Below are 57671 nucleotides of genomic sequence, written 5' to 3' on the forward strand. Positions count from 1 at the left end.
TCCGTGACATCGCGCGGCAGGAGATCATCCCGAAGGCGGCCGAGGAGGAGGACGCCGGCCGCTTCCCGCGTGAGCTGTTCACCCTGCTCTCGCACTCCGGTCTGCTCGGACTGCCGTACGCGTCCGAGTACGGCGGCGGCGACCAGCCGTACGAGGTCTATCTCCAGGCCCTCGAAGAGCTCTCCGCGGCCCGCCTCACGGTCGGCCTCGGCGTCAGCGTGCACACCCTGTCCTCCTATGCGCTCGCGGCCTACGGCACCAAGGAGCAGCAGGTCGAGCACCTGCCCGGGATGCTCGGCGGCGGCATGCTCGGCGCCTACTGCCTCTCCGAGCCGCACTCCGGATCGGACGCGGCGGCCCTGCGCACCAAGGCCGTGCGGGACGGCGACGGCTGGGTGATCACCGGCACCAAGGCCTGGATCACCCACGGCGGGATCGCCGACTTCTACACGGTCATGGCGCGCACCGGCGAGGAGGGCCCGCGCGGGATCACCGCGTTCCTGGTGCCCGGCGACGCGCCGGGGGTGAGCGCGGCGGTGCCCGAGAAGAAGATGGGTATGAAGGGCTCGCCCACCGCCCAGGTCCACTTCGACGGTGTGCGGATCTCCGACGACCGGCGCATCGGCGAGGAGGGGCAGGGCTTCGCGATCGCCCTGTCCGCGCTCGACTCGGGGCGGCTCGGCATCGCGGCCTGCGCGATCGGCGTGGCACAGGCGGCCCTCGACGAGGCCCTGGTGTACGCGGCCGAAAGGCGCCAGTTCGGGAAGGCGATCGCCGACTTCCAGGGGCTGCGCTTCATGCTCGCCGACATGGCGACGCAGATCGAGGCGGGCCGTGCGCTCTACCTCGCGGCGGCGCGGCTGCGGGACGCGGGCCGGCCGTTCGCCCGGCAGGCGGCCATGGCCAAACTGCACTGCACCGACACCGCGATGCGGGTCACCACCGACGCCGTACAGATCCTCGGCGGCTACGGCTACACCGCCGACTTCCCGGCCGAGCGCTACATGCGCGAGGCCAAGGTGCTGCAGATCGTCGAGGGCACCAACCAGATCCAGCGGATGGTCATCGCCCGCCATCTCGTGGGTCCAGAGGAACGCTGAACTGGTCGAGGCCCCGCCAGGGCGCCGCGAGCCGCATCCACTCCGGGTCGTGCCGGCCCGGCAGGGTGCGGCCGCCCTCGGCCCAGGTCCGCATCAGGTCGCGGTAGATCGGCGGGTCCTGGTAGCGCGGCGCGGGCGGCCGAACCGATTCTGCGGGTGCCGGGACGAAGAGGAGGCGCTGACGCCCGGTCACTGAGGAGATGGGGGTCATACCAGGGCAACGCGGCGGAGGCCGGACAGGTCACCGGATGGTGGAATCGGGCGTGCGTTCAGGGCTGCCCCCTTGTCGCTCCGCAAAGGCCTGGGGAACGCACGCCGCCCGGGTGCTCCGGACACACCGAACCGCACCACGGCACACTGCGAGCCGTGGCGCGGTTCACTCATCGGGGTGGAGCGAGCGGGCCGGGAAGGTCCGCGCTCAGGCTGCTTCGGGGCGCATGACGGGGACCCTGATCGGGCGCGAGCCGGGGCCGCCGACGTGCGAGAAGGGCTGGGTCCGCCAGTCGAGCCCCTGAGGGAGCGTCAACAGCAGGGCGGTGTCCTGCTCCTGAGGGTCCGCGGACTCGTCCGCGGGGCGGGCGTCCGTGGCCCTGCGGCCGGTGCCGGCGCAGACCGTGAGTCCGAACGGGTTCCACGGCGAGGCGCACAGCGCGTGCTCCGGCAGAACCTCTTCGTCCGCCAGCAGCGCGATTGGCTGAGCGCAGTCCGGGCAGACGACCCGGAACATCTCGAAGGTGTCGTAGAAGTCGAGTTCGTCGTCGAAGGTGTCGGGTTCGACGCCCTCCGGCTCGGGCTCGACGACGAGCTGCGGCCGCTTGGGCGCGGTGCGACCAGGGCGCTTAAGACTCTGCATTGGGTTCTCCCCCTCGGACTGGGCCGTTCAGGCACTGCGGCCTCGACCACAGCAAGCACTTCCCGTCCCCTCTCGGCGGTAATCACGAGAACATCACGGAGACTGTTCGAGCCCTGTGGCGTTCGTCACATGCCGCGCGCAGGTGCCCACTGCGGTGGATTTGTCCCCCGGATGGCTGACCGTCGACTTCCGGCCACATCACGAACCGGGCATGACCTGGGCTGCTCAGGTATCGGAGGAGATCAACGGCACTGTAGGTTCTTGCGCCATGGAGGAGCTGGACCGACAGATCGTGCAGCTGCTCGTCAAGGACGGGCGGATGAGCTACACCGACCTGGGCAAGGCCACGGGTCTGTCCACGTCGGCCGTGCACCAGCGGGTGCGCCGGCTGGAGCAGCGCGGCGTCATCCGCGGCTATGCCGCGGTCGTCGACCCGGAGGCCGTCGGGCTGCCCATGACCGCGTTCATCTCGGTCAAACCGTTCGACCCCAGCGCGCCCGACGACATCGCGGAGCGGCTCGCGGGCGTGCCGGAGATCGAGGCCTGCCACAGCGTCGCGGGCGACGAGAACTACATCCTCAAGGTGCGCGTCGCGACGCCGCACGAGCTGGAGGAACTGCTGGCCCGGGTACGGTCGTTGGCGGGGGTCTCGACGCGGACGACGGTGGTGTTGTCCACGCCGTACGAGGCGCGGCCGCCGCGGATCTGATCGCCGTCGGGCGTGGAAGGCGACCCTTGTTCGGAGTGATCGGGGTCAGGCGCGAGACTGTTGTCCATGAGTGAGTCCAGCGACCCTTCGAAGACCGTCCTGCTCCGTCGTGGAGAGGTTCACAGCCCCGCCGATCCGTTCGCCACCGCGATGGTCGTGGAACGCGGGCAGATTGCCTGGGTGGGGTCGGAGGGGGCCGCCGACGCCTTCGTGGACGGGGTCGACGAGGTGATCGACCTCGACGGCGCGCTGGTCACTCCGGCGTTCACCGATGCGCATGTGCACACCACTGCCACCGGTCTCGCGCTCACCGGCCTCGATCTGTCCGCCGCTTCCTCCCTCGAGGCCGCCCTGGCCCTCGTGCGGGACTTCGCCGCCTCCCGTCCGGACGACCGCGTCCTGCTCGGACACGGCTGGGACGCCGCCCGCTGGCCCGGCGGCCGCCCCCCGGCGCGTGCGGAGCTGGACGAGGCCGCCGGAAACCGGCCTCTCTACCTCAGCCGGATCGACGTCCACTCGGCGGTCGTCAGCACGGCCCTGCTCGACCTCGTTCCCGGCGTCGCCCGCGCGGACGGGCCGCTCACCGCCGACGCCCACCACGCGGTACGGGCCGCCGCGTTCGCGGCCGTAACGCCCGAGCAGCGCGTCGACGCGCAGCGCGCCGCGCTCGCGCACGCCGTCTCGCTCGGCATCGGCACGGTCCACGAGTGCGCCGGCCCGGAGATCTCCTCCGAGGACGACTTCACCGGCCTGCTGCGCCTCGCCGCCCAGGAGTCCGGACCGCGCGTCGTCGGCTACTGGGCGGAACAGGACGTCGCCAAGGCACGGGAGCTGGGCGCGATCGGCGCCGCGGGCGACCTGTTCGTCGACGGCGCCCTCGGCTCGCACACGGCCTGCCTGCACCAGCCGTACGCCGACGCCGGCCACCGGGGCAATGCCTACCTGGACTCCGCCGCCGTGGCCGCCCATGTCGTCGCCTGCACCGAGGCGGGTCTCCAGGCCGGCTTCCACGCCATCGGCGACGCGGCGGTGGACGCCGTGGTCGAGGGCGTGCGCGCCGCCGCCGAGAAGCTGGGCCTCGCCCGCGTCCGTGCCGCCCGTCATCGCGTCGAGCACGCCGAAATGCTCACCCCGGACGCGATCATGGCCTTCGCCGAACTCGGCCTCACCGCCTCCGTGCAGCCCGCCTTCGACGCCCTGTGGGGCGGCGAGGACGGCATGTACGCGCAGCGGCTGGGGGGCGAGCGGGCGCGTGCGCTGAACCCGTTCGCCGCCCTGCTGCGCGCCGGTGTCCCGCTCGCCTTCGGCTCCGACAGCCCGGTCACCCCGCTCGACCCGTGGGGCACGGTCCGGGCCGCCGCCTTCCACCGCACGCCGGAGCACCGCGTCTCCGTGCGCGCCGCGTTCACGGCGCACACGCGCGGCGGCTGGCGGGCCGTGGGGCGGGACGACGCGGGCGTCCTGGTGCCGGGCGCCCCCGCCGACTACGCGGTGTGGGGCACCGGCGAGCTCGTGGTGCAGGCTCCGGACGACCGGGTCGCCCGCTGGTCGACGGATCCCCGCTCCGGCACCCCGGGTCTGCCCGACCTGACCCCGGGCCGCGACCTGCCCGTCTGTCTGCGCACCGTGGTGGGCGGACGCACGGTCTTCGTACGGCCGGGCGAGTGATCTACGGGGGTGGCGCGCACGCGATTGTGTGCCGCGCCCCCGGCGCGCGACCTGCGTATCCTCCGCACTGACCAGGCCTTTGCCGGAAGATGCGCAGGTCAAACGGCTGTTGACAGGCGGCCGCAGGTGGCCGGTAGGTTCGGCGGAGTCCACCACCGGACGCCCGACCGGGAACGTCCGCGCACTCGCCGCAGCGCCGCCGGGTCAGGGACGGTGTGCCGCACCGGGCACCGCCACTGGGAGCCAGGCTCAGGCCGGTACAGCGCCGAGGGAACGTTCCGGCCGGTCGGGGAGGTGTGACCCGGGAGGGGCCCGGACGTTCAGTAGACAACGGCTTTCGGTCGATCCGCAGCCAGCGGGTCCCAGGTCGGCCCGAAGGGCGCCGGGCCCCCAACCGCCCGTACGCTCGCACGCGAAAAGCGCATTCTTACCCGCGCCTTGCGGATTCGACACCACCGTTCGAACGTCCTGTCGCGTCATCGCAGGCCGGGCCCACTATGGTGGATCCCTGCGTACGGACTTGAAGGGGCATCAGTGAACGACGGCGACGGAACCCTCGCGGCAGGAGCCCAGGGGAGGAAGTTCGGCCCGCTCGGCACGGCCTTGGTGATCATCCCGACCTACAACGAGGCGGAGAACATCAAGAGCATCGTCGGCCGGGTGCGCGAGGCCGTCCCCGAGGCGCACGTACTAGTGGCCGACGACAACAGCCCGGACGGCACGGGCAAGCTGGCCGACGAGCTGACGGTCGAGGACGACCACGTCCACGTGCTGCACCGCAAGGGCAAGGAGGGCCTGGGCGCCGCCTACCTGGCGGGCTTCCGCTGGGGCCTGGAGCGCGACTACGGCGTGCTGATCGAGATGGACGCCGACGGTTCCCACCAGCCCGAGGAACTGCCCCGTCTGCTCACCGCCCTCAAGAGCGCCGACCTGGTGCTCGGCTCGCGCTGGGTGCCCGGCGGACGGGTGGTGAACTGGCCGAAGTCCCGTGAGGTGATCTCCCGGGGCGGCAGCCTCTACTCCCGGCTCGCGCTCGACCTGCCGCTGCGCGACATCACCGGCGGCTACCGGGCCTTCCGCCGCGAGACCCTGCAGGGCCTCGGCCTCGAGGAGGTCGCCTCGCAGGGCTACTGCTTCCAGGTCGACCTCGCGCGTCGCTCGGTCAAGGCCGGCTACCACGTCGTCGAGGTGCCGATCACCTTCGTCGAGCGCGAACTCGGCGACTCCAAGATGAGCCGCGACATCCTCGTCGAGGCGCTCTGGCGGGTCACGGCCTGGGGCGTGGGGGAGCGGGTCGGCAAGGTCACGGGGCGCGGCGGCAAGCCGGCCAAGCCCTAGCGAGCTCCGGGGCGCTCGCGGGAGCGGCTGATCTGCCCTTATCCCGGACTGAGCCGGGTCCAGGCACACTGGAGGCATGACGACTGGCGCTCAGACCCCCAGTACCCCTGCCCGGCCCCGGCGCTCCCGGCTGCGTACGTTCCTGCCGTTGGGGCTCGCCGCGTGGCTCGTGCTGGAGATCTGGCTGCTCACGGTGGTCGCCGGGGCGTCCAGCGGGCTGGTGGTCTTCCTCGTCCTGCTCGCCGGCCTCGTCCTCGGCTCGGTCGTGATCAAGCGGGCCGGCCGGCGCGCCTTCCGGAACCTCTCCGAGGCGCTGCAACAGCAGCAGGGTGGTGCGATGCCGTCGGCGGCCCGGCCGAACAGCGAGGGCAACGGCCTGATGATGCTGGGCGGTCTGCTGCTGATGATCCCCGGCCTGGTGTCGGACGCGGTGGGTCTGCTCCTGCTGCTGCCGCCGGTCCAGAAGGCCGTGAGCCGCTCCGCGGAGCGCACCTTCGAGCGCAAGCTCCGCGAGGCCGACCCAGGCACCCTGGGCGGGGCGTTCCAGCAGGCCCGTATGCACCGCCCCGACGGCAAGGTCGTCCAGGGCGAGGTCATCAGGGACGAGCCGGGCGACGCCCCCAAGGAGCCGCGCCCGCCGCTGACGCACTGAGCGTCCCGGCAGCCGGGCACACGAGGCCCACGAGCACGACAAAAACCGCGGGCGCCGTACGTGACGTACGGCGCCCGCGGTTCTGATGCGCTGTTCGGCCAGGCCCGGAGGGGTTCAGGCCGACTTGCGGCTGCTGTCCCGGGGATGAATCGCGATGTTCATCGCACCGGAGCGCAGAACCGCCAGGCGCTCCTCGAGGACCTCTTCGAGTTCCTCACGGGTGCGCCGCTCCATCAGCATGTCCCAATGCGTACGCGCGGGCTTGCCCTTCTTCTCTTCCGGGACATCGCCGTCCACGAGGAGTGCCTGGGCCCCGCAGACCTTGCACTCCCACTCCGGCGGGATCTCCGCCTCGACCGAGAAGGGCATCTCGAACCGGTGCCCCTTCTCGCATGCGTACTCCACGGCCTGGCGCGGAGCCAAGTCGATGCCGCGGTCCGTCTCGTAGCTGGTCACCACGAGGCGCGTGCCGCGAAGAGCTCGCTCACTCATGAATCGTGCCTCCCGGGCTTGTCGCCCACAGGACAGGTGTCGCTGTCGTCGTCATCCGGTCAACGTCCGGTCGGCGGTAAAGATTCCCGTTCCGAGTCCCGTTCCGGGTCATGCGTCGCCGTCGTAGCCGCAGCCTTGTCAACCCTTGCAGTACCCACCAGCGCCCGGTTTGTCACATCTGCTAGCAGATGTAACCCAGCGTTTCGGCATCTTTGACGCGCAGTAACGGTACGCCTGGCAGGCCAAACGCGTACACTACAGCCCTTTCGCGCCGAGTGCTAAATCCTGTCAGGAACCGGATTCCCCGCTTCGCGGATCGCACGCCCCACGGGTACCCGGGCGAGCAGGACGAATCCGATGACGAAGAAGCCCACCAGCGAGATGATCGCGTCCCGGTAGCTCCCGGTCAGCTGGTAGGTGAGCCCGAACAGCAGCGGCCCGAGCCAGCTCATGCCGCGATCGCTCATCTCGTACGCCGAGAAGTATTCGGCCTCCTTCCCGGGCGGGACGAGATGGGAGAACAGGGAGCGGGACAGCGCCTGGCTGCCGCCGAGGACCAGGCCGATCCCGGCGGCCAGGACGAAGAACCACACCGGTGCCCCGGCCGGCAGGAAGTATCCGGCCGCCAGCGTCACCGTCCACGCGACGAGCGAGCCGAGGATCGTGCGCTTGGCCCCGTACGTCCGGGCCAGCCGGCCCATCGTCAGCGCGCCCGCCACTGCCAACACCTGCACCAGCAGGATCGCGCCGATCAGCGTGGACTGCCCGAGGCCCAGTTCCTTCGAGCCGTAGACCGAGGCCTGGGAGATCACCGTCTGGATGCCGTCGTTGTAGACCAGGTACGCGAGCAGGAAGGCCAGGGTCAGCGGGTGGCGACGCATGTCGCGGACGGTCGCCGCGAGCTGCCGGAAGCCGGGGAGGGCCGCCTCCCGCGCGGCGGATCTGCGGTCGCGCAGCCGCCGGAGCGGAATGAGGGCGAAAGCGCCCCACCACAGGCCGGCCGACGCCAGGCAGATGCGGACCGCCGCGCTCTCGGAGATGCCGAAGCTCTCGTGCCCGCTATAGAGGACGAGATTGACGACGAGGACCAGCGATCCCGCCGCGTAGCCGAAGGCCCAGCCTCGGGAGGAGACCGCGTCCCGTTGCTCGGGCGGGGCGATCTGCGGCAGGTACGAGTTGTAGAGCATCATCGCCACGGACTGCGCCGCGTTCGCGACGACCAGGAGGGCCCCGCCGAGCAGATAGCGGTCGCCGTCCAGGAAGAACATGGCAGCCGTGGCCGTGGCCCCTGCGTAGGCGGCGGCCGCGAGCAGCGGCTTCTTGCGGCCTGTGCGGTCGGCGGCGGCGCCCACCAGGGGCATCACCAGCACGGCCACGATCACCGACAGGGACACCGAGTACGCGAAGAAGGACCCGGCGCGCACCGGGATCCCGAGGGGGTGGACGTACCCGTCGGCGTCGGCCGCCGACTCGGCGACCGAGGTCAGATAGGGGCCCAGGAAGACGGTGAGCACGCTCGTCGAGTAGACGGAGCACGCCCAGTCGTAGAAGTACCAGCCGCGCTGCTCGCGTCTGAGATCAGCCGCCCCGTCGTCCTGCGGTGTCCGCACGGTGTCGGTGCCCACCCGTGCCCTCGCTTCCCCGTGAACGCGCGGAGGCGGCGGGGCGGGCTGTCAGACCCAGACGCCGCGGTCCACCATGACCTTGCGCAACGTGTCGATGTGATCGGTCATGATGCCATCCACACCCAGGTCCAGAAGCCGGTGCATGCCCTCGGGGTCGTTGACGGTCCACACATGTACCTGGAGCCCGCGCGCGTGGGCGGCGTGCAGGAAGCGGCGGTCCACGACCTGGATGCCGGACTGGATCTCGGGGACCTGGGCGGCGACCGCCGAGCGGCGCACCGCCGCGGGCAGCCCCCAGGAACGCAGCCGCAGACTGAGCACGCCCCGGGTGCCGTACGACGTGGCCAGGCGCGGGCCGGCCAGCCGCTGGGCGCGCACCACGCGTGCCTCGGAGAACGAGCCGAGGCAGATCCGGTCCCAGGAGTCCGTGCGCCCGACCAGGTCAAGGAAGGGCAGCAGGGCGGCCTCCGCCTTGACGTCGACGTTCCAGCGCACCTCGGGGAAGGTCTCCAGGAGCTCCTCGAAGAGGGGCAGCGGTTCCTCGCCCGCCACGCGCGCGTGGCGTACCTCCTGCCACGGCAGGTCGGCGATCCGGCCCGCGCCGTCCGTCACCCGGTCCAGGGTCGCGTCGTGGAATGCGACGAGCTTGCCGTCCCGGGTGGTGTGGACGTCGGTCTCGATGTACCGGTATCCCGTCTCGACGGCACACCGGAACTGCCGCACGGTGTTCTCCAGGCCGTCCGCCGCCCCGCCCCGGTGGGCGAAGGCGATCGGGCCGGGATGGTCGAGATAGGGATGGCGTATCCGCGGGGTCACGGACGCAGTATCGCTCCTCGGGGTTGACCGGTGGCAACGACCGTGCTGCCGCCGGATGCCGGGGGGACGGCGAACACGCGCAGGAACAGCTGGGCGAGCGGGCCGATCGAGACCGCGTACAGGAGGGTGCCGATGCCGACGGTGCCGCCCAGGGCGAAGCCCGTCGCCACGACCGTGAACTCGATGGCCGTGCGCACCAGGCGGATCGAGACGCCCGTGCGCTGGTGCAGGCCCGTCATGAGGCCGTCGCGCGGACCCGGGCCGAAGCGCGCCGCGATGTACAGGCCGGTCGCCGCGCCGTTCAGGACGATCCCCGTCACCATCAGCGTCACGCGCGCCACCGGGCCGTGCGCGTCGGGCACCAGGGCCAGCGTCGCGTCCATCGCCATGCCGATGACCAGCACGTTGGAGACCGTGCCCAGGCCCGGCCGCTGGCGCAGCGGGATCCAGGTGAGCAGCACCGCCGCGCCCACGATCGTCAGCACCACGCCGATCGACAGCTCCGTCCGCTCGGCGAGGCCCTGGTGCAGCACGTTCCACGGCTCCAGCCCGAGCCCCGACCGGACGAGCAGCGCCGAGCTCGCGCCGTACAGCGCGAGACCGGCGTAGAGCTGGGTCAGCCGCCGGGTGAGATGGCGCCGCGTGGACATGATGTGCCCTCCTGTGGTGCGAGTGGACTGATGCATGACACCCTGTGGCTTGGATGGAGAGGCCATCCATGGCCAATCCGGGGAAGGTGGACTGATTCCGATGGCGCAGTGGACTTCGGCCGTGGGCGCGGCGCAGCTCGCCCGGCTGCTCAACTCACAGCAGGAGCGCCCGGCTGGGCCCGGCACGCGACGCCCGCCCGCCTACCGCGCGCTCGCCGACGGCATCCGCCTGCTGGTACTCGAAGGACGGATCCCGGTGGCCGCCAGGCTGCCCGCCGAGCGGGAACTCGCCCTCTCCCTGACCGTCAGCCGTACGACGGTCGCCGCCGCGTACGAGGCGCTGCGCGGCGAGGGCTTCCTGGAGTCCCGGCGCGGCGCGGGCAGCTGGACCGCCGTGCCGGCCGGGAACCCGCTGCCCGCGCGCGGCCTGGAACCCTTGCCGCCCGAGGCCCTCGGCTCGTTGATCGACCTGGGCTGTGCGGCGCTGCCGGCCCCCGAGCCGTGGCTGACCCGGGCCGTGCAGGGTGCCCTGGAGGAACTGCCGCCGTACGCGCACACGCACGGCGACTATCCCGCAGGGCTGCCGGCGCTCCGTTCGATGATCGCCGAGCGCTACACCGCGCGCGGGATCCCGACCATGCCCGAGCAGGTCATGGTGACGACCGGGGCGATGGGCGCGATCGACGCGATCTGCCATCTGTTCGCCGGGCGGGGTGAGCGCATCGCCGTCGAGTCGCCCTCGTACGCCAACATCCTCCAGCTGATGCGGGAGGCCGGGGCCCGGCTGGTGCCCGTCGCGATGGCCGAGGGGCTCACCGGCTGGGACATGGACCGCTGGCGGCAGGTCCTGCGGGACGCCGCGCCCCGGATCGCGTACGTCGTCGCCGACTTCCACAACCCGACCGGTGCGCTCGCCGACGAGGACCAGCGGCGGCAACTGGTGGACGCGGCTCGCTCCGCGGGGACCGTGCTGATCGCCGACGAGACGATGAGCGAGCTGTGGCTCGACCCGGAGGTGCGCATGCCGAAGCCGGTGTGTTCCTTCGACCGGGCCGGGTCGACGGTGATCACGGTGGGGTCGGCGAGCAAGGCGTTCTGGGCCGGGATGCGCATCGGATGGGTGCGGGCCGCGCCGGACGTGATCCGCAGTCTGGTGGCCGCGAGGGCCTACGCCGACCTCGGCACGCCCGTGCTGGAGCAGCTGGCCGTCAACTGGCTGTTCGGGACGGGGGGCTGGGAGCAGGCCGTGGAGGTGCGGCGGGAGCAGGCGCGGGAGAACCGCGACGAACTCGTGGCGGCGGTGCGGCGGGAGCTGCCCGGGTGGGAGTTCGAGGTGCCCCGCGGCGGTCTGACGCTGTGGGTGCGAACCGGGGGGCTCTCCGGGTCGCGGCTCGCCGAGGCGGGGGAGCGGGTGGGCGTACGGGTGCCGTCCGGGCCGCGGTTCGGCGTGGACGGCGCGTTCGAGGGGTATGTGCGGCTGCCGTTCACCGTAGGGGGCGCGGTGGCCGAGGAGGCGGCTGTGCGGTTGGCCGCGGCGGCGCGGATCGTGGAGGAGGGCGGTGCGGGGGTCGGAGAGGCGCCGCGGACGTTTGTGGCGTAGTGCTCCGCTGTGGCGTAGTGCTCCGCGGCTCGGTCGCGCGGGGCGTTCAGCGCCGCCGGGCCGGTCCCGGCGCCCCGTCGGCGTGACCGGGGCGCCCCCCGCGTCGCTAGGTCGCCTTCGCTTTCGTCTTCGCCGGCTTGGTCAGAACCGGTACCGGATTCGGAATCGAGTCCTTCGCCTTCGTCGGGACCGGTACCGGATCCGGCGCGGATTCAGGCTTCGGATCCGTCGTGAGCGGCTCCGCTTCCGTCCCCTCCGGCTCGGGGACCGTCTCCCCGTCCGCCGGTGTCGTGCGCGGCGGGAGGAGGTCCAGGACCGCCTGGCGGTGTGCGTCGGACGTGGCGTCGTCGTAGGGGTTGGGCGTGGCCGGGACCTGGAGGCGGTGGACCGGGCCCATGCCGAGCCGGGCGTAGCCGCGGCCGGGCGGGACCTCCTCGACGGGGGTGGTGTGCGGGGGCGCTCCCAGGACGGACTCGAGCTGCTCGGCCGTCGCCGGGCCGAGGACCACGCGCGCGCGGGTGTGCTGGCGTACCGGTTCGCCGAGGGCCTCCATGGTGTCCAGCTGCTCGGCCACGACCACCGTCACGTTCGCCGGGCGGCCGTGCCGCAGCGGGACCTGGAGGAGGGACTGCGGGTCCTTGCGGTCCTGGGCGGCGGCCAGGTGGGTGAACGCCGTCGGGCGGTCCAGCAGGATCCACAGGGGGCGCTTGGTGTCGTCCGGCGGCGGCTCGCCCGCCTGATGGGCACGGTTGGCCGCGATCAGCCGGCGCTCGGTCTCGGTCGCGGCCCACTCCAGGCTCGCCAGCACCCCGGGGAGGCCGCACTCCACGGCCAGCACGCCGTCCCGGCCGGTCAGACAGGCGTACTCGCCGGTGCCGCCGCCGTCGACGATCACCACGTCGCCGTGCTGGAGGGCCTGCAGGGCGATGGACCGCAGCAGGGTCGAGGTGCCGGTGCCCGGCTGGCCGAGGGCGAGCAGATGCGGCTCGGTGGAGCGCAGGCCCGTGCGCCACAGGACCGGCGGCACGTCCCGCTGCTGTTCGCCGTGGGCCAGGGGGAGGGTGCGCTGGACCCGGGTGGGGTCGGTGAAGCCGAGGACCGTCTCGCCCGGAGCGGTGACGAAGCGCTGGGCGGCGATGTCGACGGCGAGCGGCATGAACACGCTGACCGTCAACTGGTTGCCTTCCTCTTCCCACGAGAAGTGGTACTCGCGGCCGCGGCCCGACTTGGCCGCGAGCAGGCCCTCGATCCGGGCGCGGGACTCGGCCTCGCCGTCGGCGAAGTACGCCGGGTAGTGGATCACCAGGTGCGAGATCCGGCCGGTGCCGTCGAAGGCGTAGGTGGGGAAGGCCTTCTCCCATGTGCCGCCGTGGGAGTACAGCGGCTCGGGGTCCTCGGCGGTGGAGAAGTACGGCACGAGCGCCTCGTACAGGGACTGCAGGCGCTGGGCCTGCGACTCGTCGGGCCCGTCGGAGGCCGCCGCGGCGTGTTCCCGGCCCTGCCATGCGGCCGCCGCCATCAGGGTGATGGCGGCGAGCAGCGGTCCGTACGGCATCAGCGCCACGACCAGGATGACGGAGGCCACAAGGAACAGCAGCGCTCCCCGTTTGTCCTTCGGGGTCTCGCTCCATCTGCGCCGTCCGGCCGCTGCCAGCCGGCGCAGACCGCGTGTGATCGTGATCAGCGGGTGGAGGACGTCGGTGGCGCTGTCGGCGGCCGTCCGGGCCAGCTCCCGGCTCCGGACGAGCTGCGCGCTGCCGTTGCTCAGAATGCGGGGGAGGGGGCGCCGGGCCACTGCTGCCTCCAGAGAGTGCGTACGGGCGGGATGCGTACGGGGTGCGGGGCCGTCAGAACTTGATTCCGCCGAGGAGGCTCGCCAGGCTCTCGCCGCCTGCCTTGATGCTCGGGGCGATGGCCGTGCTGGCCAGGTAGAAGCCGAAGAGCATCGCGACCACGGCGTGCGACGCCTTGAGGCCGTCCTTGCGGAAGAAGATGAAGACGACGATGCCGAGCAGGACCACGCCTGAGATGGAGAGGATCATTTGGGTTCTCCTGGTTCGCGGGGACAGTCACCATGAGTACTTCCAGGCTCACAGGATGTATCCATACGATAAAAGGTGCAACTGGGTGGAAAAGGGGTGGTTTCCCCCGGCTGCGGAATGGTCCCGGAACCGGTCGAGCTGGGGTGTTGTGCTCGCCCGGGTCCGTAGTGATCTTTACCTCGGGCACATCGGGTCATGTGCCGCGCGAGCCAGTACCCTGGCGATTCACTCGTACGGCTGCACCACTCGCAGACGTGCGCACCCGACGTGATGAGCAGTGGAGAGGCGGTCCGGCCGATGACCGAAGTCCCCGACCCCGAGGTCGTGGAGCTGGCGACCAAGATCTTCGATCTGGCCCGGCGGGGACGGACCGAGGCGCTCGTGGCGTATGTCGACGCGGGTGTTCCGGCCAACCTCACCAATGACCGCGGCGACTCGCTCGTGATGCTCGCCGCCTATCACGGCCATTCCGACGCGGTGCGCGCGCTCCTCGCCCGTGGCGCCGAGGCCGACCGGGTGAACGACCGAGGCCAGACCCCGCTCGCGGGAGCGGCCTTCAAGGGTGAGACGGACGTGATCAAGGCCCTCCTGGAGGGCGGCGCCGACCCGTCCGCCGGCACGCCCTCGGCCGTCGACACGGCCCGGATGTTCGGCCGGACGGAACTGCTCGAACTGTTCGGCGAGCGCTGAGCCGACCAGTCTGACCTGGAACGACACAGAAAACGGGGGAGGCGGTACAAGGCCGCCGAAATTTCGGTCGCGGCAGACGGAAGAGCCGAGTCATCATGACGACGTGGTTCACGGACGTGATGGTTGGGCAGGTGTTGCCGCACCGCGCGGGCCGTGACGCGGTCCGCAGGGGCCACCGACGAGAGGCAGAGGAAGATGGTCTACAGCAAGCAGGAAACGGCGGGCACTCCGACGTGTTGTCACGCGGCCAGGTAGTACACGTCCCCGGTTGCGTCGACGCTTGATGTGAGGCTGTTTCCCATGTTCGATCCGGTCATAGCGCCCAGCGGTACGCTGCTCGGCCTGCTCCAGCGGGGCCGCGGCGACGGCACGCTGCACGCGCTCACCGCCCCGCGCCCCGAGGCGCTCGCGGCGTTGAACCACTGTGTGCTGCGCGATCCCCGCCACGACTGGCAGGTGGAGAACCGCTCCCTCTACTACGCCCGCCTCTACCTCGACCTGAACGGCGAGCTGGACGCGATCGAGGCCCATCTCTTCGACGCCGAGGACGTCCTCGACACCGAGGAGTCACGCACCGGGCTCGCTCTCGCCGTCCTCGGGCACCTCGCCTCCTACGGCAGGCGGGACGCGCTCGAACTGCTGCGCAGGTACGCCGCCCACGGCTCGAACTGGGCCTGGGCCCTCGACGAACTCGCCCTCAGGGACGACGACGCGGGCCTGCGGGCCCTCGCCGCCCCCGTCCTCGCCCGGTTCCCGGCCGATCCGGAGGGCGAGGCCGAGCTGGCCGCCACCGTCCGCGACGCCTTCGAGCCCCGGCCGTGGCGGCTGTGGGCCGAGGATCCGCGCGAATCCATCGCCACACGCGTGCGTGCCGCCCACGAGACCGGCAGCTTCGACCGCTGGCAGCGGCAGATGCGGCCGACGGGCCCGCGCCCGGGATGGAGCGTGCAGGCCGTCTTCGAATGGGCCCAGCAGGGCCTCGACCGGGGCGCCGCACTCCATGTCCCGGCCGCACGCTGCCTCACCGCCGTGGCGGGGCCCGAGGACCGGGCCGAGATCGTCCAGGCCGCGAAGGACGGCGGCGACGGAGCCCGGTGCACCGCCCTGCGCTACCTCGCCGACGGCAACGATCCCGACGCCCTCGACCTGATCGAGGCCGCCGTGGCCACCGGCTCGACGGTCGTCGTGGAGGCCGCCGTCGACGCCTTCGAACGGATGCGCAGTCTCGTGGCCGTGGACCGGGCGCGCGGCTGGGCGCACCGGCCCGACGAGCTGGGTGCCGCCGCCGGACGCGTCCTCGCCTGTCTGGGCGGGGTGCACGACCGGGACCTGGTCCTCGCGGCGCTACGGGAGGCGGTGCGCGGCGAAGGCCCCGACGCGCCGACCCTGTGGACCCTGGTCGACGGCACCGGACGGCTCGGCATCGCCTGCGCCGCACCCGTGCTCCGCCACGTCTACCGCGAGACCGCCTCGTCCCATCTGCGCGGCCGGGCCGCCCGGGCCCTGGCCGCCACCGACCCCTCCTTCGCCACCGGCTTCGCCGTCGAATGCCTGTGGGACTGCGAGGAGACCACCCGCGAGATCGCCGCCCGGCACGCCGAGACCGGCGACACCCGGGTCGTGGAGCGACTGCGCCGGCTCGCCGCAGACCCGGCCGAGGAGGCCGAGGTCCAGACGGCCGTCCGCAGCCGGATCGGTCCCGAGGAGACCGCTGTGTGACCCCCCTCCGTTCCAGGACGCCAGGGCGGAATCAGGCCGCCCGGGTGAACGAGGGGTGACTGGCGGGTCAGGAGCGCATGGCCGCAGCCTGACCTGCGCGGGTGCACCTCAGAACGCTCATAGGACGTTCCTCGTTCGGAAAGATCCACGTTGACGCGGCCACGTCCGGCCCGGCGACAACACCGGTATGCGTGTCGTCATCGTGACCGAATCCTTTCCCCCCGACGTGAACGGCGTGGCCCACTGCGCGCTCCAGACCGCCCGGCACCTCGTCGATCGCGGTCACACCCCCGTCGTCGTGGCCCCGGCCCCGGCACCCGGGAACAAGCCCGACGCCTCCGCGCCGTGCCGAGTCGTCCACGTCCCCTCCCTCCCGCTCCCCGGCTACCCCCAGGTCCGCGTCGCCCTCCCCAGCCGCCGCCTGGCCGCCACCCTCATCGAGCACCGTGCCGATGTCGTCCACCTCGCCAGCCCCTTCGTCCTCGGCGTGCGCGGCATGGCCGCCGCCGCCCGCCTCGGCATCCCCGCCGTCGCCGTCTACCAGACCGACCTGGCCGGATACGCCCGTACGTACATGGGCGCCGGAGAGGCCGCCGCCTGGCGGCGCATCCGCTCCGTCCACGGCGCCGCCGACCTCACTCTCGCGCCGTCCAGCGCTGCCCTCAACGACCTGGAGACGCACCAGGTGCCCCGGGTCAAGCTGTGGCCGCGCGGCGTCGACACCGAACGTTTCCGGCCCGACCGCCGCGACGAGGCCCTGCGCCGCGAGCTGGCCCCCAACGGCGAGCTGATCGTCGGCTACGTCGGCCGGCTCGCCCCCGAGAAGCACGTCGAACTCCTCGCCGGTGTCTGCGGCCTGGAGGGCGTCCGGGTCGTGATCGTCGGCGACGGCCCCAGCCGGCCCGGCCTGGAGCAGGCGCTGCCGGGCGCGGTCTTCCTCGGCCGCCGCACCGGTGACGATCTCGCCCGGGTCTTCGCCTCGTTCGACGTCTTCGCGCACACGGGCCCCTTCGAGACCTTCTGCCAGACCGTGCAGGAGGCCATGGCCAGCGCTCTGCCGGTCGTGGCGCCCGCCGCGGGCGGGCCGCTGGACCTGGTCGCGCACGGGCAGACCGGGCTGCTGGTGCCGCCGCGCGACGCGACCGCCGTACGGGACGCGGTGCGGTCCCTGGCCGCCGATCCCGGGCTGCGGGCCGCCTTCGGCGCCGCCGGGCGAGCCACGGTCGAGGGCCGCACCTGGGCGGCCGTGGGGGACCAGCTGATCGGGCACTACGCGAACGTGCTCGCCGGGCGCAGGACGGTGGTGGCGGCATGAGCGCGGGGAACGGGACCGGCCAGTCGCTGCGGATCGTCCGGCTCGCCAACTTCGTCGCCCCCGCGTCCGGCGGTCTGCGCACCGCCCTGCGTGAACTCGGCAGGGGCTTCAAGGCGGCGGGGCACGAGCCCGTCCTCGTCGTCCCCGGCGAGCGGACGAGCGAGCGCGAGACCGAGCAGGGGAGGGTGATCACCCTCCCCGGGCCGCTGCTGCCCGGCACCGGCGGCTACCGCGTCCTCGCCGACAAGCGGAGGGTGGCCCGCCTCCTGGAGGAACTCGCTCCGGACCGCCTGGAGGTGTCCGACCGTACGACCCTCAGGTGGACCGGCAAGTGGGCGCGGCGCGCCCGGGTCCCGGCCGTGATGGTCTCCCACGAGACCGCCGACGGCGTGCTGCGCACCTGGGGCCTGCCCGAGGGGGCCGCCCGGCGGGCCGCCGACGCCCTCAACGTCCGTACGGCCCACACGTACGCGCGCGTGGTGTGCACCACCGAGTTCGCCGAGCGGGAGTTCGTGCGGATCGGGGCACGCAACGTCGTCCGGGCCCCGCTGGGCGTCGACCTGGTGCAGCGGCACCCGGCGCTGCGCGATCCGGAGCTGCGGGCGCGGCACGCGCGCGTGGACGAGACGCTGCTCGTGATGTGTTCACGGCTGTCCGTCGAGAAGCGGCCCGGCACGGCGCTGGACGCCCTGGAGACGCTGCGGCGGCGCGGGCGACGGGCGGTGCTGGTGGTGGCCGGCGACGGTCCGCTGCGCGCGCGGCTCGAACAGCGGGCCCGCGAGAGCGCCTTGCCGGTCACCTTCCTCGGGCATGTCACCGACCGCGGGCTGCTCGGCGCGCTCCAGGCGTCCGCCGATGTCGCCCTGGCCCCGGGGCCCGCCGAGACCTTCGGGCTCGCCGCGCTGGAGGCCATGGCGTGCGGCACCCCCGTGGTGGCGAGCGCGTCGTCCGCGCTCTCGGAGGTCATCGGCTCCGCCGGGTCCGTCGCGGCGGATCACGGGGAGGCCTTCGCGGACGCCGTGGACCTGCTGCTGGAAGGCCTGGAGGCGGACCGGCGCGAGGCCGCACGCGCGCGTGCGGAGTGCTTCGGCTGGAACGCGGCGGTCGACGCCTTCCTCGCCGCGCACGACGCGGCCGTCCCCGTGCGCCCGTACGTGCCCGGAGGCGTGGCATGAGACCCCCGCGGTTCGTGGGAGCCCCGCGTTTCGTGGCCCTCGGCGACTCGCTGACCGAGGGCGTGGGCGACCCCGTCGGCGACGGGTGGCGCGGCTGGGCCGCGCTGCTCGCCGACGGGCTCTGCGAGGGCCCCGCCCGGTTCACCAACCTCGCGGTGAGCGGTGCGCAGACCCGGGACGTGCTGGAGCGGCAGCTGCCCGCCGCGCTTGAACTGCGGCCCGAGCTCGTGTCCGTCGTCGTCGGCGTCAACGACACCCTGCGCTGCACCTTCGACATCCAGGCCGTCGCGGCCCGGCTCGACCGGGTGTACCAGGCCTGTACCGAGCGGGGCGCGGTCCTGCTCACCGCGTGCCTGCCCGACCCGGGCACGATGCTCGGGCTGCCGGGGGCGCTGGCCCACCCGCTGGCGCGGCGGCAACGGGCCGTGAACGCGGTCGTCCATGCCCTGTCCGACCGGTACGAAGCCCTGCACCTGCACGCGTGCGAGGGCGACTGGACCACGGACCGCGCCATGTGGAGCGCGGACCGGCTGCATCCCGGCGAACGGGGACACCGGCAACTGGCCCTGCGCTTCCACGCGCTGCTCGCCGAGCACGGCCTCGCGACAGGGCCCGCGCCCTCGCCCGAGCCAGACTTCCCCGTCCCGACGAAGTCGGCGAGCCTGTGGTGGCTGGCCACGGCCGGCACCGGCTGGGTGGCCCGCCGCTGCACCGACCTGCTGCCCCAGCTCCTGACACTGGCCGCCGACGAGCTACGGCACCGCGCCCGGGGGACCAGCGCCCGGCTCGACCTGCGGGCCTCCGCGGCGGTGTCGGCAGCGCTGGCCGCGCTGTCGGTGGCGGAGCAGGCGGATGCGGCCTGACCCGGTCGGCGGCCTGCTCCGAAGGGTTCAGCGACGCCGTACGGCCACGAAGCGCACCGGCGTACCCGGGACCGCCTGCGCGGCGGCCGGAAGGTCGGCGGCCCGGACCACCGCGATCACCGGGTAGCCCCCGGTGGTCGGATGGTCGGCCAGGAACACCACCGGCCTGCCGTCGGGCGGCACCTGGACCGCGCCCAGCACCATGCCCTCGCTGGGGAGTTCACCGTGCCGGGCCCGCTCCAGTGCGGGGCCCTCCGTGCGCAGCCCGATGCGGTTGCCGGCGGCGGACACCCGGTAGGCGCGTGAGACGAAGGCGCGCACGGCCTCCGGCGTGAACCAGTCGTCGCGCGGGCCGAGTGTCACCCGCAGGACCAGTTCGGCCGGCGGCGCCGGCTGCGGGGCGACGTCCACGCGCGCGTGCACACCGGTCGGCCTGCCCAGCGGCAGCACCGTGCCGTCCGTGAGCGGGGCCGGGCCGAGCCCCGACAGCAGGTCCGTCGAACGGCTGCCGAGCACGGGCTCGACGGCGATGCCCCCGGAGAGGCCCACGTACGCGCGCACGCCCGACAGCGCCGGACCGACGTCCAGCAGCGCCCCGGCGGGCACGCGCACCGGCGCGCCCCAGGGGACGGGCCGGCCGTCCACCGTGACCCGGCAGTGCGCGCCCGCCACCGCGATCGTGACCGTCGAACGGGGGCGCACGGCACAGCCGTTGAGCGTCGTCTCCAGCACGGCCGCCCCGGGCCGATTGCCGACCAGGCGGTTGACGAGGTCCGCGGCCGGCCCGTCCAGGGCACCGGAGCGGGGGACGCCGAGATGGGCGTGCCCGGGGCGGCCGAGGTCCTGCACGGTGGTCAGGGCCCCGGCCCGTACGACGGCCAGGGCGCGATCCGTCATGACCCCGCCTCGGGGACGAACCTCACGCACGTGCCCGGCGACAGCAGCGCGGCCGGTACCCGCGCGTGGTCCCACAGAACGGTGTCCGTCGTGCCGATCAACTGCCAGCCGCCCGGCGACGAGCGCGGGTACACGCCCGTGTACGGGCCCGCCAGCGCCACCGACCCGGCGGGGACGGCCGTGCGCGGGGTGGCCCGGCGCGGGACGTCGTAGCGCGACGGCAGCCCGGTGAGATAGCCGAAGCCGGGCGCGAAGCCACAGAAGGCGACCCGGAACTCCGTCTCCGCGTGGATGCGGGCGACCTCTCGCTCCGGCACGCCCCAGTGCGCGGCGACATCGGCCAGGTCCGGGCCGTCATACCTCAGAGGGATCTCGACCACCTCACGCGCGCGTGGGGGAGCGGGCGGTAGTTCGGCTGCGGTCAGTTCGGCGGCCAGCCGGGCGGGGGAGTCGAGGCCGTCGAGGAGGACCGTGCGGGCGGCGGGGACGATCTCACGGGCCGACAGCGAGCCCTCCGCGCGGCGTCGCAGCAGCTCCGCGTGCAGGGCCTGGGCCTCGTCGCCCGAGGCGACCTCGACGAGCAGCGCGTCCTCGCCGACGGGCCGGACCTTCATGCGAAGGCCTCCACCCGGATCCCCGACGTCTCCAGGCGTTCCCGCACCCGGCGCGCCAGCTCCACCGCGCCGGGCGTGTCGCCGTGCAGGCACAGGGAACGCGCGCGCACCTCGATGCGGGTCCCCGAGTGGGAGGAGACCTCGCCGGAGCGGGCCAGGGTCAACGACCGCTCCACGACGGCCTCCGGGTCGGTGACCACGGCGCCGTCCCGCGTGCGCGGCACCAGGGTGCCCGCGTCGGTGTACGCCCGGTCCGCGAACGCCTCCGTGACGACGGGCAGTCCGGCCTTGCCCGCCAGATCGAGCAGCCGCGAACCGGGCAGACCCAGCACGGGCAGCGCGGCATCCGCGAGGAGCACCCCGTCGACGACCGCGGCGGCCTGCTCCTCGTCGTGCACGACCCGGTTGTAGAGCGCGCCGTGCGGTTTGGCATAGGTCACGCGGGAGCCCGCGGCGCGGGCGAAGACCTCCAGGGCACCGATCTGGTAGGCCACTTCGGCCGCCAGCTCGGCGGACGGCACGTCCATCGCGCGCCGCCCGAACCCGGCCAGGTCCCGGTAGGACACCTGGGCGCCGATCCGCACTCCGCGCTCGGCCGCCAGCTCGCACACCCGGCGCATGGTGGCCGCGTCCCCGGCGTGGAAGCCGCACGCCACATTGGCGCTGGTGACCACGGACAGCAGCTGTTCGTCGTCGGTGAGCCGCCAGCGGCCGAAGCCCTCGCCGAGGTCGGCGTTCAGGTCGATCGAGGTCACGTGTCGCATCTCCTGTCAGGCCACGCGGTACTGCTCGTCGCGGGCGTCGGTGAGGAACATCTGCCCCGGGGAGTGCGTGAGGGCGAACGGCGGACGCGAGGCCATCACGGCCGCCTGCGGGGTCACTCCACAGGCCCAGAACACCGGGATGTCGTCCGGTTCGGTGACCACCGGGTCGCCGAAGTCGGGACGCCCGAGGTCGTCGATGCCTAGCCCCGACGGATCGCCGCAGTGCACGGGGCTGCCGTGCACCGCCGGCAGCAGACTGCTCTCGCGGATCGCCGCGGCCAGGTGCGGGGGCGGCACCGGCCGCATGGACACCACCAGCGGTCCGTGCAGCCGCCCCGCCGGACGGCACTGCCGACTCGTCACGTACATCGGGACGTTGCGGCCCTGCTCGACATGGCGGATCGGGACGCCCGCCTCGCTCAGCGCCCACTCGAAGGTGAAACTGCATCCGATCAGGAACGACACCAGGTCGTCCCGCCAGTACGCGCGCACGTCCGTCGGTTCGTCCACCAGTTCGCCGTCCCGCCACACCCGGTAGCGCGGCAGGTCGGTGCGCAGGTCCGCGCCGTCGGCGAGCACGGTGGTCCAGGATCCGGCGTCCGTGACGTCGAGGACCGGGCAGGGCTTGGGGTTGCGCTGGCAGAACAGCAGCATGTCGTAGGCCCAGTCGGCGGGCACCGAGATGAGGTTGACCTGGGTGTGGCCGGCCGCGACCCCGGCCGTGGGGCCCGTCAGGCCCTCCCGGAAGCGGGCGCGGGCCGTTTCCGGGCTCCACGCGTGCGCGTGCTCGTCGACGAGCACCACGGGGCGGTCCTCGGTCTCGGCGATCGGCGTGTGGTTCACGTGAGTTCCTTCCCGCGCGTCTCCGGCAGCCCGAGCAGCGCCAGCGCCGCGAGGCCGTAGCCGATCGCCCCGAAGACCAGCGCACCGCCGACGCCCCAGCTGTCGGCAAGGAAACCGACCATCGTCGGGAAGACGGCGCCCACCGCGCGCCCGGTGTTGTACGTGAAGCCCTGCCCCGTGCCGCGTACCGCCGTCGGGTACAGCTCGCTCAGGTAGGAGCCGAATCCGCTGAAGATCGCCGACATGCAGAACCCGAGCGGGAAACCGAGTACCAGGAGCAGGGTGTTGGCGCCGCTCGGGATGTTCGCGTACGCCAGGATGCAGATCGCCGACAGCAGGGCGAAGAGCCAGATGTTGCGCTTGCGGCCCAGCTTGTCGGTGAGGTAGCCGCCGGTGAGGTAACCGATGAAGGCACCCGATATCAGGAACGTCAGATAGCCGCCGGTGCCGACGACGGACAGCTCGCGCTCGGACTTCAGATACGTCGGAACCCAGGTGGCCAGCGTGTAGTAGCCGCCCTGCACACCGGTCGAGAGCAGCACGGAGAAGAGCGTGACACGCAGCAGACCCGGCTTGAAGATCGCCTTGAAGGAACCCTTCTCCGCGCTCTGCTCACGGGCGGCGGCGGCCTCGGGCGCGTCCTGCACACTGCGCCGCAGCCAGATGACGAGCAGCGCGGGCAGCGCCCCGGTCCAGAACATGATGCGCCAGGCCAGATCGTCGCCGGCCACCGAGAAGACCAGCGTGTAGGCGATCACGGCGAGGCCCCAGCCCACGGCCCAGGAGCTCTGGATCGCGCCGAGCGTGCGGCCCCGGTGCTTGGCGCTCGCGTACTCGGCGACGAGGATCGCGCCGACCGCCCACTCGCCGCCGAAGCCGAGGCCCTGGAGGGCGCGGAAGACCAGCAGCGTCTCGTAGTTGGGCGCGAAGCCGCAGGCGACGGTGAAGACCGCGTAGGTGATCACCGTGATCATCAGGGCCTTCACCCGGCCGATGCGGTCCGCGAGGACGCCCGCGAGGGCGCCGCCGATCGCGGAGACCACCAGTGTGACCGTGGTGAAGAGACCGGTCTGGCCGCTGTTCAGGCCGAAGTAGGCGGACAGCGCGACCATGCTCAGCGGCAGCGTGAAGTAGTCGTACGAGTCGAGGGCGTAGCCGCCGAAAGCACCGCCGAACGCGCGGCGGCCGCGCGGTCCGAGGGCGCGCAGCCAGCCGAACGCCCCGTCGTCCAAGGTGCGTTCGGCCGCGTCGGGGGGTGTCTCGTCGGTCAGGGCCTGCGGTGGAGGGGTCGTGCTCATGGGCACCTCGCAGAGGGAGGACGGGGGGTGCTTCGGGGTGAGCCGTGCCGTGCGGAAGCGGTCGGCGCCGCGGTGGGGGAGGCGACGCCGTGCGTAGCACCGTAGGGGATTGTTCAACGATCCCTCAATACCTATGTTGGTTCTTCTTGTGATCTGCGATTGAATTCCGGCATGGCAGAGCAGCTGAAGGACCTCGCCGACGACCGGGCTCTCCTGGGGCGCACCAGCACCGCCGAACGGGTCTCGGACATCCTCAGGAGTCGGATCGCCGAGGGCTACTTCCCGCCCGGGACACGCCTGTCGGAGGACAGCATCGGCGGCGCGCTCGGCGTCTCCCGCAACACGCTGCGCGAGGCGTTCCGCCTGCTCACCCACGAACGCCTGCTCGTCCACGAGCTGAACCGGGGCGTCTTCGTCCGGGTCCTGACCGTGGAGGACGTCGAGGACATCTACCGCACCCGCCGGCTCGTCGAGTGTGCCGTCGTCCGCGGCCTCGGCGAGCCGCCCTACGGTCTCGACGGGCTCGCCGGTGCCGTCGCCGAGGGGCGGCGGGCGGCCCGGGAGGGTGACTGGAAGGGGGTGGGTACGGCCAACATCCACTTCCACCGGGAGCTGGTCGCCCTCGCCGTCAGTGAGCGCACCGACGAGTTGATGCGGAGTGTGTTCGCCGAACTGCGTCTCGCGTTCCATGTGGTGGACGAGCCGCAGCGGCTGCATGAGCCGTACATCGCACGAAATGTCGCGATTCTTGAGGCTCTTCAGGGCGGGGAGCGCGGCAAGGCCGAGCGTCTGCTCGCCGGCTATCTCGACGACTCGCTGGAGCGGGTCGTCGAGGTGTACCGACGGAGGGTCGGCGAGGACGGCTGAGGGGGCCGCCGAAGGCCTGCCGAGGGGGCGTACCCGCGTCGTTTGGGTGGTTGTCAGACCCAGGACCTAGTCTGTGCACCGTGACTTCGCCTGCATCGACGGACAGCGTTCCGCCCCAGCTCAGCGCGGGGCCGCGCCCCGCGCCGGGGCCGGCCGCCGACGAGGGCCTGGCGCGGCGCCTGCGCGCGCTCGCCTGCACCGCGCCGCTGCACGACCTGGACGCGCGCAAGGCCAACCTCGCGGGTGAGTACTCGGTGTACGGCATGGCGGAGGTCGCGCTCGCGGCCATCGACCTGGTCACCCTGAACATGGACTTCGACACGGGCGCGGACCACGACCAGATCGTCGCCCGCCTCATCCCGCGTATCGCCGCGCAGGCGTCGCAGCGGCCCGCCGCCGAGCACGAGCGGGTGGCCCGCTGGGTCCTGGAGAACCTGATCAACGTCGGCAGCGTCGACCGCGGCTTCCGCGCGGTGTACGGCACGTTCGGGGCGGACGGCACGTATGTGCGCCGTGACTACGACTTCAAGCTGATCGAGGAGGTGCCGGGCCCTGGCGGCACGGTCTATCTCCGTACGACGGACGAAGCGGTCAACGTCCTCGTCGGCGCCCTCGACACCGATGTCACCAGCGCGCAGATCGCCGCCGAGGTCAAGCTGGAGGTGCTGATCAGCCGCGGCCGGCTCGCCGACGCCCAGCTCGCGGCCGAACAGGCCCGCTACCGCACCGTGCAGTACGCGGAGACCCTGCGCAGGGCCCTCGACGCGACCCGGCGCAATGTCCGCGCGGTGGACTGGCTGACCACCGTGCCCGACATGATCGCCGAGGCCCTGGAGCACGTCGCCGACCGCTATCGCCACGAGAACGCGATCCTGACCAACATCCGCAAGGCCCGTGACGAGTCCGAGGACCCCGAGCAAAAGCGCCGGGCCGCCGAGCTCGTCGACATCGTCAAGGACTGCATCCGCCGGCACACGCAGTTGCAGTCCCGGCTGCTCGAGGCCGGACCGCTGTTCCGGGCCGAGCAGGACCGGCAGGCCTTCGCCACCCCGATGACCACGTCGGGTATCGACCTCTACGGCCATCTCGTCGCCCCCGTCCTGCCGCTGTCGCTCGAGAAGGCCGTCCGCGTCACGGACGCCTTCTTCGCCCGCGGCACCGGGATGCGCACGCCGGTGTCCGTCCGGGTCGGGGACCTTGTCGACATACTGCTGACGCCGCCGGTGGAGCGGGAGCACCTGGGCGCGGAGATGCCCGAGCCGGATGTCATCGCCACGCCCGACGACAGCCGGTTCAGCGAGGAGCAGATGGCGGCCGCGCAGGAGCTGCTCGACCTGCCGGCCGACGCGCCGCGCCGGCTGTCCGGGCTGCTCGCCGAGGCCCGTCGGCAGGATCCCGAACTGCCGTATCTGGTGGCACTGCTGGCGGTGCACGCGGCCAGTCCGCCGGTCGGTACAGCTTATCGGCAGGGCGAGCAGAAGCTGCTCTTCGCCGTGGACGACGGAGCCGAGCTCGATGATCCGGAGTTCGGCGGTGCGGACCTGATCGTCGGGACGGCGCTGCTGGACGCGGCGGGGATGGCTGCGGATCGGACCGAAGCGGCATGAGTGACCACCGCAGGAACAAGAGGAACAAGGAGCCCCGACCGTGAGCGAGCACGTCGAGTGGAGTGAGCCGGAGGGACCGGCCCCGACGGCCACCGCCGCCGTCACCCCCGCCGACGCCGCCGACGCGGCGCGGCTCGTGTCCTTCGGGCTGCAGCCCAAGCTGCAGCCCGCCCGCGACCAGGAGTACGCGGACCTGCTGCGGCGCTACCGCGAGGACCCGCCGTTCGCGCGGCTCGCCGACGCCGTGGCCACCGGTCTGGGGCTCATCGTGCTGGAGGTGTCCCCGCGCGCGGGTATGGCCGTCACCGCCGCCGAGGACTCGGTGTTCGCCGTGCGCATGGGTGACTACGCGCGTCGTACGTCCGCCGACGGCGGCGACCGGTTCCTGCACGGGCTCGCCCATCTCGCCGTCGCCGCCATGGCGTTCCCGCGTCCCGAGGACCTCGCCGACGACGGCTACATCGGCCGGGTCACGGTCAACGGCGTCGACGCCTTCGTGCGCCAGGCCTGCCGCCGCCTGGAGGAGCGAGCCGCCGAGCAGGGCGAGAACACCGACCCCGCCACCGACACGCCCGGCCTGGAGGCCGCCTGGCGGATCTGGGTACGGCGCAGCGCGACCGGTGCCACCAAGGACGCGCGCCGGCTCGCCGGTTCGACCACCGGCATCGTCGCCAAGGCCGTCGCCTTCCTCACCGAATCCGGCTTCCTCCAGCGCACCGGCGACGACAACGGCGGCACGTACCGCACCACCGCCCGCTACCAGCTCCAGGTGCGCGACATGGCCGGCAGCGCAGCGATGGCCGAGCTGCTGGAGCTGGGCGTCGTCCCGGTCACCGACGGCACCCCGACTCTGCTGCCCGCCGAGGAGAGCGACGACCTGGAGCTGGTGGCCGACGCAGGGCTGCCGTTCCACTCGTCCTAGACCTCCGCCGCCCCGCCCGACTTCCCCGACCTGCCGAAGACTTACGAGAGTCCGCCATGTACGAGCTGTCCCGGGTCCGCCTCTACTCCATCGGGCCCGCCGGTGCGCGCTACGCCGACACCGTGCTTGACCTGCGCGGTGTGGGCGAGACCGTGCCCGACCCCGCGCCCACGCAGGCGGAGTTCTTCGAGGAGGAGCCCGTCGGCCCGCCGCGTCGGCCCGCGCCCGCGGGTGTGCTCTTCCTGGAGAACGGCGGCGGCAAGTCGGTGCTGCTCAAGCTGATCTTCTCGGTGATGCTGCCGGGCCACCGGAACACGCTCGGCGGCGCCAGCTCCGGTGTCCTGCGCAAGTTCCTGCTCGCCGACGACTGCGGACACGTCGCGCTGGAGTGGCAGCACGTGCTGACCGGCGAGTGCGTCGTCGTCGGCAAGGTCAGCGAGTGGCGCGGACGGCAGGTCTCCAACGACCCGCGGAAGTTCGCCGAGGCCTGGTACTCCTTCCGCCCCGGGCCCGGACTGAGCCTCGACAACCTCCCCGTGGCCGAGTCCACCGCCGTACGGGCCCCGGTCGAGGGCCAGTCCGGCGCACGCGGCCGGCGTCGCACGATGAAGGGCTTCCGCGACGCCCTGACGGAGGCGGGCAAGACCTACCCGCACCTGGAGGTGCACTGGGAGGAGATCCACGACCGCTGGATCGAGCACCTGGGCGATCTCGGCCTCGACCCGGAACTCTTCCGCTACCAGCGGGAGATGAACGCCGACGAAGGCGAGGCCGCCGGTCTCTTCGCGGTCAAGAAGGACGCCGACTTCACCGATCTGCTGCTGCGTGCCGTCACCGACACCCGCGACACCGACGGACTCGCCGACCTGGTCGGCGGCTTCGGCAACAAGCTCGGCCGGCGCGCCGAGCTGATCGCCGAACGCGACTTCACCGCCGGATCGGTCGACCTGCTCGGGCGGATCGTCGAGGCCGCCGAGGCCCGCACCCGCGCAAGGGACATCCACGCCGGAGCCGAGCGGCGTACGCGGAACCTGGCCCGCAGGCTGTCCGCGCGTGGCGTTCAGGAGCGGACCCGCGCCGCCGACCTGGCGCAGCGGGTCACCGCCGCCGCGTCCGCGGTCACGCACGCCGAGGCGGCCCGCGAGAGCAGCGCGCTGATCTCCGCCGAACTCGCCTATCGGCACGCCTCGCTGGCCCTCGCGGCGGCCGAGAAGTCCGCCGCCGCGCAGAAGCGCGAGCTCGCCGACGCCCGCACGCTGTACTCCGCGTGGCAGGCCGCCGAGGCCGTACTGCGCCACCGTGCCGCCTCCGACCGCGTCGCCCGGGTGTCCGCCGCGATCCAGGAGGCGGAGCGCGACGCCGCCCCCGCGCTGGCCGCCCGCTCCAAGGCCGCCGTCGATCTCGTACGGGCCTTGCACGCGGCCGCGGGGAACGCCGAGAACCTCGCCAACGAGGAGGAGGAGCGCTCCGCCGGCCTCCAGGAGGTCAGCGACTCGGCCTACCGCGACTCCACCGCCGCCGCCACCGAGGCACAGCGCGCCCGCAGTGAGGTCGGGCACCTCAAGCAGCGCCTCGCCGAGGTCGAGCAGGAGACCGCCGAGGCGGTACGGGCCGGCTGGCTCGACGACAGCGCGCCCGACGCCGACCCGGCCCGCGCGGCCCTCGCCGCCAGTGACGCCGAGAAGACCGCCGTCGCGGCCTGGGACGCGGCCCGCGAGGCGTCCCACCGGGCCACGGAGCATGCGCGCGAGGCAGCCGCCACCGAGACCCGCGCGGAACTCACCGCGGCCCGCGCGGCGGACGCGGCCACGGCGGCGGAGCGGTCGTACGAGGCCGAGCGCCGCACCGCCGAGGCGCTGGCGGGGGAGGAGCGGCTCGCGGAGCTGCTGAGCCTCACCCCCGAGACCCGCCCGGGCATCCCCCAGCCCCGCCACGGCTCGGACAGCGAGCCGGCCCTCCCGCCCGCGTCCGGCGAACAGGGGCTCAGCCCCGAGGAACTCGACCGTTTCGCCGACGACCTGCGCGACCTGCTCGACGACGCCGTCGGCTCCGCCGAACGCCAGCTCTTCGACCTGCGTACGGCCGCCGCCGACGACTCCCGGATCCTCGGCGCGCTCGGTGACGGCGGGCTGCTGCCGCCCGGCCCGGACGTGCTGGCCACGGTCGAGTACCTCGGCGAGCACGGCATCCCCGCGCTGCCCGGCTGGCGCTATCTCGCCCAGGCCGTCGACCCCGCCGACCACGCGCGTGTGCTGGCCGCCCGGCCCGAACTCGTCGACGGCGTGATCATCACCGACCCCGACTCCCACGCACGCGCCCGGGAGGCCCTGGGCGACGCGGCGCTGCTGCCCCGTTCCGCCGTGGCCGTGGGCACGGCAGCCGCCCTGCTCGCCCCGACCCCCGCCCCGGACGCCGACAGCGGCGACGTGTTCCTCGTCCCGCCGAACCCGGCCATGCACGACGAGCACGCCGCCGACGAGGAGCGGCAGGCGCTGCGCACCCGGGCGACCGAGCGGGACGAGGAGATCCGCACGCTCGCCGCCCGCCTCGGCAAGGACCGCGAGCTGGCCGCCCGGCTCGCCTCCTGGCGCACCGGCTGCCCCGCCGGCCGGCTGGCCGAACTGGCCCGGGCGGCACACGACACCCGCGCGTTCGCCGAGGAATCGGAGGCCGAGCTGGCCGAGGGGCGCACGGTGCGGGCCGAGGCCGACGAGACCGCCGCCGAGGCCGCCCGGGTCCGGGACGAGCGGCAGGAGGCCGCCCAGAAGGCCCGCCGCTCCGCCGACGCCCTCGCAGGGCTCGCCTTCCGGCTGCGCGAGCGGGCCGGCTGGCAGGTCAAGCTGCGGGAACTGGCCGACGAGGCGACCGAGGCCGAGGCGGGCGCCCAGACCTGTCTGGAGCGCGCCCGCGCCGCCGACGAGGACAGGCGCGGCGCCCAGCGCGCCGCCGACGACGCACGCCGCACCGCCCGCGCGCTGCGCGCCGAGCGCTCCGAGATCGCGGGCGCCCCCGACGACGTGCCCGAGGACGAGACCCAGACCCCGAAGGCCTCCCTGCCCGCCCTGCGCGAGGCCTACCGGGCCGCGTCCCAGTTGTACGAGAAGGTGGGCGTGGGCGCCGACCTGCGGGCCGAACAGGCCCGCGCGGAGAGCGACGAGAGCGCGGCCCGTGCGGAGCTGGACCGGCTGAGCAACAAGGTCCGAACGCGCGCGGAGCAGCTCCTCGAATCCCCCGACGGCTCCGACGGACCCAGCCGCCAGGCCGCCGCCGCCCGGGCCGAGGAGCTGGTGCAGCTCCTGGAGACCCGTATGTCGAACGCGAGCGAGCAGCTCGGGCGGCTGCGCGGCGAGGCCGAGCGGCACGCGCCCGAGGACGGCGAGGCCCACACCGAACTCCCCGAGGACGCGCAGCCCCGCGACGCCGAGCACGCGCAGACCCTGCTGCGCACCGCCACGGGCGAACTCGCCTCCCACACCGAGGCGCTGAACCAGGCACGGGACGCGCACACCGAACTCCTGGACGCCCACCGCGCGGCCGAGGACGCGGCAGGCGGCTTCGACGAGATCGCCGCCATGCTCCGCGACCTGCTGCGCGAGCACGCCACGGACGAGGAACACGAAGAGCCCGAGGCGTACGCCGGCAGCCCGGAGGAGGCCCGGCAGTCGGCCGCCGAGGCCCGCCGCTCCCTGCGCGGCTGCGCCGCCGACCTGTCCGCCGCCGAGGCCGCCGTCCGCGAGGCCAGCGACATCCTCGTCCGGCACGCCAACTCCACGCGCTACGAGCAGGTCCGCACCCCGGCACGGCAGCAGATCCGCGAACTGCCCGCCTCCGCGCTGCCCGAGCACGCCCAGAAGTGGGCGGACGCCTTCGCCCCCCGGCTCCGGGTCCTGACGGACGAACTGGAGCAGCTGGAGCGCAACCGCGACTCGATCGTGGACCGTCTGCGCGGCCTGGTCGAGTCGGCCCTGGCCACCCTGCGCTCCGCCCAGCGGCTCTCCCGCCTCCCGGAGGGGCTCGGCGAATGGTCGGGACAGGAGTTCCTCCGCATCCGCTTCGAGGAGCCCGACCAGGCCACGCTCACCGAACGGCTGGGCGAGGTCATCGACGAGGCGACCCGCGCGGCCGTCAAGAAGAACTCCGACCTGCGGCGTGACGGCATGTCCCTGCTGCTGCGGGGCGTCGCCGCGGCACTGCAGCCCAAGGGCGTCGCCGTCGAGATCCTCAAGCCCGACGCGGTGCTTCGCGCCGAGCGCGTCCCCGTCGGGCAGATGGGCGACGTCTTCTCCGGCGGCCAGCTCCTCACCGCCGCCATCGCCTTGTACTGCACGATGGCCGCGCTGCGTTCGAACGACCGGGGCCGGGACAAGCACCGGCACGCCGGCACCCTGTTCCTCGACAACCCCATCGGCCGCGCCAACGCCACGTATCTGCTGGAACTCCAGCGGGCGGTGTCGGACGCGCTGGGTGTCCAACTCCTCTACACCACAGGTCTGTTCGACACCACCGCGCTGGCCGAGTTCCCCCTCGTCATCCGCATGCGCAACGACGCCGACCTGCGGGCCGGCCTGAAGTACATCAGCGTCGAGGAACACCTCCGCCCGGGCCTTCCGCAGCAGGCCCAGGCGGGGGAGGCGGTGCACAGCGAGATCACTGCCACCAGGATGTACAAACGCCCGGTGTCTTGAGACTCAGGCGTCCTCCCTCAGCAGATCCGCGCACTTCTCGCCGATCATCATGGTCGTGATGCACGGATTGACGGTGACCAGGTCCGGCATCACCGACCCGTCCGCGACCCGCAGCCCCTGAACCCCCTTGACCCGCAGCCGCGCGTCCAAGGGGGCCGAAGGATCATCGTCCGCACCCATCTTCACCGTGCAGGACGGGTGATAGACGGTGTTGTGCGTCCGGTGGATGTAGCCGAGCAGTTCCTCATCCGTCCGCACGTCCGGGCCGGGCGCCAGCTCCGCCCCCGCCCAGCCGCTCAGCGCGGGCTGCTCGGCGATCCGCCGGGCCAGCCTCAGCCCGTACGTCATCACCCGCACATCGTGCTCGTGCGTGAAGTACCGCGGATCCACCCTCGGCTTGTCCCGGTAGTCCCGCGTCCGCAGCCGCACCGTCCCCCGCGACTTCGCGCGCGTCACATTGGGCGTGAGGCAGAAGGCGTTCTCGGAGGTGGGGTAGCCGTGCCGGGCGGTGTTCATGTCGAACGGCACGGACCCGTAGTGGAACATCAGGTCAGGCCGGTCGAGCCCCGGCTCGGTGTCGTAGAAGATGCCCGCTTCCCACCACTGGCTGGACGTGGTGGTCATCGGCTGCCGGGCCTCCCACATGATCACGCCCTCGGGGTGGTCCTGGAGGTTCTCGCCGACGCCCGGCGCGTCCACGACCGCCTCGACGCCGACCTCGCGCAGGTGCCCGGCCGGTCCGATGCCCGACAGCATCAGCAGCTTCGGCGAGTCGATCGCCCCGCACGAGACGATCACCTCGCGCCGGGCCCGTACCGTCCGGGTGTGGATCAGATCCGGGTCGAGGTACTCGGCGCCCACGCAGCGCCGCCCGTCGAGCACCAGCTTCTTGGCGCGTACTCCCGTGCGTACCTCCAGGTTGGGCCGCTTGCCGAGGATCGGGTGCAGGTAGGCGACCGAGGACGACTGGCGGATGTTGTTCTCGTCGGAGTTGATCTGGAACCAACTGGCGCCCCGGACGACCGTCCGGCCCGTGTTGAAGGCGACCGTGGGGATGCCGGCCTGCGCGCACGCCTCCAGCAGGGCCGTGCCGCACGGGTCGTCGCTCTTCAGCGTGCGCAGCTTCACCGGGCCGGTGCGGCCGTGGTGGTCGCCGGGCGCGTCGTTGTTCTCCAGCCGCCGGTACAGCGGGTACAGGTCGGCCGCGCTCCAGCCCGTACAGCCCGCGGCCGCCCAGTCGTCGAGGTCCTCGGCGGGTGCCCAGAAGGCGATGCAGGAGTTGTGGGAGGAGCAGCCGCCGAGCACCTTCGCCCGGGCGTGCCGCATGAAGCTGTTGCCGCTGGCCTGCGGTTCGACCGGATAGTCCCAGTCGTAGCCGGACTCCAGCAGCCCCATCCAGCGCTCCAGCCGCAGGACGTCGTCGTCGCCGACGTCGCTCGGGCCCGCCTCCAGCACGCACACCGTGACGGAGGGGTCCTCGGACAGCCGGGCCGCCACCACGTTGCCCGCGGTGCCGCCGCCGACCACGACGTAGTCGAACTCATGCGTACTCATGGGTCCTCCTTCAGTCGGCCGCCGGGGCGGTGAGGGGAGACGAGGCAGTGGTGTCCGAGCGGTGCTCGGCGAGTACGCCGGTCCGGTGCCGCTGGACGAACCAGTAGTAGGCGAAGCCGCCGCCCGCGATGACGGCGACGAACAGCACCGCGCCCCAGCGCAGGTACCAGTGGTAGGGAGCCGCGGCGTTGTAGACCGCGGCCCGCGGCCAGATGAGGTTGAGCGTCATGGCCCCGCCCCACAGGACGGCCAGGATGTTGACCGGCAGCCCCCAGCGGCCCAGGGAGAAGCGGCCCTCGCTCGCGGGCTGCCACTTTCCGCGCAGCCGGGCGACCAGCAGCGGCACCGTGACACCCAGGTAGGCGAGGTAGATCATGATGATGCCGATGCTGGTGACGACGGTGAAGATCTGAGGCTGGCGGATGTTGACCACCAGGATCGCCAGCGCGAGGATCCCGATGATCACGGTCGGCAGGACCGGCGTCTGGAACCGCGGGTGGCACTTGGCCAGCTTCGAGGACGCGGGCAGGTTGTTGTCGCGGGCCATCGCGAACGCCAGCCGGACGGCCGCCGTGTGGACCGCCAGGGCGCACACCGTCACCGCGATCAGCACGCACCACAGCATCGCCTTGCCGGCCGTCGGGCCGAGCACGTCCAGGACGATGTACTGCAGACCGTCCGTGGACAGCTTCTCGCCCTTGAGGCTGGACACGCTCATCAGCGCGAGCAGCAGGATCAGACCGCCGAGCACGAAGGACGCGACGATCGCCCGGATGATCGCGCGCGGTGCGTTCCGGGTCGGGTCGAGGGACTCCTCGCCGAGCGAGGCGGCGGTGTCGAAGCCGTACATGACGTACGCGGAGGCCAGTGAGGCCACCAGGAAGGCACCCAGGTACCCGTTTCCGTAGCCCGCGCCGGTGCCGTGCGTCTCCATGACGACCTGAGGGCCACGCGTGATGTGGACCGCGAACAGGACGATCAATACGACAGTGGCGATCAACTCGATGAACACGCCCGCCGTGTTGATCCTGGCCATCAGCTTGACGCCGAAGGCATTCACCAGGGTGGTGAACAGGATCAACACCGCGGCCAGGATGACCGCGTTGGTCGCCACGTCGTACGTACCGGTGCCGTCCCCCACGAACTGGAAGAACGACGAGATCTGCGGCAGCGTCAACTGGTAGGCCAGCGCCACGGCCGCGATGGACACGATCGAGGCGATCAGCATCATCCAGCCGGCGAGCCAGCCCAGATGCGGATTGCCTATCTTCTTCGACCAGTTGTATACGGAACCCGCGACGGGATAGCGGGCGGCGAGCTCCGCGAAGCAGAGCGCGACCATGAACTGGCCGACGAAGACCATCGGCCACGACCACCAGTAGGCGGGACCGCCGCTGCCGTAGCCGAAGTAGAACAGCTGGAAGGTGCCGGTCAGGATCGATATGTAGCTGATCCCGGCGGCGAAGGTGTGGAAGTTGCCGAGGGTGCGCTTGAGCTCGGGTCTGTAGCCGAACTCGGTGAGTTCGGCGTCGTCCTGGCCAGGGGCGTCTGTGGACTGCGCGGTCGGTCTCATGGGCGGTTCCTCAATGGGTGTTCCTCGGGGCGGATTCGATCAGTCGAACCAACCCTGGGGTGTGGGACGGGTATTGCGCCAGATGTGCTTCGTCTCGCGATACTCGGCGAGCCCCGCGGGCCCGAGTTCGCGTCCGAAGCCGGACTGTTTGAAACCGCCCCATTCCGCCTGCGGAACGTAGGGGTGGAAGTCGTTGATCCAGACCGTTCCGAGGCGCAGCCGCTCCGCGACCCGCGCGGCCCGGGCCTCGTCGCTCGTCCACACGGCGCCCGCGAGACCGTAGATCGTGTCGTTGGCGAGACCTACGGCCTCCTCCTCGCCCGTGAACCGCTCGACGGTGAGGACGGGACCGAAGGACTCCTCCTGGACCACGGACATGCCCGAGGTGCACTCGTCCAGCACGGTGGGCGGGTAGTAGAAGCCGTCGGCCAGGTCCTGCCGGTCCGGGCGCGAGCCGCCGCAGCGCAGCACCGCACCCTCCGCCACGCCCCTCGCCACGTAGGCCTCGACCTTGGCCCGGTGCGCGGCCGAGATCAGCGGACCGGTCCGGGCCCGCTCGTCGAACGGCCCGCCCAGCCGGATCTCCCGCGCCCGCCGTACGACCTCGTCGACGAAGCGGTCGTGCAGGGAGTCCTCGACGAGCAGCCGCGTCCCGGCCGAGCACACCTGCCCCGAGTGCAGGAACACGGCCGTCAGCGCCATGTCGACGGCGGCCTCGAAGCCGGCGTCGGCGAAGACGACGTTGGGGTTCTTGCCGCCGAGTTCGAGGGCCACCTTCTTCACCGTCCCAGCGGCGGCGGCCATCAGCCGGCGGCCGGTCTCCAGGCCGCCGGTGAAGGAGACGAGGTCCACGTCCGGATGGTCGCCGAGCGGGGCGCCCGCCTCCGGGCCCGCGCCGAGGACCAGATTGCCGACGCCTGGCGGAAGCCCGGCCTCCGCCAACAGCCGCACCAGGTGGATCGCGGTGTGCGGAGTCAGCTCGCTCGGCTTGAGCACGAAGGTGTTCCCGGCCGCGAGAGCCGGGGCGACCTTCCACGCCGTCTGCAGGAGCGGATAGTTCCAGGGCGTGATCAGCCCGCACACGCCGACCGGCTCGTGCACCACCCGGCTGTCGACGTCCGCCCTGCCCGTGTCGACGACCCGGCCGGACTCGCTCGCCACCAGCCGCCCGAAGTAGCGGAAGCAGTTCGCGACGTCGTCGATGTCGTATTCGCTCTCCACGAGCCGCTTGCCCGTGTCCAGGGACTCCGCGCGGGCGAGGGCCGCCTTGTCCCGTGCGAGGAGGTCCGCGACGCGCAGCAGCAGGTCGCAGCGTTCGTGCGCCGGGGTCCGCGGCCAGGGCCCGTCGTCGAAGGCCCGGCGGGCCGCGGCGATCGCCTCCACCGTGTCTTTGCCGCCCGCCTCGTCCACGACCCCGACCAGGGAACCGTCGGCCGGGCAGCGGATCTCACGGGTGCGCTCGTCGAGGGCGCCCCGCCACTCACCGTCAATGAACAGGTCCGGCATGCGCGCCTCCCAGCCGTTCGACGAGCCACTCGTGGAAGATCCCGAGGTGGTGCTCGTTGGGCACGAGTACACCCCCTTTTCGGTACGCCCGGGAAGCCATCGCCGGCTGCGTTCGTTCACAGGCGTCGAAATCTTGGAGGTTCACCCGATGGAAGAGCTCCACGGACCTCGACACGTCCGCCCCCGACTCGACCACCTCGGGCGCGTACAGCCAGTCACACTCGACGACCGTGCGGTCCGCGGCGAGCGGGAACATGCGGTGCAGGATGACGTGGTCCGGGACGAGGTTCACGAAGACCGCCGGCTTGATCGTGATGGCGTAGTAGCGGCGGTCCTGGTCGGCGCCCACGGCCGGAAGCCTGCCGAAGCCCTCGCCGCCGTCGACGGTGAAGCCCTTGACCTCGTCGCCGAACTCGGCGCCGTGGCCCACGTAGTACTGGGCGGCGTACCCGTCGGCGAACTCCGGGAGCACCTCGGTCAGTTCGGGGTGGATCGTCGCGCAGTGGTAGCACTCCATGAAGTTCTCGACGATCAGCTTCCAGTTCGCCTTCACGTCATAGGTGATGCGTTTTCCGAGCGCGAGGTTCTCCGTGCCGTAGTGCTCGATCGCCGCGACGTCACCGAGCCGCTCGACGGCGGCCTGCACGACCGTCTCCTCGAAGGACGGCGGTTCGTCCGCCAGGCACACCCAGGCGTAGCCGAGCCACTCACGCAGAGCGACATTGATCAACCCGTACGCGACACGATCGACGTCCGGCATCTTGATCAAGTTGGGTGCGGCGATCAACTTGCCGTCGAGGTCGTACGTCCATGCGTGGTACGGGCACTGGAGCGTGCGGCGGTTCTCGCCCGACTCCTCCGTGCACAGGCGCGCCCCGCGATGGCGGCAGACATTGAGGAAGGCGCGCAGTGCGCCCTTGCGGGTACGGGTGATGATGACGCTCTCGCGGCCGACCTGGACGGTACGGAAGGCGCCGGGCCGGTCCAGGTCGGAGCCGCGGACCGCGCAGAACCACATCGACTCGAAGATGTGCTCCTGCTCCTGCCGGAAGACGTCCGGGTCGGTGTAGTAGCGCCCGGGGAGGGTGGCGATCAGGCTCGGGGTGATCGGGGTGGTCGTCACGTGCGTGCTCCTCGGAGAGGCCAAGGCATGCCTGCTAGCGGCGGATGCGCGTCATCTTCGGGTCGAACAGCGGCTCGTCGGCCACCGTGGCGGGGACCTTCTCGCCGACGTACTCGATGTGCACGCCCGTGCCCGTGGCGAGACGGGCGGGCAGCCAGGCGTACGCGACGCAGCGGCCGAGCGTGTAGCCGTACGACGCGCTGGTGACGTAGCCGGCGGGGGCACCGTCGACGTACACCGGCTCCTTGCCGAGGACGACGGCGGCGGGATCGTCGAGGAGGAGGGGGGTGAGACGGCGGCCGGGCTCGCCGGCCTCGGCCAGCGCGGCCTTGCCGACGAAGTCCTCCTTGTCCATACGGACCGCGAAGCCGACGCCCGCCTCGAACGGATCGTGCTCGTCGGTCATGTCGACGCCCCAGGCCCGGTAGCCCTTCTCCAAGCGCAGGGAGCTGAAGGCCGAGCGGCCCGCCGCGACCACGCCGAGGTCCCGGCCTGCCTCCCACAGCGTGTCCCAGAGCCGGAGCCCCAGGTCGGCGGTGGTGTACAGCTCCCAGCCGAGCTCGCCGACGTAACTCAGCCGCATGGCGGTCACCGGGACATGCCCGATGTACGTCTCCTTCGCGCGGAAGTAGCCGAAAGCCTCGTGCGAGAAGTCGTCCGGGGTGAGCGGCTGGACGAGGTCACGGGCGAGCGGGCCCCACACACCGACGCAGCACGTTCCGGAGGTGATGTCCCGGATGTGGACGTCCGCCGGCGCGTGGCGCAGCAGCCGGTCGAGGTCGGCGGGGGAGTTGGCGCCGACCTGGAAGTGGTCGGGCGCGAGGCGCGCCACGGTCAGGTCGGAGCGGATTCCCCCCGTCTCGTCGAGCAGGAGGGTGTAGGTGACCGAGCCGGGCTTCTTGCGGAGGTTGTTGCTGGTCATACGGTCCAGGAAGCCGAGGGCTCCGGGGCCGGTGACCTCGAGGCGGCGCAGGGGCGTCATGTCGTAGAGGGCGACGCCCTCGCGCGTCGCCTTGGCCTCGGCCGCCGCGATGGGAGACCAGTGGCGGGCCGACCAGGCGTCGCGCTCGGGGAGAGGACCGAGGGCGTCCACGAGCGGGGCGTTCGCCTCGTACCAGTGCGGCCGCTCCCAGCCGCCGCCCTCCAGGAAGTACGCGCCGAGTTGCTGCTGACGGGCGTGGAAGGGGCTGACCCGCAGGGGCCGGGGCCGCTCCATCGGCTGGAGCGGATGGATGACGTCGTACACCTCGACGAACTGCTGTGAACCCCGGTCACGGACGTACGACGGTGAGCGCTGCGCCTCCTCGAAGCGCGTGAGGTCGCACTCGTGCAGGTCGATCGACGGCCGCCCGTCCACCATCCACTCGGCGACGGCCTTGGCGACACCGGCCGAGTGCGTGACCCAGACGGCCTCGGCCAGCCAGAAGCCGCGCAGCGTCCGGGACTCGCCGAGGACCGGCATGCCGTCCGGGGTGAAGGAGAAGACGCCGTTGAAGCCCGTCTCGATCTCGGCGTCGCGCAGGGCGGGCATGAGGCGGCGGCAGTCGGCCCAGCTGGGCGCCCAGTCCTCCTCCGTGAAGGGATAGGAGGACGGCATGTCCATGTGCCGGGCGCGGGCCTCGTCGTACGGCAGGACCGCGAAGGGGTCGACGGGCAGGGGCCGGTGGGCGTAGGAGCCGATGCCGATCCGGTCGGTGTGCTCACGGAAGTAGAGGTCGCGGTCCTGGAAGCGGAGGATCGGCTTCGAGGCCTCCGCGGTGGCACCGTTGAGCTCGGGGAGCGGCCTGGTCCTCGCGTACTGGTGGGCGAGCGGCTGCAGAGGGACGTCGACCCCGGCCATGCGGCCGATGACCGGGCCCCAGAAGCCGGCCGCCGAGACGACGTGGTCGGCCGGGAAGGTGCCCCGGTCGGTGACGACTTCGCTGACCCTGCCGTCCTGCCGCTCGATTCCGGTGACCGTGTGCCGGTCCAGGAACCGGGCGCCCCGCTCGGTGGCCCGTGCCATCTGGGCGCGGGCGGCGAGCAGGGCGCGGGCCAGGCCGTCGTCCGGGGTGTGGAAGCCGCCGAGGACCACCGACTCGTCGATCAGTGGCCACAGTTCCTTGCAGCGCGCGGCGCCGACGATCTCGCCGCGCACGCCCCAGGCGGCGGCGTAACCGGCCCTGCGGTGCAGCTCGGCGAGACGCTCGGGGGTGGTGGCCAGCTCCAGGCCGCCGACCTGGTTGAAGCAGGAGACGCCGTCGACGTCGAGCGAGGTGAACTTCTCGACCGTGTACCGGGCGAGGGCGGTGAGGGTCTTCGAGGGGCTGGTCCGGAAGACCAGGCCGGGTGCGTGCGAGGTGGAGCCGCCCGGGGCGGGCAGGGGCCCCTGTTCGAGGACGGTGACGTCGGTCCAGCCGCGGGCTGTCAGCTCGTCGGCGAGCGAACAGCCGACGATGCCGGCGCCGATGACGACCACGCGGGGGATTTCGGGTGTGCTGGACATGCCCCTCCTTGTCCTTGCCGGGGTCCTTCGGCCTTGTCCTTGCCGGGATGGATGAACACGCTGGGGGGAGTGAGGTGTTGGGTTTACACGGCGCTCACAGGACCACCACCGAGCGCAGCACCTCACCCCGGTGCATCCTCGCGAAGGCCTCCTCCACCTGGTCCAGCGCGATGGTCTCGCTGACGAAGGCGTTCAGGTCCAGCAGCCCGTACAGGTACTGGTCGACGAGGAACGGGAAGTCGCGGCTCGGCAGACAGTCGCCGTACCAGGACGACTTGATCGCGCCGCCCCGTGAGAACACGTCGATCAGCGGCAGCTCGACCTTCATCTCGGGGGAGGGCACGCCGACCTGGACCAGCAGGCCCGCGTGGTCGCGCATGTGGAAGGCCTGCGTGAACGTCTCCGGGCGGCCCACCGCGTCGATCGCGATGTCGACGCCGAAGCCGTCGGTGAGTTCCCGCACCGCCTCGACCGGGTCGGTGCCCCGGGAGTTGACGGTGTGCGTGGCGCCGAACTTCTCCGCCTGGTCGAGCTTCCGGTCGTCGATGTCCACGGCGATGACCTTCATGGCGCCGTTGAGACAGGCGCCCGCGATCGCCGCGTTGCCGACGCCGCCGCAGCCGATCACGGCGACCGAGTCGCCCCGGCCGACCTTGCCGGTGTTGACCGCGGCGCCGTAGCCCGCCATCACCCCGCAGCCGATGAGCCCCGCGGCCTCCGGGCGCGCGGCCGGGTCGATCTTCACCGCCTGGCCCGCCGCGACCAGCGTCTTCTCGGCGAAGGCGCCGATACCGAGGGCGTTCGTGAGCGGCGTGCCGTCCAGCAGGGTCATCGGCTGGGCGGCGTTGCGGGAGTCGAAGCAGTACCAGGGGCGGCCACGGCGACAGGAACGGCAACTGCCGCAGGGAGCACGCCAGGCCAGCACCACGTAGTCACCGGGTTTGAGGTCGGTGACGCCCTCGCCGACCGCCTCGATGGTGCCGGCCGCCTCATGGCCGAGCAGGAACGGGAAGTCGTCCGTGATCGCGCCCTCCCGGTAGTGCAGATCCGTGTGGCACACCCCGCACGCCTGCACGGTGACCAGGACCTCTCCGGGGCCGGGATCGGGAACCACGATCGTCTGCACCTCGACGGGTGCGCCTTTCTTGACAGCGACTGCGGCACGGACCTCGTGTGGCACGACCAAGCTCCTCTGCTGTTGCGCAGTGCACGATGGGTTGCGCGATGAGGAACATAGTGGGAATCGCATCAAGGAGCCGTCAAGAGGTACGAGTCAAGCCTTGGAAAACGGAACGGGACGGGCGAAACACAGCGGACACACAACAGCGCGGGACCAGGGATTTCACCTGGTCCCGCGCTGTGTGCCCTACGTCCCGGCCGACCGGCCCGGGCTACGTCAGAAGCCGTATCCCATACGACGGGACAGTTCGGCCGCCGCCGCCTCCGTGCGCTTCGCCAGCTCGGGCAGCCGCTCCTGGCTCAGCCGGTACACCGGCCCCGAGACACTCAGCGACGCGATGACCTTGCCGTCGTGCGAGCGGATGGGCGACGCCGCCGCGGCGAGGCCGATCTCCAGCTCCTCGACCGTGATCGCGTAGCCCTGCTGCACGACGGTGTCCAACTCGCCGCGCAGCATGGACGCGACCGTGACCGTGCGCTCCGTGAAGCGGTGCAGCGGGCGCGCCAGCAGGCCCTCGCGCAGGGTCGGCGGCATATGGGCGAACAGCACCTTGCCGCTGGACGTGGCGTGCAGCGGGGTACGGCGGCCGAGCCAGTTCTGCGCGGTGACGGAGGCGGTGCCGCGGGCCTGCATGATGTTGACCGCCGCGTCGTCGTCCAGAACCGCGATGTTGACCGTCTCGCCCAGCTCATCGGCGAGTTCCCGGCACACCGGGACGCCCTCCTGGGAGACGTCCAGCCGCACTGCCGCCGCCCCCGCGAGGCGCAGTACGCCGGCGCCCAGGTAGTACTTGCCGCGGTCCTTCGCCTGGGCCACCAGGCCGCGGTTCTCCAGGACGCCGAGGAGCCGGAACGCCGTGGACTTGTGCACGTCCAGCTCGTCGGCGATCTCGGTGACGCCCGCCTCACCGTGCCGGGCGAGGATCTCCAGGACGCTCACGGCACGATCCACCGACTGCACGGCACTCGCCGCGCCTCTGCCCCCCGGCTTCGCCGTGCTCTCCGAGGGGTTCTCCGGCGGGTTCTCATCGCGGTCGGACTGCTTCTGCGTGCGGGTCATGGCTGAACTCTCACCACCTGCCGGCCCTGTTTGGGCCGCATCTTCGGGAAACCCTTGACGCGACGGTCGCCCCGCCCGGATTCTGTTGCGTATAGCGCTTGCCAATGCGCCATGTGAAACATCATGTTACCGAAGCGTCCGGATCTCGGAAGGGGACGAGCTCCCGGCAGGGGGACTCGGTCCTGACGGCGCGACCGGACGACGGCATCAACACACACCTCTCCGTGCCCGGACCCGCCCCGGTCCGTGGCACTCCATGAACTGCCTACAGTCTGGCCGAACGGTCCGGCCACGTCCCGGACCGAAAGGGGGGCCCGTGATTCCCGTCTGCCGCCTCGAAGACCTCTCCAAGGGCGAATCCGTCCGCATCGAGACGACACCGCCCGTCGCCGTGTTCCACACCGACGACGGTGACCTCTACGCCATCGACGACACCTGCACCCACCAGGACGCCTCCCTCTCCGAGGGCTGGCTGGAGGGCTGCCTGGTCGAATGCCCGCTGCACGCCGCCTCGTTCGACCTGCGTACGGGCCGCCCGACCTGCCTCCCGGCCCGCCGCGCCGTCCGCACCCACAGCGTCACCGTCGAGGACGGCCTCATCCACGTCCACCTCGCAGCGGAGGAGGGGACGGCCGCGTGAACGCGAAACGCGAAGGCCGCGCGAGCGGTGCGGCCCGCCCGCCGGCAGCAGGGAGCAGGCGCGTCACCGCTGGCGGAGCCGGCGCCCCGGAGACCGGCAGCGGCGGAGCCGGCAGGGCGGATGCCGTGATCAGGCGTGCCGCGACCGGTGAGGCGAGTGCGTGGGGCGCCGCGAGGAGGCATGCCGCATGCGAACCGTGACCATCGTCGGCGCCTCCCTCTCCGGCCTGTACGCGGCCCGGGAACTGCGTGCCCAGGGCTACGACGGGCGTCTGGTGATCGTCGGCGACGAACCTCACCACCCCTACGACCGGCCTCCCCTCTCCAAGGACTTCCTCACCGGCCGAGCCGACGAGACCCAACTCGCCCTCACCGACAGCGAGGAGACCACCGAACTCGGCGCGGAGTGGATCCTCGGCGTCCGTGCCCGCGCCCTCGACGCCCGCGGCCGCACCGTGCTGCTCGACGACGGCCGCACCGTGGCCACCGACGGTGTCGTCATCGCCACGGGCGCCTCGGCCCGCCGTCTCCCGGGCGACACCCTCGCCGGCGTACACACGCTGCGCACCCTCGACGACGCCCGTGCCCTGCGCGAGGAACTCACCCGTGGCCCGTGCCGCGTCGTCGTCATCGGCGGCGGCTTCATCGGCGCCGAGACCGCGTCCTCCTGCTCCTCCCTCGGCCACTCCGTCACCGTCGTCGAGGCCGCCCCGCTCCCACTGGTGCCCCAACTCGGCGCCGAGATGGCCGCCGTGTGCGCTTCACTGCACCACCGTGGCGGGGTGGACCTGGTCACCGGCACCGGAGTGGCCGGACTGCGGGGCACCACCACCGTCACCGGCGTGGACCTCACCGACGGCCGCACGCTCCCCGCCGACATCGTGATCGTCGGAATCGGTGCCACCCCCAACACCGCGTGGCTGGTCGGCTCGGCCCTGGCCCTGCACGACGGCGTCCTGTGCGACGACGGCTGTGCGACGACCCTGCCCCAGGTGGTCGCCGTCGGCGACGTCGCCCGCGTCGGCGGCACCCGCGCCGAGCACTGGACGTCGGCCACCCAGCAGCCCAGAGCCGCCGTGACCAACCTGCTTGCCGGACGAACCGTCGAGACCGCGACCGCCGTGCCCTACTTCTGGTCCGACCAGTACGGCGCCCGCATCCAGTTCGCCGGCCGGCGCACGGACGGCGACACCGTCCGCATCACCGAGGGCGCGCTCTCCGACGGCGCACCGGCCGAGGGCGGCTTCCTCGCCCGGTACGAGCGGGACGGCCGGACGACCGCGGTGCTCGCCGTGGACCGCCCGCGCCCGTTCATGCGGGCGCGACGCGAACTCGCTCGGGGCGCGGGGGAGGAGCGGGTGCAGTCCGCCGCACGGTGAGGAGTACCGGCAAGGGCATCGGCCGGGCGTCCGCTCCCAGGTCCGGATGCCTCGCCGGGGTCCCGGCCGTCACTCCTCACGAGTGGGACAACTGCCCGGCCCCGCTCCGCCGGCGTATCCGCTCCTGGGCCCGTACGGCCGCGCGTGCCTGCCGTCGGGACCGGCGCCGCTCGCGGCGCAGGGCCCGTGCCGTGCTGCTGGGCATGGACACCACGCCGTTGCGCTGGTTCCAGACCTGACGCGTCACCCACACGTCGAGGGCTCCCCAGGTGGCCGCGATCGTGCTGACCACGCTGCTGATCACCATGGGGAACGCCAGCCAGGACCCGGCCATCGTGCACAGGAAGGCCACCATCGCCTGGATCAGCGTCAAGGCTATGAGGAGCACCGCCCGCACGGCCGCCGTCCGTACCGGATCCGGCAACCGCCGTCGCCGGGCCGGCTCCTCGACCCACAGGGGCCGGTTGTACCGCTGCTCGCGTCCGCCGCGGCCCACCTCGTGAGCCAGGGCCGCTCTTTCGTGAGCCCTGGTCTCCGTCTCCTCAGCCGGAATGTCGCGATCAGTCGCCTCGCGATTCCGATACCCCGGCACATGCGCCCCACCAGCCCTGGGCGTCCCGCGCCGCTCCGCCGTGCCCATCAACGTGTCACTCCCCACCGCCAGCAGACCGCTCGCTCGCATCCGAAGACCCGTGCTCCCCAGTGGCTGCCCGGCTTGCGCTGTTTTACGCCGCCCAGGTGCGGGATGCGGCTCCTGTGGCCGATTCCGCCCCCATCTCCCGTAGAGAAGGACGAACAACCCACCACGAAGATTCCCAAGAACCGAAAAATTTCAGCCAACCGCCCTGGCGGGTCACGGCGATCGGCCGGCACGGCCGCCATCGGTTTCGGGGAGACAACTCCCGTAATGCCCGGACAACTCCCCATGCCTCGTGGCTGGCGCGGAAGTTCACCTTCCGGACCGGTCTTCGAGTTCCCTGTGGGTCGGTAGTAGGCTCGCGCCGTTTGTTGACGCACATGTGTACCCCCGGTAGGCCGGGGGCCCGAGCTGGGGGAGGCCATGCGCTTTCGCGGGAAGTCCATCCGCCGGAAGATCGTGGCGCTGCTTCTCGTGCCGCTGGTGTCCCTGAGCGCGATCTGGGCCTTCGCCACGGTGCTCACGGGGCGTGAGGCGGCCGACCTGTTCAACGTGTCGTCCGTGGTGGAGAAGATCGCCTACCCCATGGAGGACACCGTCCGCGTCCTCCAGGAGGAACGCCGCCAGACCCTCGTCTACCTCGCCGACCCCCGCGGCTCCGACGGGCTCGCAGCGCTCCGGCGCAGCCGGTCCGCCACCGACAAGGCCGTCGGCAGCATCCGCGAGAACGCCCGGAATCCGGACGTGCGCGACGCGATGGGCGAGGACACCGACGAGCGGCTGACCGCGGTCCTGGACGCCTTCGAAGGCATCGAGTCGCTGCGCAGCAGTGTCGAGGACGGCACCGTCAACCGCTCTCAGGCCCTCGACCTCTACAACCGGCTGGTCGACCCCTGCTACGTCCTCCTGGCCAACCTGCACGTGGTCGACAACGTCGAACTGGACAAGCAGTACCGCGCGTTGGTCAATCTCGCCCGCGCCCGCGAACTCCTCTCCCGTGAGGACGCCCTCCTCGGCTCCGCCCTGATCGTCGGCGAGATCTCCCACTCCGAAGAGCGCGACATCTCCGACCTCGTGGCCCAGCGCACCCTGATGTACGACGCCAACCTGCCGCTGCTGCCCGTCGCGGAGCGCGACCGCTACGAGAGCTTCTGGAAGAACGCCTCCTCCGCTCCACTGCGCGTGGCCGAGGAAGCGGCCGTCTCCTCCGGGACCGGAGCCCCCCGCGGCGTCTCCGCGAAGAGCTGGGACAGCGCCGCCGGCAACGTGCTCGACGAGCTCGGCACCCTCAACGACCAGGCCAACGACCGCTACCAGGACCGCGTCGATCCGGTGGCCATGGGCGTCATCGCCAAGGCGGTCGTCGCCGGCGTACTCGGCCTGCTCGCGCTCCTGGTCTCCCTCTTCCTGTCCGTGCGCGTCGGCCGCACCCTCATCCGCGATCTGCGGCAGCTGCGTCTGGAGGCCCACGAGGCGTCCGGGGTACGGCTGCCCAGCGTGATGCGCCGGCTCTCCGCGGGCGAACAGGTCGACGTCGAGACCGAGGTCCCGCACCTGGAGTACGACAAGAACGAGATGGGCGAGGTCGGCCAGGCCCTCAACACCCTGCAGCGCGCCGCCGTCGAAGCCGCCGTCAAACAGGCCGAGCTGCGCGCCGGCGTCTCCGAGGTCTTCGTCAACCTCGCGCGCCGCAGCCAGGTCCTGCTCCACCGGCAGCTCACCCTGCTCGACGCCATGGAGCGCAGGACCGAGGACACCGAGGAACTCGCCGACCTGTTCCGCCTCGACCACCTGACCACCCGCATGCGCCGGCACGCCGAGGGCCTCGTGATCCTCTCCGGTGCCGCCCCCTCCCGTCAGTGGCGCAAGCCCGTCCAGCTCATGGACGTCGTACGCGCCGCCGTCGCCGAGGTCGAGGACTACGAACGCATCGAGGTCCGCCGCCTTCCGCGTATCGCCGTCACCGGCCCGGCCGTCGCCGACCTCACCCATCTCGTGGCCGAACTCCTGGAGAACGCCACGGTCTTCTCGCCGCCGCACACCGCCGTCCAGGTCCTGGGCGAGCGGGTCGCCAACGGCTTCACCCTGGAGATCCACGACCGCGGCCTCGGAATGGCCGCCGAAGCGCTCCTGGACGCCAACCTCCGGCTCGCCGAGACGCCGGAGTTCGAGCTGTCCGACACCGACCGGCTCGGTCTGTTCGTGGTCAGCCGGCTCGCCCAGCGACAGAACGTCCGGGTCTCCCTGCAGCCCTCCCCGTACGGAGGCACGACCGCCGTCGTCTTCATCCCCGACGCGCTGCTGACGGACGACATCCCTGACACGAACGGCATCGGGTTCCGTCTCGACCGCCCCCAGCTGGCCACCGACAGCGAGCCGCAGGACAGCCGCCGCGCCGCCCTGTCCCAGGCGCCCGCACAGCGTCCCGGCCTGCCTGCCTCCCTCCTGGACGGCCCGGTCGAGCTGGAGGCCCCGGTGGACCTGGACGCCATCGGCGGCTTCCCCGGCTCCCTCGAGGACGAGAACAGCGGACACGGCGCCCTGTTCCGCCCCCGCCACTCGCTCGCCCGCGCCCAGGACGAGACAGCCGGCCGCCCCGATCCACAGCAGCAGAGCGACGCCGGCGGCGGACAGGACCGGACCGACTCCGACGACGAGCTCGGCGCTCCGGCCGTCCCGCCCCGCCGCCACACCCCCAAGCTGGTCAGCTCGCACGGGCGCCCGGTCACCGAGCAGCGCCCCCGTCGGGGGAAGACCGACGAGGAGCCCACCACGGCCACCGGCCGAGCGGAATCGGGGGCCACATCCTCGCTCCCCTCGCGTCGCCGGGGCGAGGAGTCCGCGAGCGGACGGGCCGTGGGCCGGCCGGGGCCGGACCCCGCGCTTCCGGTCCGGCGCCGTACCGAGGACGCCTCGGCCGGCACCCGGCGAGGCGAGGCGCGGACCGACGCACCGCCGCCACTGCCGGCCCGTCGCCGGGGGACGGAATCCGCTCGCCCGGCCATCGGCGCGGCCGGCCGCGACGCCGACCGCACCGACTCCCCGGCTACGCCCGGCAGTGCCGCCGGCGACCGGTCGGAACCCCCCACTCTGCCCAAGCGCACCCGTCGCGCGGAGATCGCATCCAGCGGCCCGGACGCACCCGACCACCGCTCCGGACCCGCGCCGGAGAACACCGGCGGGCCCACGCGCCACGCGGCCGGCACCGGTGCCGCGCCACAGGACACCGGCTCCGGCACCACGCCGCTGCCCCGGCGCGTTCGGCAGGCCAACCTGGCTCCGCAGCTGAAGCGGGGGGCCGAGCCGCGTACGGAGGACAAGGCCGAGCCCGTCGAACGCGACGCCGAGGAAGTACGCAGCCGCATGGCCTCGCTCCAGCGCGGCTGGCAGCGCGGCCGTGATGAGAACGCCGCGGGCGATGCCGCCCACAGCGGCGCAGCACGACAAGGAACGACAGAGGGGGACGGTCGATGACCGCACCGAAGGCGACCGGCCACACCGCGACCATCAAGGGGGAGCTGAACTGGCTCCTCGACGATCTGGTGGACCGCGTCGCGAGCATCCGCAAGGCCCTCGTGCTTTCCAGCGACGGTTTGCCGACGGGGGTGTCCAGGGACCTGACCAGGGAGGACAGCGAGCACCTGGCCGCCGTCGCCTCCGGGTTCCACAGCCTCGCCAAGGGTGTGGGACGTCATTTCGAGGCCGGCAACGTCCGCCAGACCGTCGTCGAGCTCGACGACGCCTTCCTGTTCGTGACCGCCGCCGGTGACGGCAGCTGCCTCGCCGTCCTCTCGGACGCCGACTCGGACGTCGGCCAGGTCGCCTACGAGATGACGCTCCTCGTGAAGCGGGTGGGCGTACATCTGGGTGCCGCTCCGCGCACCGATCTGCCCGCGGGCGGGTAGTGGGATGACATGAGCGCTGACGGTCAGGGAAGAAGCCACTGGTTCGACGACGAAGCCGGACCGGTCGTCCGTCCGTACGCCATGACACGCGGCCGCACCAGCAGTCAGGGCCAGCACCGCCTGGACCTGATCGCGGTCGTGGTCACGGAACCGCACGCGGACGACCCGGAAGCCGACCACATGCTCTCCCCGGAGCACGTGGACATCGTCGAGCTGTGCCGTGACGTCCCGCAGTCGGTCGCCGAACTCGCAGCGGAACTCGACCTGCCGATCGGGGTGGTACGGGTCCTTGTCGGAGATCTCGTGGACTCGGAATTCGTCCATGTGAACCGGCCCGTACCCCCTGCCGAACTGCCGGACGAGAGTATTCTGCGCGACGTGATCAACGGCCTCCGGGCGCTGTGAGCAGCGCGGAAGCGGGGTACTGACGTGACAGGCTGGCAGTTCTGGGTCGACCGAGGCGGCACCTTCACCGACGTCGTCGCGCGACGCCCGGACGGCCGGCTGCTCACGCACAAGCTCCTGTCGGACAACCCGGCCCGCTACGCCGACGCGGCGGTCCACGGCGTCCGCACCCTGCTGGCCGACTCCGGCGACCCCGTCGAGACCGTACGCATGGGGACCACGGTCGCCACCAACGCCCTCCTGGAGCGCAAGGGCGAGCGCACCCTGCTGGTCATCACCCGCGGCTTCCGCGACGCCCTGCGCATCGCCTACCAGAACCGCCCGAGCATCTTCGCCCGCCGCATCGAACTGCCCGAGCTGCTGTACGAACGAGTCATCGAGGTCGACGAGCGCATCGCCGCCGACGGCACCGTCCTGCTCGCACCCGGCCTCGACGCCCTCGCCGGGCCCCTCCGGGAGGCGTACGACGACGGGATCCGGGCCGTGGCCGTGGTCTGCATGCACAGCCACCTGCACCCCGCCCACGAACAGGCCGTCGGGGAACTCGCCGCCCGCATCGGCTTCCCTCAGATCTCGCTCTCCAGCGAGGCCAGCCCCCTGATGAAACTCGTCCCCCGCGGGGACACCGCCGTCGTCGACGCCTACCTCTCGCCCGTACTGCGCCGCTACGTCCGGCACGTCGCCGACGAACTCGAGGGCGTACGGCTGATGTTCATGCAGTCCAACGGCGGTCTCACCGAGGCCGGGCAGTTCCGCGGCAAGGACGCCATCCTGTCCGGGCCGGCCGGTGGCATCGTCGGCATGGCCCGCATGTCGCAGCTGGCCGGCTTCGACCGCGTCATCGGCTTCGACATGGGCGGCACCTCCACCGACGTCTCCCACTTCGCGGGTGAGTACGAACGCGTCTTCACCAGCCGGATCGCCGGTGTCCGGCTCCGCGCCCCCATGCTCGACATCCACACCGTGGCGGCCGGCGGGGGCTCGGTCCTGCACTTCGACGGCTCCCGCTACCGCGTAGGGCCGGACTCGGCGGGCGCGGACCCCGGGCCCGCCTGCTACCGGGGCGGCGGCCCGCTCGCGGTCACCGACGCCAACGTCGTCCTCGGCCGCATCCAGCCCGCCCACTTCCCGAAGGTGTTCGGCGCGAACGGCGACGAGCCCCTCGACGAGGCACTCGTCCGGGACCGCTTCACCGCCCTCGCGCGCGAGATCCGCGAGCAGACCGGCGACGACCGCACCCCCGAACAGGTCGCCGAGGGGTACCTGCAGATCGCCGTCGCGAACATCGCGTCGGCCGTGAAGCGGATCTCCGTCCAGAAGGGCCATGACGTCACCCGCTACGCCCTCACCACGTTCGGCGGCGCCGGCGGCCAGCACGCCTGCATGGTCGCCGACTCCCTCGGCATCCGCACCGTCCTCGTGCCGCCCATGGCCGGTGTCCTCTCCGCACTCGGCATCGGCCTCGCCGACACCACTGCCATGCGCGAACAGTCCGTCGAGGCCCCCCTGGAACCCGCCTCCATGCCCGGCGTCCGCAAGACCGCCGAAGACCTGGAAGCGGCGGCGCGCGCCGAACTCCGCGCCGAGGACGTCCCCGAGGAACACATCGAGATCACCCGCCGCGCGCAGCTCCGCTACGACGGCACCGACACCACCCTCACCGTCGAGCTGACCGAGCCCGGCACGATGCGGCACGCCTTCGAAGAACGTCATCGCGCCACGTACTCCTTCACGCTCGACCGGCCGATCGTCGTCGAAGCCCTCTCCGTCGAAGCCACCGGCATCACCGAACCCCCCGATCTCTCCGCTCTCGCGCCTTACGAAGCCACCGCCGACGGCAGCCCCGCAGCGCCGCAGACCGTCCGCCTCCACACGGGCGGTGCCTGGCGCGACGTACCCCTCCACCGCCGCGAGGGCCTTCCCCCCGGCGGCACCGTCACCGGCCCGGCGATCATCACCGAAGCCGGCGCGACGACCGTCGTCGACAACGGCTGGCAGGCCGCGGCGACCGACGACGGGCATCTGGTCATGGAACGCGCCGCGATTACGCAGAGTTCCGATCTCGACACGAAAGTCGACCCGGTTCTGCTTGAGGTCTTCAACAACCTCTTCATGTCCATCGCCGAACAGATGGGCGCCCGCCTCGAGTCCACCGCCCAGTCCGTCAACATCAAAGAGCGCCTGGACTTCTCCTGCGCCCTGTTCGACCCGGACGGAAACCTGGTGGCCAACGCCCCGCACATCCCCGTCCACCTGGGCTCGATGGGCACGAGCGTCAAAGAGGTCATCCGTCGGCGCGGCTCCCGCATGCGCCCGGGCGACACCTACGCCGTCAACGACCCGTACCACGGCGGCACCCACCTGCCCGACGTCACCGTGATCACCCCGGTCTTCGACACCACACCGTCGGACGTCACGGAGAGTGACCCGACTCTCCTCTTCTACGTCGCCTCACGCGGCCACCACGCCGAGATCGGCGGCATCGCCCCCGGCTCCATGCCCGCCGGCAGCCGCACCATCGAGGAGGAGGGCGTCCTCTTCGACAACTGGCTGCTCGCCGAGGACGGCCGCTTCCGCGAGGACGAGACCCTTCGCCTCCTCACCGAGGCGCCGTACCCCTCCCGCAACCCGAAGACCAACCTCGCCGACCTGCGCGCCCAGATCGCCGCCAACCAGAAGGGCGTCGACGAGGTCGGCCGCATGATCGAGGACTTCGGCCTCGACGTGGTCCAGGCCTACATGAGACACGTCCAGGACAACGCCGAAGAGGCCGTACGCCGCGTCATCGACGCCCTCGACGACGGCGAGTACGCCTACGAGACCGACTCGGGCGCCGTCATCCGCGTACGCGTGCGCGTGGACCGCGAGAACCGCGCGGCCACCATCGACTTCACCGGCACGTCGGCGCAACTGCCCACCAACTTCAACGCGCCCTTCTCGGTCGTCAACGCGGCCGTCCTCTACGTCTTCCGCACCCTCGTAGCCGACGAGATCCCCCTCAACGACGGCTGTCTGCGTCCCCTGAGCATCGTCGTACCGCCCGGCTCCCTGCTCGCCCCCGAGCCGCCGGCCGCTGTCGTCGCCGGCAACGTGGAGACCTCACAGGCCATCACCGGTGCCCTCTACGCGGCGCTCGGCGTCCAGGCCGAGGGCTCCGGAACCATGAACAACGTCACCTTCGGGAACGAACGCCACCAGTACTACGAGACCGTCGCCTCGGGCTCCGGCGCGGGTGACGGCTTCCCCGGCGCACCCGTCGTCCAGACCCACATGACCAACTCACGCCTCACCGACCCCGAGGTCCTGGAGTGGCGGCTTCCCGTGCGCCTCGAGGAGTTCGCGGTCCGGCGCGGCAGCGGCGGCGCCGGCCGGTGGCGCGGCGGGGACGGCGCCGTGCGCCGCATCCGCTTCCTGGAGCCCATGACCGTCTCCACGCTGTCCCAGCACCGACGTGTCGCCCCGTACGGCATGGCGGGCGGCGAGCCGGGTGCTCTCGGCGCCAATCGGGTGGAACACGCCGACGGCACCGTGACCGCACTCGGCGGCAGCGACTCCGCGGACGTCGTCACCGGCGACGTTCTCGTCATCGAAACCCCCGGCGGCGGAGGCTATGGCCCGCCGTCGCCCGACCCCCATCAAGCAGGAGAAGAGATCGATGATCTTCGGGCGTTCTGAGCGCGGCAAGCCTCCGGTCGAGCCCGTCACGCTCAAGATCCTGGTGGCCGGCGGCTTCGGCGTGGGCAAGACCACGCTCGTCGGCGCGGTCAGCGAGATCAGGCCGCTGCGCACCGAGGAACTGCTCACCGAGGCCGGTCGCCCGATCGACGACACCAGCGGCGTGGAAGGCAAGCACACCACGACCGTGGCCATGGACTTCGGCCGCATCACACTCCGCGAGGACCTGGTGCTGTACCTCTTCGGCACGCCCGGCCAGGAGCGGTTCTGGTTCATGTGGGACGAGCTCTCCGAAGGCGCGCTCGGTGCCGTCGTGCTCGCCGACACCCGCCGCCTGGAGGACTGCTTCGCCGCCGTCGACTACTTCGAACGGCGCTCGATCCCCTTCCTCGTCGGCGTCAACTGCTTCGAGGGCGCCCCGCGTTACCCGATCGAGGACGTCCGCCAGGCCCTCGACCTCGACGACGGCGTACCCCTCCTGATGTGCGACGCCCGCGACCGTGAGTCGGTCAAGGAAGCACTCATCGGCGTCGTCCAGCACGCCATGGCGTACGCGGCCGGCCAACGCCCTACGGTGACCACCTGACGCGGGCCCGACCCACCGGCGCGGCCCGCACCCCCGCCGACCGGGGTACGGGCCGCAGACCGGAAAACGAGGCCCCACGCGCGCGTGGTCAGCTCTCGCCGTCCTCCTCCCAGCCGAAGCTCTTCTCCACGGCCTTGCGCCAGTTGTGGTACTCGCGGTCCCGCACCGACGCCTCCATCGACGGCGTCCACTCGACGTCCTTCTGCCAGTGCGCCTTGAGCTCGTCCAGGTCGTTCCACACCCCGGTGGCCAGACCGGCCGCGTACGCGGCGCCCAGACAGGTCGTCTCGGAGACCTTGGGCCGCACCACCGGGACATCGAGCACGTCCGCCTGGTGCTGCATGAGTAGATTGTTCTTCGTCATGCCGCCGTCCACCTTCAGGGTGGTGATCTGCACCCCCGAGTCCTGGTACATGGCGTCCACGACCTCGCGCGTCTGCCAGCTCGTCGCCTCCAGCACCGCACGCGCGAGGTGTGCCTTCGTGACGTACCGGGTGAGTCCGGTGATCACGCCACGCGCGTCGGAGCGCCAGTACGGCGCGAACAGGCCCGAGAACGCCGGCACGATGTACGAGCCGCCGTTGTCCTCCACGCTCGCCGCCAGGGGCTCGATCTCGTCGGCGGTCCGGATGATGCCGAGCTGGTCGCGGAACCACTGGACCAGCGCGCCCGTTATGGCTATCGACCCCTCCAGACAGTAGACCGGCGCCTCAGTGCCGATCTTGTAGCCCATCGTCGTCAGCAGACCGCTCTTCGACGGCACCGGGCGGTTGCCGGTGTTGAGCAGCAGGAAGCTTCCCGTGCCGTACGTGTTCTTCGCCGTGCCCACGTCGTAGCAGGCCTGGCCGAACACGGCCGCCTGCTGGTCGCCCAGCGCGGAGGCCACGGGCACGCCGGCGAGCTGGCCGACAGCGGTGCCGTACGCCTCGGCGGAGGACCGGATCTCGGGCAGCATCGCTTCGGGGATGTTCATCGCTGAGAGGATCGAGGAGTCCCACTGGAGGGTCTCCAGGTTCATAAGCATGGTGCGGCCCGCGTTGGTCACGTCGGTGACGTGCTGCCCGCCGTCCGTGCCGCCGGTGAGGTTCCAGATCAGCCAGGAGTCCATCGTGCCGAAGGCGATCTCACCGCGTTCGGCACGCCCCCGCAGGTCAGGCACGTTGTCGAGCAGCCAGGCGGCCTTGGGCCCGGAGAAGTAGGTGGCCAGCGGCAGCCCCGTCTGCTCGCGGAACCGGTCCTGCCCGTCCGAGCCGCCCAGCTGGTTGCACAGCGCCGCCGTCCGCGTGTCCTGCCACACGATGGCGTTGTGCACCGGCTTTCCCGTCGCGCGATCCCACAGGAGGGTCGTCTCGCGCTGGTTCGTGATCCCGAGCGCGCTCAGCTGGTCGGCGCGCAGTCCGGCCTTGGCGATCGCCCCGGCCACCACGGCCTGCACCTTGGACCAGATCTCGGTGGCGTCGTGCTCCACCCAGCCAGGTTTGGGAAAGATCTGGCGGTGCTCGCGCTGGTCGACGGCGACGATCGCGCCGTCCTGGTTGAAGACGATGCAGCGGCTCGACGTGGTGCCCTGGTCGATCGCTGCGACGTACTTCTCGGCGTTGTCCGTCATGGCTACCCCTTGGGCTGGTTCAGAAGGCTGCGTTGTAGATGACGCCACCCAGTAGTCCGCCGATCAATGGGCCGGCGACGGGGATCCACGAGTACCCCCAGTCGGACGTTCCCTTGTTCGGGATCGGCAGGACGGAGTGGATGATGCGCGGGCCGAGGTCACGTGCCGGGTTGATGGCATAGCCGGTGGGACCACCGAGGGACAGGCCGATGCCGACGACCAGGAGAGCGACCAGGAGGATCGAGATGCCGGACCCGTAGATGCCGTTACCGCCCGGGATCAGGCCGACCCCGATGCCCTCGACTTTCCTGTTGTTGCCCACCAGGGCGAGGAGGGGCAGCACCAGGGCGATGGTCGCGAGGATCTCGGTGACCAGGTTGGCCACAGGGTTCCGGATCTCGGGGATCGTGGAGAAGATGCCCAGCGTCGGAAGCGGTTCGTCCGCTGTGCCCTCCGTGGTGCCCGTCTTGCGCACGTTGGCCTGGAACTGGGCGAAGTACACGAGGTAGCACAGGACGGCCCCGATCATGGCGCCGGCCATCTGCCCCAGCAGGTAGACCCAGACCTTGTCCCACACGCCGGTGTCGACGGCGAGGCCGAAGGTGACGGCCGGGTTGAGCTGCCCTCCGGAGAGGGGAGCGGCGGTGTACGCGCCGGCCAGCACGCCGAAGCCCCAGCCGAACGCGATCACCACCCATCCGGCGGCGCGGGCTTTCGAGAATCTCAGGGTGACGGCGGCGCACACGCCGGCGCCGAACAGGATCAGGATCGCCGTGCCGATCATCTCGCCGACGAAGATGTCTCCGTTAGTCATGGCGGCTCCTAGGCCGTGGCCCGGGACGGTCCGCCCCGGTCCTCACGTGCAGGGTGCGTTTCCCAAGGCGACTTCAGCCGAAGGCAGGGAGATACCGCGATCCCGTGCCCCGCCCGGCATCCGTGACGAGCGTGCCGTCGCAGCCGAATCACCCGTGGAGGAATGGGCCTTGGCACAGGCGCGCCCACGCGCCGCAGTGCCGGAATACGCCGAGAATGTACGGCGATGTCGACTGCCACCGGAAGTGTTCACCGGCACCCAAGGGGCGTCAAGGTCGCCGACCGCAACGGTTGACGGCCTTGTGACGGCGGCCGGGCTCCTGCCGGGCCGGGTGGCCGGTTGCACGGCCTGACGGCGCTCGGTCGGGTCGTTGTTCAGATCTGGTCGGGGCCACCGCGCGGCCTGGGTGAGCCGCGCGAGGCTCTGCTGGTGGGGTCCGGCCTCCGCTGAGCTCCGACCGTCGGCACTCGCCCAGCCGCACCTGACTCCTCGCTTGCTAGCCACCAGCATCCACCTGACCTGGCGGTTTCTCAACCGCAAGACCAGAGCCCCCCTGAGCGGCCGTACAGACCCGTCAGAGCCCAGTACCTGTCTCGGTCCTCCCCCTACGTGGTGTCACGCACCTGAACCCCCACCCGGCTCCGCCACCCCATGCCCCGCAGGTGCCGGTACCGGCTCGGCGCCCCGGCGGGTCTCATGCCCGGGCAGGCCCGCGCGGCCCAGCACCCAACTCGCCCCGCGCAACGACTTCGCCGCCTTCTTCAACGGTGCCAGGCAGGCTGCCGCCTGGCGGTGATCCGTCACAGCGCCCGGCGCGCACAGCACCGTGGCGAGCGACAGCGTGACCGGCCGTCCTCCCGCCGACCAAGGGGCGTCCAGCACAGCGGTGGCCAGCGGATCGAGACCCTCCGGATCGGCGAGTACCAGGAAGTCGTCCCCGCCGATGTGCCCCACGCGCGCGCTGTCCGTCGCGGCCTGCTGCAGCGCCCGTCCGACCGCCCGGATCAGCTCGTCTCCCGCCGCGAAGCCGGCCCCGTCGTTGACCTGCTTGAAGTGATCGACATCCAGCCAGCTGAGCGCGAACGGCCGCCCGGCCGCGATCCGCCGGTCCACCTCACCGGTGATCGCGTCCGAGCCGGGCAGACGCGTCAGCGGATTGAGCCCCGCCGCTTCCTCCACTCGGGTCTCGGCCAGCGCTCGCACCAGGTCCGCGAGCCGTACCACTCCCACACACCGCCCGTACTCGTCCACGACGGCCACGTCGTCCGACGTACGGTCCCGCTCGCCGACCGCCACCACGTCCAGGACCTCCCAGGCGGTGGCGTCGACGCCCACCGTCCGCGGCGGGTCGCCGAGCTTCGCCGCGGGCCGGTCGGCGTACAGGGCATGCCCGTAGCGCCCCGACATCGACAGCAGGAAGCGGGACCGGTGCACCGACCGGACCGGCACCCCCGCGGTGTCCACGAGCAGCACCCCTGACACGTCCGGCGACCCCGTCAGCAGCGCCCGCACCTGACCCGCGGACGCCGTGGCGGGCAGCAGCGCGGCGGGCCGGACGAACTCGCGCACCGACGGCCCGGACCGCGGCACCCTCAGGTCGGCGGGGGAGCGGGGCGGGACGTAGACGTCCGCGGCGGGCAGCCGCGCCGGCGGCGCGAACAGCTCGCCCTGTGCCAGCTGCGCCCCTGCCGCCAGCGCCGTCGCGCACTGCCCTTCGGTCTCCACGCCCTCGACCGCC

The 57671-nt window shown here is 72.1% G+C and carries 46 protein-coding genes (2 of these 46 running past the window's edge); 22 read left to right on the top strand and 24 right to left on the bottom strand.

Going from position 1 to position 57671, the window contains the following annotated elements; all coding sequences use genetic code 11:
• On the top strand, positions 1 to 1100 hold the 3' portion of the coding sequence (locus tag ACZ58V_RS37955; RefSeq protein ID WP_471295792.1) for an acyl-CoA dehydrogenase family protein. Its footprint begins 73 nt before the window's first position; 1100 of the gene's 1173 nt are visible here — the last part of the coding sequence; its start codon lies beyond the left edge, outside the window; the stop codon is at positions 1098 to 1100.
• Here ACZ58V_RS37955 and ACZ58V_RS37960 read toward each other — a convergent pair.
• Together ACZ58V_RS37960 and ACZ58V_RS37965 are read right to left on the bottom strand one after the other, a co-directional pair.
• The gene (locus ACZ58V_RS37960) at positions 1063 to 1311 is read right to left on the bottom strand and encodes a hypothetical protein (RefSeq protein WP_382840741.1); all 249 of its coding nucleotides are present in this window, start codon (positions 1309 to 1311) and stop codon (positions 1063 to 1065) included. The genes ACZ58V_RS37955 and ACZ58V_RS37960 overlap by 38 nt on opposite strands.
• A 207-nt stretch (positions 1312 to 1518) precedes the next feature.
• The gene (locus tag ACZ58V_RS37965) at positions 1519 to 1953 is read right to left on the bottom strand and encodes a hypothetical protein (protein ID WP_468198931.1); all 435 of its coding nucleotides are present in this window, start codon (positions 1951 to 1953) and stop codon (positions 1519 to 1521) included.
• A 268-nt stretch (positions 1954 to 2221) separates the two neighbouring features.
• On the opposite strand from ACZ58V_RS37965, the gene ACZ58V_RS37970 reads away from it, so the two are divergent.
• From ACZ58V_RS37970 to fxsA, 4 genes are all read left to right on the top strand, one after another.
• Entirely contained in the window at positions 2222 to 2662 is a 441-nt protein-coding gene (locus tag ACZ58V_RS37970) for an Lrp/AsnC family transcriptional regulator (protein WP_039932055.1), read from the top strand.
• Positions 2663 to 2728: 66 nt separating this feature from the next.
• Positions 2729 to 4330, top strand: a complete 1602-nt coding sequence (locus tag ACZ58V_RS37975; RefSeq protein WP_468198928.1) for an amidohydrolase — start codon at positions 2729 to 2731, stop codon at positions 4328 to 4330.
• A gap of 534 nt (positions 4331 to 4864) precedes the next feature.
• Positions 4865 to 5668, top strand: a complete 804-nt coding sequence (locus tag ACZ58V_RS37980; protein WP_471295794.1) for a polyprenol monophosphomannose synthase — start codon at positions 4865 to 4867, stop codon at positions 5666 to 5668.
• Between the two features lie 76 nt (positions 5669 to 5744).
• A complete protein-coding gene (gene fxsA, locus ACZ58V_RS37985) occupies positions 5745 to 6320 on the top strand; it encodes an FxsA family membrane protein (protein ID WP_468198925.1) in 576 nt (191 codons plus the stop codon).
• 114 nt (positions 6321 to 6434) lie between these two features.
• On the opposite strand, the gene ACZ58V_RS37990 is transcribed toward fxsA, so the two are convergent.
• The 4 genes from ACZ58V_RS37990 to yczE form a co-directional block, all read right to left on the bottom strand.
• Positions 6435 to 6812, bottom strand: a complete 378-nt coding sequence (locus ACZ58V_RS37990) for an RNA polymerase-binding protein RbpA (protein ID WP_184597099.1) — start codon at positions 6810 to 6812, stop codon at positions 6435 to 6437.
• Between the two features lie 278 nt (positions 6813 to 7090).
• The gene (locus tag ACZ58V_RS37995; protein ID WP_468198923.1) at positions 7091 to 8437 is read right to left on the bottom strand and encodes an MFS transporter; all 1347 of its coding nucleotides are present in this window, start codon (positions 8435 to 8437) and stop codon (positions 7091 to 7093) included.
• Between the two features lie 48 nt (positions 8438 to 8485).
• Positions 8486 to 9253 carry a glycerophosphodiester phosphodiesterase gene (locus tag ACZ58V_RS38000; protein WP_471295797.1) on the bottom strand — a complete coding sequence of 256 codons (768 nt, stop codon included), beginning with the start codon at positions 9251 to 9253 and terminating at the stop codon, positions 8486 to 8488.
• Complete coding sequence (yczE, locus tag ACZ58V_RS38005; RefSeq protein WP_471295798.1) at positions 9250 to 9903, bottom strand: membrane protein YczE; 654 nt, start codon at positions 9901 to 9903, stop codon at positions 9250 to 9252. The genes ACZ58V_RS38000 and yczE overlap by 4 nt, the downstream gene beginning before the upstream one ends.
• 100 nt (positions 9904 to 10003) lie before the next feature.
• On the opposite strand from yczE, the gene ACZ58V_RS38010 reads away from it, so the two are divergent.
• Positions 10004 to 11503, top strand: coding sequence for an SCO1417 family PLP biosynthesis transcription factor (locus ACZ58V_RS38010; protein ID WP_471295799.1), 1500 nt, complete (start codon positions 10004 to 10006; stop codon positions 11501 to 11503).
• Between the two features lie 106 nt (positions 11504 to 11609).
• Here ACZ58V_RS38010 and ACZ58V_RS38015 read toward each other — a convergent pair whose 3' ends face one another.
• Positions 11610 to 13298 carry a hypothetical protein gene (locus ACZ58V_RS38015; RefSeq protein ID WP_471295801.1) on the bottom strand — a complete coding sequence of 563 codons (1689 nt, stop codon included), beginning with the start codon at positions 13296 to 13298 and terminating at the stop codon, positions 11610 to 11612.
• 52 nt (positions 13299 to 13350) lie between these two features.
• Complete coding sequence (locus tag ACZ58V_RS38020; RefSeq protein WP_030843336.1) at positions 13351 to 13545, bottom strand: hypothetical protein; 195 nt, start codon at positions 13543 to 13545, stop codon at positions 13351 to 13353.
• Between the two features lie 297 nt (positions 13546 to 13842).
• Between ACZ58V_RS38020 and ACZ58V_RS38025 the strand changes: the two genes are divergently transcribed.
• The 5 genes from ACZ58V_RS38025 (at position 13843) to ACZ58V_RS38045 (ending at position 19307) form a co-directional block, all read left to right on the top strand.
• On the top strand, positions 13843 to 14235 hold the full coding sequence (locus ACZ58V_RS38025) for an ankyrin repeat domain-containing protein (RefSeq protein ID WP_184597089.1): 393 nt from the start codon (positions 13843 to 13845) through the stop codon (positions 14233 to 14235).
• Positions 14236 to 14535: 300 nt separating this feature from the next.
• Positions 14536 to 15954, top strand: coding sequence for a HEAT repeat domain-containing protein (locus tag ACZ58V_RS38030; protein ID WP_468198910.1), 1419 nt, complete (start codon positions 14536 to 14538; stop codon positions 15952 to 15954).
• Positions 15955 to 16141: 187 nt separating this feature from the next.
• Complete coding sequence (locus ACZ58V_RS38035) at positions 16142 to 17269, top strand: glycosyltransferase family 4 protein (protein WP_471295805.1); 1128 nt, start codon at positions 16142 to 16144, stop codon at positions 17267 to 17269.
• Positions 17266 to 18444 carry a glycosyltransferase gene (locus ACZ58V_RS38040; protein ID WP_468198905.1) on the top strand — a complete coding sequence of 393 codons (1179 nt, stop codon included), beginning with the start codon at positions 17266 to 17268 and terminating at the stop codon, positions 18442 to 18444. The genes ACZ58V_RS38035 and ACZ58V_RS38040 overlap by 4 nt, the downstream gene beginning before the upstream one ends.
• Positions 18441 to 19307, top strand: coding sequence for an SGNH/GDSL hydrolase family protein (locus ACZ58V_RS38045; protein WP_468198903.1), 867 nt, complete (start codon positions 18441 to 18443; stop codon positions 19305 to 19307). Before ACZ58V_RS38040 ends, ACZ58V_RS38045 begins: the two co-directional genes overlap by 4 nt.
• A gap of 27 nt (positions 19308 to 19334) precedes the next feature.
• Here ACZ58V_RS38045 and ACZ58V_RS38050 read toward each other — a convergent pair whose 3' ends face one another.
• The 5 genes from ACZ58V_RS38050 to ACZ58V_RS38070 are packed head-to-tail and all read right to left on the bottom strand — an operon-like array spanning position 19335 to position 23723.
• Positions 19335 to 20204 (bottom strand): 5-oxoprolinase subunit C family protein, encoded by an 870-nt coding sequence (locus ACZ58V_RS38050; protein WP_468198900.1) that lies wholly within the window; start codon positions 20202 to 20204, stop codon positions 19335 to 19337.
• Positions 20201 to 20818 (bottom strand): 5-oxoprolinase subunit PxpB, encoded by a 618-nt coding sequence (pxpB, locus tag ACZ58V_RS38055; RefSeq protein WP_468198897.1) that lies wholly within the window; start codon positions 20816 to 20818, stop codon positions 20201 to 20203. The genes ACZ58V_RS38050 and pxpB overlap by 4 nt, the downstream gene beginning before the upstream one ends.
• On the bottom strand, positions 20815 to 21573 hold the full coding sequence (locus ACZ58V_RS38060; protein WP_468198895.1) for a LamB/YcsF family protein: 759 nt from the start codon (positions 21571 to 21573) through the stop codon (positions 20815 to 20817). Before ACZ58V_RS38060 ends, pxpB begins: the two co-directional genes overlap by 4 nt.
• Positions 21574 to 21588: 15 nt before the next feature.
• Positions 21589 to 22410, bottom strand: a complete 822-nt coding sequence (locus ACZ58V_RS38065; RefSeq protein ID WP_468199024.1) for a putative hydro-lyase — start codon at positions 22408 to 22410, stop codon at positions 21589 to 21591.
• An 11-nt stretch (positions 22411 to 22421) separates the two neighbouring features.
• Complete coding sequence (locus ACZ58V_RS38070; RefSeq protein ID WP_471295807.1) at positions 22422 to 23723, bottom strand: MFS transporter; 1302 nt, start codon at positions 23721 to 23723, stop codon at positions 22422 to 22424.
• Between the two features lie 171 nt (positions 23724 to 23894).
• Here ACZ58V_RS38070 and ACZ58V_RS38075 point away from each other — a divergent pair, with 171 nt between their 5' ends.
• From ACZ58V_RS38075 to ACZ58V_RS38090, 4 genes are all read left to right on the top strand, one after another.
• Positions 23895 to 24590 carry a GntR family transcriptional regulator gene (locus ACZ58V_RS38075; RefSeq protein WP_471295809.1) on the top strand — a complete coding sequence of 232 codons (696 nt, stop codon included), beginning with the start codon at positions 23895 to 23897 and terminating at the stop codon, positions 24588 to 24590.
• A gap of 80 nt (positions 24591 to 24670) precedes the next feature.
• Positions 24671 to 26197, top strand: a complete 1527-nt coding sequence (locus ACZ58V_RS38080; RefSeq protein ID WP_468198887.1) for a hypothetical protein — start codon at positions 24671 to 24673, stop codon at positions 26195 to 26197.
• Between the two features lie 40 nt (positions 26198 to 26237).
• Entirely contained in the window at positions 26238 to 27119 is an 882-nt protein-coding gene (locus ACZ58V_RS38085; RefSeq protein WP_189726360.1) for a hypothetical protein, read from the top strand.
• A gap of 56 nt (positions 27120 to 27175) precedes the next feature.
• Entirely contained in the window at positions 27176 to 31804 is a 4629-nt protein-coding gene (locus ACZ58V_RS38090) for a coiled-coil domain-containing protein (RefSeq protein WP_468198883.1), read from the top strand.
• A 3-nt stretch (positions 31805 to 31807) separates the two neighbouring features.
• Here the strand turns inward: ACZ58V_RS38090 and ACZ58V_RS38095 are convergent, their stop codons facing one another.
• The 7 genes from ACZ58V_RS38095 to ACZ58V_RS38125 form a co-directional block, all read right to left on the bottom strand.
• Positions 31808 to 33358 carry a GMC family oxidoreductase gene (locus tag ACZ58V_RS38095; protein ID WP_471295811.1) on the bottom strand — a complete coding sequence of 517 codons (1551 nt, stop codon included), beginning with the start codon at positions 33356 to 33358 and terminating at the stop codon, positions 31808 to 31810.
• A 10-nt stretch (positions 33359 to 33368) separates the two neighbouring features.
• Positions 33369 to 34931 (bottom strand): APC family permease, encoded by a 1563-nt coding sequence (locus tag ACZ58V_RS38100; protein WP_189726357.1) that lies wholly within the window; start codon positions 34929 to 34931, stop codon positions 33369 to 33371.
• Positions 34932 to 34970: 39 nt separating this feature from the next.
• Positions 34971 to 36437 (bottom strand): aldehyde dehydrogenase family protein, encoded by a 1467-nt coding sequence (locus ACZ58V_RS38105; RefSeq protein ID WP_471295813.1) that lies wholly within the window; start codon positions 36435 to 36437, stop codon positions 34971 to 34973.
• Positions 36418 to 37560, bottom strand: a complete 1143-nt coding sequence (locus ACZ58V_RS38110; protein ID WP_471295815.1) for an aromatic ring-hydroxylating oxygenase subunit alpha — start codon at positions 37558 to 37560, stop codon at positions 36418 to 36420. Before ACZ58V_RS38110 ends, ACZ58V_RS38105 begins: the two co-directional genes overlap by 20 nt.
• A gap of 34 nt (positions 37561 to 37594) precedes the next feature.
• Entirely contained in the window at positions 37595 to 40045 is a 2451-nt protein-coding gene (locus ACZ58V_RS38115; RefSeq protein ID WP_471295816.1) for a GcvT family protein, read from the bottom strand.
• A 94-nt stretch (positions 40046 to 40139) separates the two neighbouring features.
• On the bottom strand, positions 40140 to 41225 hold the full coding sequence (locus ACZ58V_RS38120; RefSeq protein ID WP_471295819.1) for an S-(hydroxymethyl)mycothiol dehydrogenase: 1086 nt from the start codon (positions 41223 to 41225) through the stop codon (positions 40140 to 40142).
• 216 nt (positions 41226 to 41441) lie between these two features.
• Entirely contained in the window at positions 41442 to 42284 is an 843-nt protein-coding gene (locus tag ACZ58V_RS38125) for an IclR family transcriptional regulator (RefSeq protein ID WP_468198867.1), read from the bottom strand.
• Between the two features lie 316 nt (positions 42285 to 42600).
• Between ACZ58V_RS38125 and ACZ58V_RS38130 the strand changes: the two genes are divergently transcribed.
• Together ACZ58V_RS38130 and ACZ58V_RS38135 are read left to right on the top strand one after the other, a co-directional pair.
• Positions 42601 to 42924, top strand: coding sequence for a bifunctional 3-phenylpropionate/cinnamic acid dioxygenase ferredoxin subunit (locus tag ACZ58V_RS38130; RefSeq protein ID WP_468198865.1), 324 nt, complete (start codon positions 42601 to 42603; stop codon positions 42922 to 42924).
• A gap of 187 nt (positions 42925 to 43111) precedes the next feature.
• A complete protein-coding gene (locus ACZ58V_RS38135; protein WP_471295822.1) occupies positions 43112 to 44302 on the top strand; it encodes an NAD(P)/FAD-dependent oxidoreductase in 1191 nt (396 codons plus the stop codon).
• 76 nt (positions 44303 to 44378) lie between these two features.
• Here ACZ58V_RS38135 and ACZ58V_RS38140 read toward each other — a convergent pair whose 3' ends face one another.
• Positions 44379 to 44942 (bottom strand): hypothetical protein, encoded by a 564-nt coding sequence (locus ACZ58V_RS38140; protein ID WP_471295851.1) that lies wholly within the window; start codon positions 44940 to 44942, stop codon positions 44379 to 44381.
• A gap of 420 nt (positions 44943 to 45362) precedes the next feature.
• Here ACZ58V_RS38140 and ACZ58V_RS38145 point away from each other — a divergent pair, with 420 nt between their 5' ends.
• Genes ACZ58V_RS38145 through ACZ58V_RS38165 form a run of 5 tightly spaced genes read left to right on the top strand, consistent with a single transcriptional unit; the run spans position 45363 to position 53510 of the window.
• Positions 45363 to 48413, top strand: a complete 3051-nt coding sequence (locus ACZ58V_RS38145) for a sensor histidine kinase (protein ID WP_471295825.1) — start codon at positions 45363 to 45365, stop codon at positions 48411 to 48413.
• Positions 48410 to 48844: a roadblock/LC7 domain-containing protein gene (locus ACZ58V_RS38150; protein ID WP_468198859.1), complete on the top strand. Its 435-nt coding sequence runs from the start codon at positions 48410 to 48412 to the stop codon at positions 48842 to 48844. Before ACZ58V_RS38145 ends, ACZ58V_RS38150 begins: the two co-directional genes overlap by 4 nt.
• A gap of 9 nt (positions 48845 to 48853) precedes the next feature.
• Positions 48854 to 49249: a DUF742 domain-containing protein gene (locus tag ACZ58V_RS38155; RefSeq protein WP_189726348.1), complete on the top strand. Its 396-nt coding sequence runs from the start codon at positions 48854 to 48856 to the stop codon at positions 49247 to 49249.
• A 24-nt stretch (positions 49250 to 49273) separates the two neighbouring features.
• On the top strand, positions 49274 to 52924 hold the full coding sequence (locus ACZ58V_RS38160) for a hydantoinase B/oxoprolinase family protein (RefSeq protein WP_471295827.1): 3651 nt from the start codon (positions 49274 to 49276) through the stop codon (positions 52922 to 52924).
• Positions 52905 to 53510 carry a GTP-binding protein gene (locus ACZ58V_RS38165; protein ID WP_468198853.1) on the top strand — a complete coding sequence of 202 codons (606 nt, stop codon included), beginning with the start codon at positions 52905 to 52907 and terminating at the stop codon, positions 53508 to 53510. Before ACZ58V_RS38160 ends, ACZ58V_RS38165 begins: the two co-directional genes overlap by 20 nt.
• Before the next feature lie 88 nt (positions 53511 to 53598).
• Here the strand turns inward: ACZ58V_RS38165 and glpK are convergent, their stop codons facing one another.
• The 3 genes from glpK to ACZ58V_RS38180 all read right to left on the bottom strand — a co-directional run.
• A complete protein-coding gene (gene glpK, locus ACZ58V_RS38170; RefSeq protein WP_468198851.1) occupies positions 53599 to 55119 on the bottom strand; it encodes a glycerol kinase GlpK in 1521 nt (506 codons plus the stop codon).
• 19 nt (positions 55120 to 55138) lie between these two features.
• A complete protein-coding gene (locus tag ACZ58V_RS38175; protein ID WP_468198848.1) occupies positions 55139 to 55933 on the bottom strand; it encodes an MIP/aquaporin family protein in 795 nt (264 codons plus the stop codon).
• 615 nt (positions 55934 to 56548) lie between these two features.
• On the bottom strand, positions 56549 to 57671 hold the 3' portion of the coding sequence (locus tag ACZ58V_RS38180) for an EAL domain-containing protein (RefSeq protein ID WP_468198846.1). 539 nt of this gene lie beyond the right edge of the window; the window shows 1123 of its 1662 coding nt (coding positions 540-1662); the start codon falls outside the window, past its right edge; it ends in the stop codon at positions 56549 to 56551.

It is taken from the genome of Streptomyces sp. NPDC040589, from assembly GCF_055594445.1.

Bases quoted from the DNA above. Each gene is read 5' to 3' on its own strand.
- ACZ58V_RS37960 (WP_382840741.1), bottom strand. From the start codon at position 1,311: ATGACCCCCATCTCCTCAGTGACCGGGCGTCAGCGCCTCCTCTTCGTC.
- ACZ58V_RS37965 (WP_468198931.1), bottom strand. From the start codon at position 1,953: ATGCAGAGTCTTAAGCGCCCTGGTCGCACCGCGCCCAAGCGGCCGCAG.
- ACZ58V_RS37970 (WP_039932055.1), top strand. From the start codon at position 2,222: ATGGAGGAGCTGGACCGACAGATCGTGCAGCTGCTCGTCAAGGACGGG.
- ACZ58V_RS37975 (WP_468198928.1), top strand. From the start codon at position 2,729: ATGAGTGAGTCCAGCGACCCTTCGAAGACCGTCCTGCTCCGTCGTGGA.
- fxsA (WP_468198925.1), top strand. From the start codon at position 5,745: ATGACGACTGGCGCTCAGACCCCCAGTACCCCTGCCCGGCCCCGGCGC.
- ACZ58V_RS37990 (WP_184597099.1), bottom strand. From the start codon at position 6,812: ATGAGTGAGCGAGCTCTTCGCGGCACGCGCCTCGTGGTGACCAGCTAC.
- yczE (WP_471295798.1), bottom strand. From the start codon at position 9,903: ATGTCCACGCGGCGCCATCTCACCCGGCGGCTGACCCAGCTCTACGCC.
- ACZ58V_RS38010 (WP_471295799.1), top strand. From the start codon at position 10,004: ATGGCGCAGTGGACTTCGGCCGTGGGCGCGGCGCAGCTCGCCCGGCTG.
- ACZ58V_RS38020 (WP_030843336.1), bottom strand. From the start codon at position 13,545: ATGATCCTCTCCATCTCAGGCGTGGTCCTGCTCGGCATCGTCGTCTTC.
- ACZ58V_RS38025 (WP_184597089.1), top strand. From the start codon at position 13,843: ATGACCGAAGTCCCCGACCCCGAGGTCGTGGAGCTGGCGACCAAGATC.
- ACZ58V_RS38030 (WP_468198910.1), top strand. From the start codon at position 14,536: ATGTTCGATCCGGTCATAGCGCCCAGCGGTACGCTGCTCGGCCTGCTC.
- ACZ58V_RS38035 (WP_471295805.1), top strand. From the start codon at position 16,142: ATGCGTGTCGTCATCGTGACCGAATCCTTTCCCCCCGACGTGAACGGC.
- ACZ58V_RS38040 (WP_468198905.1), top strand. From the start codon at position 17,266: ATGAGCGCGGGGAACGGGACCGGCCAGTCGCTGCGGATCGTCCGGCTC.
- ACZ58V_RS38045 (WP_468198903.1), top strand. From the start codon at position 18,441: ATGAGACCCCCGCGGTTCGTGGGAGCCCCGCGTTTCGTGGCCCTCGGC.
- ACZ58V_RS38050 (WP_468198900.1), bottom strand. From the start codon at position 20,204: ATGACGGATCGCGCCCTGGCCGTCGTACGGGCCGGGGCCCTGACCACC.
- pxpB (WP_468198897.1), bottom strand. From the start codon at position 20,818: ATGAAGGTCCGGCCCGTCGGCGAGGACGCGCTGCTCGTCGAGGTCGCC.
- ACZ58V_RS38070 (WP_471295807.1), bottom strand. From the start codon at position 23,723: ATGAGCACGACCCCTCCACCGCAGGCCCTGACCGACGAGACACCCCCC.
- ACZ58V_RS38075 (WP_471295809.1), top strand. From the start codon at position 23,895: ATGGCAGAGCAGCTGAAGGACCTCGCCGACGACCGGGCTCTCCTGGGG.
- ACZ58V_RS38090 (WP_468198883.1), top strand. From the start codon at position 27,176: ATGTACGAGCTGTCCCGGGTCCGCCTCTACTCCATCGGGCCCGCCGGT.
- ACZ58V_RS38095 (WP_471295811.1), bottom strand. From the start codon at position 33,358: ATGAGTACGCATGAGTTCGACTACGTCGTGGTCGGCGGCGGCACCGCG.
- ACZ58V_RS38100 (WP_189726357.1), bottom strand. From the start codon at position 34,931: ATGAGACCGACCGCGCAGTCCACAGACGCCCCTGGCCAGGACGACGCC.
- ACZ58V_RS38105 (WP_471295813.1), bottom strand. From the start codon at position 36,437: ATGCCGGACCTGTTCATTGACGGTGAGTGGCGGGGCGCCCTCGACGAG.
- ACZ58V_RS38115 (WP_471295816.1), bottom strand. From the start codon at position 40,045: ATGTCCAGCACACCCGAAATCCCCCGCGTGGTCGTCATCGGCGCCGGC.
- ACZ58V_RS38125 (WP_468198867.1), bottom strand. From the start codon at position 42,284: ATGACCCGCACGCAGAAGCAGTCCGACCGCGATGAGAACCCGCCGGAG.
- ACZ58V_RS38135 (WP_471295822.1), top strand. From the start codon at position 43,112: ATGCGAACCGTGACCATCGTCGGCGCCTCCCTCTCCGGCCTGTACGCG.
- ACZ58V_RS38140 (WP_471295851.1), bottom strand. From the start codon at position 44,942: ATGGGCACGGCGGAGCGGCGCGGGACGCCCAGGGCTGGTGGGGCGCAT.
- ACZ58V_RS38145 (WP_471295825.1), top strand. From the start codon at position 45,363: ATGCGCTTTCGCGGGAAGTCCATCCGCCGGAAGATCGTGGCGCTGCTT.
- ACZ58V_RS38150 (WP_468198859.1), top strand. From the start codon at position 48,410: ATGACCGCACCGAAGGCGACCGGCCACACCGCGACCATCAAGGGGGAG.
- ACZ58V_RS38155 (WP_189726348.1), top strand. From the start codon at position 48,854: ATGAGCGCTGACGGTCAGGGAAGAAGCCACTGGTTCGACGACGAAGCC.
- ACZ58V_RS38165 (WP_468198853.1), top strand. From the start codon at position 52,905: ATGATCTTCGGGCGTTCTGAGCGCGGCAAGCCTCCGGTCGAGCCCGTC.
- glpK (WP_468198851.1), bottom strand. From the start codon at position 55,119: ATGACGGACAACGCCGAGAAGTACGTCGCAGCGATCGACCAGGGCACC.
- ACZ58V_RS38175 (WP_468198848.1), bottom strand. From the start codon at position 55,933: ATGACTAACGGAGACATCTTCGTCGGCGAGATGATCGGCACGGCGATC.